52 protein-coding genes, 1 other RNA gene and 1 pseudogene (2 of these 54 cut by a window edge) are annotated in these 57671 nt (G+C 60.5%); 31 read left to right on the top strand and 23 right to left on the bottom strand.

Annotated features, from left to right (window positions below):
* On the top strand, positions 1-356 hold the end of the coding sequence (serS, locus tag IU397_RS03660) for a serine--tRNA ligase (protein ID WP_204410833.1). It extends 943 nt beyond the left edge of the window; only the last 356 of its 1299 coding nucleotides appear in the window; its start codon lies beyond the left edge, outside the window; its stop codon occupies positions 354-356.
* Here the strand turns inward: serS and IU397_RS03655 are convergent.
* From IU397_RS03655 to IU397_RS03640, 4 genes are all read right to left on the bottom strand, one after another.
* Entirely contained in the window at positions 331-1545 is a 1215-nt protein-coding gene (locus IU397_RS03655; protein WP_204410831.1) for a DUF2235 domain-containing protein, read from the bottom strand. The two genes, serS and IU397_RS03655, sit on opposite strands and share 26 nt — an antisense overlap.
* Positions 1546-1618: 73 nt before the next feature.
* Positions 1619-3067: a ribosome biogenesis GTPase Der gene (gene der, locus IU397_RS03650; RefSeq protein WP_204410828.1), complete on the bottom strand. Its 1449-nt coding sequence runs from the start codon at positions 3065-3067 to the stop codon at positions 1619-1621.
* Positions 3068-3100: 33 nt separating this feature from the next.
* Entirely contained in the window at positions 3101-4465 is a 1365-nt protein-coding gene (locus IU397_RS03645; protein WP_370541607.1) for a PQQ-binding-like beta-propeller repeat protein, read from the bottom strand.
* Positions 4466-4515: 50 nt separating this feature from the next.
* Positions 4516-5166, bottom strand: a complete 651-nt coding sequence (locus IU397_RS03640; RefSeq protein ID WP_204410824.1) for a hypothetical protein — start codon at positions 5164-5166, stop codon at positions 4516-4518.
* 290 nt (positions 5167-5456) lie between these two features.
* Here IU397_RS03640 and IU397_RS03635 point away from each other — a divergent pair, with 290 nt between their 5' ends.
* Complete coding sequence (locus IU397_RS03635; protein ID WP_204410822.1) at positions 5457-6710, top strand: efflux RND transporter periplasmic adaptor subunit; 1254 nt, start codon at positions 5457-5459, stop codon at positions 6708-6710.
* The gene (locus tag IU397_RS03630; RefSeq protein ID WP_204410820.1) at positions 6707-10696 is read left to right on the top strand and encodes an efflux RND transporter permease subunit; all 3990 of its coding nucleotides are present in this window, start codon (positions 6707-6709) and stop codon (positions 10694-10696) included. The genes IU397_RS03635 and IU397_RS03630 overlap by 4 nt, the downstream gene beginning before the upstream one ends.
* A gap of 145 nt (positions 10697-10841) precedes the next feature.
* On the opposite strand, the gene hisN is transcribed toward IU397_RS03630, so the two are convergent.
* Together hisN and IU397_RS03620 are read right to left on the bottom strand one after the other, a co-directional pair.
* Positions 10842-11636, bottom strand: coding sequence for a histidinol-phosphatase (gene hisN / locus IU397_RS03625; RefSeq protein ID WP_204410818.1), 795 nt, complete (start codon positions 11634-11636; stop codon positions 10842-10844).
* A gap of 26 nt (positions 11637-11662) precedes the next feature.
* Positions 11663-12031 (bottom strand): helix-turn-helix domain-containing protein, encoded by a 369-nt coding sequence (locus IU397_RS03620; RefSeq protein WP_204410816.1) that lies wholly within the window; start codon positions 12029-12031, stop codon positions 11663-11665.
* Positions 12032-12318: 287 nt separating this feature from the next.
* Here IU397_RS03620 and IU397_RS03615 point away from each other — a divergent pair, with 287 nt between their 5' ends.
* Complete coding sequence (locus IU397_RS03615; RefSeq protein WP_204410814.1) at positions 12319-13290, top strand: NADPH:quinone oxidoreductase family protein; 972 nt, start codon at positions 12319-12321, stop codon at positions 13288-13290.
* Here IU397_RS03615 and IU397_RS03610 read toward each other — a convergent pair.
* Entirely contained in the window at positions 13187-14137 is a 951-nt protein-coding gene (locus IU397_RS03610) for a LysR family transcriptional regulator (RefSeq protein WP_204410812.1), read from the bottom strand. The two genes, IU397_RS03615 and IU397_RS03610, sit on opposite strands and share 104 nt — an antisense overlap.
* A gap of 126 nt (positions 14138-14263) precedes the next feature.
* On the opposite strand from IU397_RS03610, the gene IU397_RS03605 reads away from it, so the two are divergent.
* From IU397_RS03605 to IU397_RS03595, 3 genes are all read left to right on the top strand, one after another.
* The gene (locus IU397_RS03605; protein ID WP_204410810.1) at positions 14264-14482 is read left to right on the top strand and encodes a DUF1127 domain-containing protein; all 219 of its coding nucleotides are present in this window, start codon (positions 14264-14266) and stop codon (positions 14480-14482) included.
* 158 nt (positions 14483-14640) lie between these two features.
* Positions 14641-15420, top strand: a complete 780-nt coding sequence (locus IU397_RS03600) for a Bax inhibitor-1/YccA family protein (RefSeq protein WP_204411452.1) — start codon at positions 14641-14643, stop codon at positions 15418-15420.
* Between the two features lie 226 nt (positions 15421-15646).
* Entirely contained in the window at positions 15647-16249 is a 603-nt protein-coding gene (locus IU397_RS03595) for a hypothetical protein (RefSeq protein ID WP_204410808.1), read from the top strand.
* Here IU397_RS03595 and IU397_RS03590 read toward each other — a convergent pair.
* The 11 genes from IU397_RS03590 to IU397_RS03540 all read right to left on the bottom strand — a co-directional run bounded on the left by IU397_RS03590 (position 16246) and on the right by IU397_RS03540 (position 24599).
* Positions 16246-16746: a GNAT family N-acetyltransferase gene (locus IU397_RS03590; RefSeq protein ID WP_204410806.1), complete on the bottom strand. Its 501-nt coding sequence runs from the start codon at positions 16744-16746 to the stop codon at positions 16246-16248. The genes IU397_RS03595 and IU397_RS03590 overlap by 4 nt on opposite strands.
* Before the next feature lie 24 nt (positions 16747-16770).
* A complete protein-coding gene (locus IU397_RS03585; RefSeq protein ID WP_204410805.1) occupies positions 16771-17190 on the bottom strand; it encodes an HIT family protein in 420 nt (139 codons plus the stop codon).
* A 68-nt stretch (positions 17191-17258) separates the two neighbouring features.
* Positions 17259-17426, bottom strand: a complete 168-nt coding sequence (gene rpmG, locus IU397_RS03580) for a 50S ribosomal protein L33 (protein ID WP_204410803.1) — start codon at positions 17424-17426, stop codon at positions 17259-17261.
* Between the two features lie 120 nt (positions 17427-17546).
* Positions 17547-17954: a PAS domain-containing protein gene (locus IU397_RS03575; RefSeq protein ID WP_204410801.1), complete on the bottom strand. Its 408-nt coding sequence runs from the start codon at positions 17952-17954 to the stop codon at positions 17547-17549.
* Between the two features lie 66 nt (positions 17955-18020).
* An RNA gene (rnpB, locus tag IU397_RS03570) (RNase P RNA component class A) lies at positions 18021-18419 on the bottom strand.
* Positions 18420-18431: 12 nt separating this feature from the next.
* A complete protein-coding gene (locus tag IU397_RS03565) occupies positions 18432-19037 on the bottom strand; it encodes an N-acetylmuramoyl-L-alanine amidase (RefSeq protein ID WP_204410799.1) in 606 nt (201 codons plus the stop codon).
* Positions 19038-19124: 87 nt separating this feature from the next.
* Positions 19125-19877, bottom strand: a complete 753-nt coding sequence (locus IU397_RS03560; RefSeq protein WP_239479578.1) for a hypothetical protein — start codon at positions 19875-19877, stop codon at positions 19125-19127.
* A 26-nt stretch (positions 19878-19903) separates the two neighbouring features.
* Entirely contained in the window at positions 19904-21391 is a 1488-nt protein-coding gene (gene gatA, locus IU397_RS03555; protein ID WP_204410797.1) for an Asp-tRNA(Asn)/Glu-tRNA(Gln) amidotransferase subunit GatA, read from the bottom strand.
* Positions 21388-21675 (bottom strand): Asp-tRNA(Asn)/Glu-tRNA(Gln) amidotransferase subunit GatC, encoded by a 288-nt coding sequence (gene gatC / locus IU397_RS03550; protein ID WP_204410795.1) that lies wholly within the window; start codon positions 21673-21675, stop codon positions 21388-21390. The genes gatA and gatC overlap by 4 nt, the downstream gene beginning before the upstream one ends.
* 28 nt (positions 21676-21703) lie before the next feature.
* Positions 21704-22369, bottom strand: a complete 666-nt coding sequence (locus IU397_RS03545) for a ceramidase domain-containing protein (RefSeq protein WP_204410793.1) — start codon at positions 22367-22369, stop codon at positions 21704-21706.
* A gap of 175 nt (positions 22370-22544) precedes the next feature.
* Complete coding sequence (locus IU397_RS03540) at positions 22545-24599, bottom strand: methyl-accepting chemotaxis protein (protein WP_204410791.1); 2055 nt, start codon at positions 24597-24599, stop codon at positions 22545-22547.
* A 149-nt stretch (positions 24600-24748) separates the two neighbouring features.
* On the opposite strand from IU397_RS03540, the gene IU397_RS03535 reads away from it, so the two are divergent.
* Together IU397_RS03535 and IU397_RS03530 are read left to right on the top strand one after the other, a co-directional pair.
* Complete coding sequence (locus tag IU397_RS03535; protein ID WP_204410789.1) at positions 24749-25432, top strand: metal-dependent hydrolase; 684 nt, start codon at positions 24749-24751, stop codon at positions 25430-25432.
* 97 nt (positions 25433-25529) lie between these two features.
* Positions 25530-26975 (top strand): oligosaccharide flippase family protein, encoded by a 1446-nt coding sequence (locus IU397_RS03530; protein WP_204410787.1) that lies wholly within the window; start codon positions 25530-25532, stop codon positions 26973-26975.
* Positions 26976-27363: 388 nt separating this feature from the next.
* Here the strand turns inward: IU397_RS03530 and IU397_RS03525 are convergent, their stop codons facing one another.
* A complete protein-coding gene (locus IU397_RS03525; protein WP_204410785.1) occupies positions 27364-27816 on the bottom strand; it encodes a nucleoside deaminase in 453 nt (150 codons plus the stop codon).
* Between the two features lie 45 nt (positions 27817-27861).
* Between IU397_RS03525 and IU397_RS03520 the strand changes: the two genes are divergently transcribed.
* The 13 genes from IU397_RS03520 (at position 27862) to IU397_RS03460 (ending at position 40503) form a co-directional block, all read left to right on the top strand.
* Positions 27862-28656 carry a pseudouridine synthase gene (locus IU397_RS03520; RefSeq protein WP_204410783.1) on the top strand — a complete coding sequence of 265 codons (795 nt, stop codon included), beginning with the start codon at positions 27862-27864 and terminating at the stop codon, positions 28654-28656.
* A gap of 150 nt (positions 28657-28806) precedes the next feature.
* Positions 28807-29688 carry a 5-bromo-4-chloroindolyl phosphate hydrolysis family protein gene (locus IU397_RS03515; RefSeq protein ID WP_204410781.1) on the top strand — a complete coding sequence of 294 codons (882 nt, stop codon included), beginning with the start codon at positions 28807-28809 and terminating at the stop codon, positions 29686-29688.
* Between the two features lie 23 nt (positions 29689-29711).
* Positions 29712-30911 carry a toxic anion resistance protein gene (locus IU397_RS03510; RefSeq protein ID WP_204410780.1) on the top strand — a complete coding sequence of 400 codons (1200 nt, stop codon included), beginning with the start codon at positions 29712-29714 and terminating at the stop codon, positions 30909-30911.
* Positions 30912-30918: 7 nt separating this feature from the next.
* The gene (locus tag IU397_RS03505) at positions 30919-31866 is read left to right on the top strand and encodes a DUF2927 domain-containing protein (protein ID WP_204410778.1); all 948 of its coding nucleotides are present in this window, start codon (positions 30919-30921) and stop codon (positions 31864-31866) included.
* Between the two features lie 96 nt (positions 31867-31962).
* Positions 31963-33105, top strand: a complete 1143-nt coding sequence (locus IU397_RS03500; RefSeq protein ID WP_204410776.1) for an SPFH domain-containing protein — start codon at positions 31963-31965, stop codon at positions 33103-33105.
* A 239-nt stretch (positions 33106-33344) separates the two neighbouring features.
* The gene (locus IU397_RS03495) at positions 33345-33581 is read left to right on the top strand and encodes a DUF4241 domain-containing protein (protein WP_204410774.1); all 237 of its coding nucleotides are present in this window, start codon (positions 33345-33347) and stop codon (positions 33579-33581) included.
* Positions 33582-33901: 320 nt separating this feature from the next.
* Complete coding sequence (locus IU397_RS03490) at positions 33902-35032, top strand: TFIIB-type zinc finger domain-containing protein (RefSeq protein ID WP_204410771.1); 1131 nt, start codon at positions 33902-33904, stop codon at positions 35030-35032.
* A gap of 52 nt (positions 35033-35084) precedes the next feature.
* Positions 35085-35996, top strand: coding sequence for a carbohydrate kinase (locus tag IU397_RS03485; protein WP_204410769.1), 912 nt, complete (start codon positions 35085-35087; stop codon positions 35994-35996).
* A 3-nt stretch (positions 35997-35999) separates the two neighbouring features.
* Positions 36000-36437: a D-aminoacyl-tRNA deacylase gene (gene dtd, locus IU397_RS03480; protein WP_204410766.1), complete on the top strand. Its 438-nt coding sequence runs from the start codon at positions 36000-36002 to the stop codon at positions 36435-36437.
* 108 nt (positions 36438-36545) lie between these two features.
* Positions 36546-37973, top strand: a complete 1428-nt coding sequence (locus IU397_RS03475) for a circularly permuted type 2 ATP-grasp protein (RefSeq protein ID WP_204410764.1) — start codon at positions 36546-36548, stop codon at positions 37971-37973.
* Positions 37973-38914: an alpha-E domain-containing protein gene (locus IU397_RS03470; protein WP_204410762.1), complete on the top strand. Its 942-nt coding sequence runs from the start codon at positions 37973-37975 to the stop codon at positions 38912-38914. The genes IU397_RS03475 and IU397_RS03470 overlap by 1 nt, the downstream gene beginning before the upstream one ends.
* A 6-nt stretch (positions 38915-38920) precedes the next feature.
* Complete coding sequence (locus IU397_RS03465) at positions 38921-39721, top strand: transglutaminase family protein (RefSeq protein WP_204410760.1); 801 nt, start codon at positions 38921-38923, stop codon at positions 39719-39721.
* 32 nt (positions 39722-39753) lie between these two features.
* Complete coding sequence (locus IU397_RS03460) at positions 39754-40503, top strand: proteasome-type protease (protein WP_204410758.1); 750 nt, start codon at positions 39754-39756, stop codon at positions 40501-40503.
* Between the two features lie 264 nt (positions 40504-40767).
* Here IU397_RS03460 and IU397_RS03455 read toward each other — a convergent pair.
* The 3 genes and pseudogenes from IU397_RS03455 to IU397_RS03445 form a co-directional block, all read right to left on the bottom strand.
* Positions 40768-41745 (bottom strand): annotated as a pseudogene (locus IU397_RS03455) (IS3 family transposase).
* A 203-nt stretch (positions 41746-41948) separates the two neighbouring features.
* Positions 41949-42299, bottom strand: coding sequence for a histidine phosphatase family protein (locus IU397_RS03450; RefSeq protein WP_204410754.1), 351 nt, complete (start codon positions 42297-42299; stop codon positions 41949-41951).
* Between the two features lie 347 nt (positions 42300-42646).
* On the bottom strand, positions 42647-44080 hold the full coding sequence (locus IU397_RS03445; RefSeq protein WP_204411448.1) for a Do family serine endopeptidase: 1434 nt from the start codon (positions 44078-44080) through the stop codon (positions 42647-42649).
* Between the two features lie 326 nt (positions 44081-44406).
* Between IU397_RS03445 and IU397_RS03440 the strand changes: the two genes are divergently transcribed.
* Together IU397_RS03440 and IU397_RS03435 are read left to right on the top strand one after the other, a co-directional pair.
* Entirely contained in the window at positions 44407-45423 is a 1017-nt protein-coding gene (locus tag IU397_RS03440; RefSeq protein WP_204410752.1) for a hypothetical protein, read from the top strand.
* A gap of 512 nt (positions 45424-45935) precedes the next feature.
* Positions 45936-46391, top strand: coding sequence for a hypothetical protein (locus IU397_RS03435; protein WP_204410749.1), 456 nt, complete (start codon positions 45936-45938; stop codon positions 46389-46391).
* Positions 46392-46651: 260 nt separating this feature from the next.
* On the opposite strand, the gene dnaE is transcribed toward IU397_RS03435, so the two are convergent.
* A complete protein-coding gene (gene dnaE, locus IU397_RS03430; protein ID WP_204410747.1) occupies positions 46652-50149 on the bottom strand; it encodes a DNA polymerase III subunit alpha in 3498 nt (1165 codons plus the stop codon).
* Positions 50150-50261: 112 nt separating this feature from the next.
* Here dnaE and IU397_RS03425 point away from each other — a divergent pair, with 112 nt between their 5' ends.
* The 7 genes from IU397_RS03425 to IU397_RS03395 all read left to right on the top strand — a co-directional run.
* Positions 50262-50591, top strand: a complete 330-nt coding sequence (locus IU397_RS03425; RefSeq protein WP_204410744.1) for a metalloregulator ArsR/SmtB family transcription factor — start codon at positions 50262-50264, stop codon at positions 50589-50591.
* Entirely contained in the window at positions 50588-51052 is a 465-nt protein-coding gene (locus IU397_RS03420) for an SRPBCC domain-containing protein (protein ID WP_204410742.1), read from the top strand. Before IU397_RS03425 ends, IU397_RS03420 begins: the two co-directional genes overlap by 4 nt.
* Before the next feature lie 191 nt (positions 51053-51243).
* Positions 51244-52737 carry a xanthine dehydrogenase small subunit gene (gene xdhA / locus IU397_RS03415; protein WP_204410739.1) on the top strand — a complete coding sequence of 498 codons (1494 nt, stop codon included), beginning with the start codon at positions 51244-51246 and terminating at the stop codon, positions 52735-52737.
* Positions 52734-55013 (top strand): xanthine dehydrogenase molybdopterin binding subunit, encoded by a 2280-nt coding sequence (gene xdhB / locus IU397_RS03410; protein WP_204410737.1) that lies wholly within the window; start codon positions 52734-52736, stop codon positions 55011-55013. Before xdhA ends, xdhB begins: the two co-directional genes overlap by 4 nt.
* The gene (gene xdhC / locus IU397_RS03405) at positions 55010-55945 is read left to right on the top strand and encodes a xanthine dehydrogenase accessory protein XdhC (RefSeq protein WP_204410735.1); all 936 of its coding nucleotides are present in this window, start codon (positions 55010-55012) and stop codon (positions 55943-55945) included. Before xdhB ends, xdhC begins: the two co-directional genes overlap by 4 nt.
* The gene (locus IU397_RS03400) at positions 55942-57501 is read left to right on the top strand and encodes an ABC transporter ATP-binding protein (RefSeq protein WP_204410732.1); all 1560 of its coding nucleotides are present in this window, start codon (positions 55942-55944) and stop codon (positions 57499-57501) included. The genes xdhC and IU397_RS03400 overlap by 4 nt, the downstream gene beginning before the upstream one ends.
* Positions 57498-57671, top strand: partial view of an ABC transporter permease gene (locus IU397_RS03395; protein ID WP_204410730.1) — the 5' end (the start) only. 912 nt of this gene lie beyond the right edge of the window; 174 of the gene's 1086 nt are visible here — the first part of the coding sequence; its start codon is at positions 57498-57500; its stop codon lies beyond the right edge, outside the window. Before IU397_RS03400 ends, IU397_RS03395 begins: the two co-directional genes overlap by 4 nt.

The following is a 57671-nucleotide window of genomic DNA, read 5'->3' as shown; positions in this document are numbered from 1 at the left end:
TTGAACTACCTTATAGAACTGTCGTTCTATGCACTGGCGATCTGGGCTTTGGCATGGTCAAGACTCATGACCTTGAGGTCTGGCTGCCCGGCCAGAACACCTATCGCGAGATCAGTTCCTGTTCCGTCGCCGGTGATTTCCAGGCGCGCCGGATGAATGCCCGGTTCAAACCTAAGTCAGGCGGAAAACCCGAATTCGTTCATACACTTAACGGATCAGGCCTCGCCATCGGTCGGACCCTGATCGCGGTGCTGGAAAACGGCCAGCAGGAGGACGGCTCAGTCACGCTGCCTGCCGTTCTGCACCCCTACCTCGGCGGCAAGGGCCAGATCACTGCTCAGGGTCAGTTGGCCTAGGAAAGCGCGGCACCGGGGGGCGCGGTACAGGATATCGCGGCTCCCGGTACGGCAACCCCAACAGATGGGCCAAGGCGCGACGTAAGGGGCGCAGTGTCTTTGGATTGTATCGTATCCCCAGGGCATCGCCGTCCCGCAAGCGGTCGAGCCCCGGGCCGCTGATCCGGGTGACCAGCCGGGGGCCCGTCCGCGCTTTGCGCAGCACCCGCCCCCAGACGGAAGGCTGCACATTGCTGAGGGGGCCGCGGTGGTCCGGCTCCCCAGCCGCCGCGATCTGGTCTGGATCAAAGATCAGGCCCGCCTCCTCCGCCCCTTTGGCAATCCAGCGCAAGGTGTGGTTGGTGATCCCACGCTCCGGACCACTGCCACCGATCATGCTGTGATCGCCGGGATACCAGCGCTGGCGGTAGGGTTCATGGCCCAACCCGCCATTCAATTCCGTCAAGTTGCTCCACAAGGTCGGCGGATACAGGACCCGCTGTTCATCAATGGCCACGGCGTGGCGGCCCGACAGGATCATCCGGGCCAGTTCATCATCGTGAAACCGGTAGGGCGTATTGATCACCTGGGCAACGGGACCAAGGATCCCGGGCACACCCAGCGCGCCCACCGTGTCCCAGATACCCATATAGGCGACGCTGAGCCGTTTTAGGGGGGGCCGACCGACCCGAGCACGCCATTCATCCTCGCTTTGCCCCGTAGAAACGATAGAGCCATTGCGGGCGCGATAGGCCGCGCTACGCTCGCTGCCAGGCCGGGTCCACCGACCGCGATTGCGATACCAGTCAAAGGCGCGGTCGATACGTTTCGGCAAATCGCCATTGCCGCGCGGGATCCCGGCAGACCGCAGCAGCCCCCCGAGCGAGCGAGCCGTATACGCTCCACGGGAAAAGCCAAAGATATAGATCTGGTCGCCGGGTTCGTAATTCTCGATCAACCAGGTGAAGCCGGTGCGGATATTGGCATTCAGACCAGCCCCGAAAACACCACCCAGAAACTTGTCGGCAAAACCATTGAGCCCACTTCCACCATTCGTTCCGACGCCACTGACATATTTCACTTTCTGAACAATACCGTCGCGGTCCATGGGGGCCACGGCCTCTCCCAGAAGGGCGACATTGGTTTTCAGCTTGTCAGGATTATCCTTGTCGTTCCACGTGCCATCGCAGAATACGGCCAAACGCTTCATGAAATGCTCCATCAAATAATGGAAACAGTTCAGCCGATGCCTCTTGTTTGGTCAAGATCTGTTAACACGCTGGCTACTTGCCCAACGGTTTTTTCCCCAGATGTTTGCGCAGGCGGGAGGGCGTCGATTTCTTGCGATCCTTGAACGGGTTCTGGTCGGATTGGGAACGGAACCAAAGCCGGATCGGTGTACCGGGCATGTCAAAGTCCTCCCGCAAGCCATTGACCAGATAGCGTTTATAGCTGTCCGACAGCTTGTCCGGGTGGCTGCACATGGCGACGAAACCGGGGGGTCGGGTCTTGGCCTGCGTCATGTAGCGCAGCTTGATGCGGCGGCCGCCGGGGGCGGGGGGCGGATGCGCCTCCAGCATCTCCACCAGCCATTCATTCAGGCGGGCCGTAGTGACGCGGCGGTTCCAAATGTCGTGGGCGCGCAGGATGGCCTCGTGCAGGCGGTCCAAGCCGCGGCCTGTCTTGGCAGACACAGTGATCAGGGGGGCGCCGCGCAGTTGCGGCAACAGGCGTTCGAACGCCTCCTTCAGGCCTTTCAGCTTGGCCTGTTTCTCATCCTCGAGGTCCCACTTATTGGCGGCAATAACCACCGCCCTGCCCTCCCGCTCGGCCAGATCCGCAATGCGCAAATCCTGTTGCTCAAAGGGGATATCACAATCAAGCAGCACCACGACGACTTCTGCAAACTTCACCGCCCGCAGCCCGTCCGAGACACTGAGCTTTTCCAGCTTGTCCTGCACCTTGGCCTTCTTGCGCATCCCCGCCGTATCAAAGACGCGGACCGGCGTGCCGTTCCAGTCGAGCGTCAGGGAGATTGCGTCGCGGGTGATCCCGGCCTCAGGCCCGGTCAGCAGGCGGTCTTCGCCCAGGATCTTGTTGATGAGGGTGGACTTTCCGGCATTGGGGCGACCCACCACGGCGATCTGGAGCGGGCGTTTGACGGTGGGGGCATGGGCGTCGGCATCCTCGATATCAACGTCAACCTCGGGTGCGTCCGCCTCTGCCCGGTCGGCAAAGCCGTCGGCAAGGGGCATTAGCATGGCCAGAAGATCGCCCATCCCCTCGCCATGTTCCGCCGACAGCCGAAGGGGTTCGCCAAGGCCCAGACTATAGGCTTCGATGACACCGGCCTCGGCCGCGTTGCCTTCTGCCTTGTTGGCGGCAAGGATGACGTTGGCGGATTTACGGCGCAGAATCTCTGCAAAGACCTGATCGGTGGGGGTGATCCCGGTGCGGGCGTCGATCATGAAAAGGCAGATATCGGCCATCTCGACCGCGCGTTCGGTCAGACGGCGCATCCGGCCTTGCAGGCTGTCATCGGTGACCTCTTCGAGCCCCGCCGTATCGATCACGGTAAAGCGCAGATCGCCCAGGCGTGCCTCGCCCTCGCGCAGGTCACGGGTAACGCCAGGCTGGTCATCGACCAAAGCCAGCCGTTTGCCCACAAGGCGGTTGAACAGGGTGGATTTCCCCACATTGGGGCGGCCCACCAGGGCGAGGGTAAAGCTCATCTGCGTGTCCTTGGGCCGGTGATGGCCCAGTGTTTAACGGAACGCGTGCAATTGCCCGTTGCCGGACAGAATGTAAAGGGTGCCCCCCACAACCGCAGGCAGGCTCGCAGCGCCACCCGGGATACCAACTGATGAGATCAACTGCCCCGTGCGCGGATCAAATGACCGGATCTGCCCATCGTCGGACCCAACGATCAGGCGACCCCCTGCCAAAACAGGGCCGTAATGGGCAAAGACGCCTTTGCGGCGGCGCACCCGTTCCCGTTTGAAATATGGCAGGTCGACGGCCCAGATGACCTCTCCGGTGCTGTCATCCAGGCGGACAAGCTGGGCCTGGTCGGACACGATGAAGACGGACCCACCCACGGGCCAACCCGGGCTGTAGGACCCTTCGGTGGCGGTCCAACGGCGTTCCCCGCTGGTCGCATCGAGGGCGGCGAAGCGGCCCGACTGGCTGCCCACATAGACGGTGTTGCCCACCACGACCGGATCACCGGTAATATCTGTGATGCCCGCATAGGCACGCCCGCGTCGTTGCCCGGCAATCGATCCGCCCCAGACGCGAATACCACCTTTGCGCAAGGCGGCATTCACCTCGGATTGGCCATTGGGGAAGATCGCCAGGCGTTCGGTCACAGCAGGGCCTGCGCCGGTGATCAGATCCGAATTGGACGGCGCGCCGGGCAATTGCCACTGGATGCGGCCAGTGTCGGTGCGGATCCCGAAGGAGCGATTGTCGCGCGACACGACATAAACCAGATCACCACGGACAGTCGGCGTGCCGGTGACCGGGGCATCGAATTCCTGCCGCCAGACGGTGGCACCGCTGGCGGGATCAAGGGCGATAAGCTCACCAAAGCCGGTCGTGACAAAAAGCCGACCTCCCCCATAGGCCAGTCCACCACCGGTCGCATCTTTGTTCCGGTCAGAGGCCGGGGTCAGATCCCGTGACCAGATCTGGCCGCCCGCTGTGGAAAACGCAGAAACCCGCGCGCGGCTGTCCTGGGCAAAAACCCGGCCCTCGGCAATGATCGGGTCGCCAGAGATCCGGTAGCGGCGGCTATTGCCAGAGCCGATATTGGCTGACCAAACCTTGGTCAGGGTGGCGTTCAATGAGGGGTGGGTCACCTTGTGGTTCGCGCTGCCCCCCCGATGAGTCCAAGATGTATGGTTGACCTGACGTGGCAGAGAGATCGGGGCGCTGTTGCGCACTTCATCGCGTGGATCGATATCGAGTGGTTCGACCACGTTGGACGGCGCTGTTTGGGCAGCATCCTCGGCCCCAAGCCGCAATGCGTCGCGTACATCAATGCGCTTACCCGGTAAACGTTCTTCACCGCGTGTGCACGACATCAAGGCGACAGACGCAATCAGGGCCAGATATGGAAATGACTTCACCAGATTGCCTCGCCTCATAATCCGTTCCACCTGCACAACCCGGCTATTTGTCAAAGATTTTCCGGGGGTTCGCCCAAGGCGAAGATCAACTGTACGAGGCGCTGTTGCAACCCTTGTGTCACACCCGCCTCCTGAAGAAGTGCATCGGCTGACTGGACAGCAACATCGGTCTCCCCCAGTTCAACCTGCAAAAGCACCTTTTGCTCCAGGCCCAGCAAGCGGTAGGGGCGTCCGGGCTGCGTGATCTGAGTGATCAGATCTTCGCGCAACTGACGCGGCACATCCTCCCCCAAAAGGACAAGTTTGAGGGCGGCGAGATCGCGGTAAACCGGGTCCAGTGCTGCATCGGCGGCCAAGGGTTCGAGCGCGGCAATCACCTTTTCAGGATTATCGGCCAGCACCGCTGTCGCCCCGGACATCAAGCCGATGACAGGCTGCGCCAACGGCCCGCCTTCTATCGCGTCAAAATCCTGTAGGCGCGCCTGCAAATCCTCCTGGTTGAACGCGGTGACAATCGCATCGCCCAACCCTTCGGCCTGCTGCCGCTCCTGTGCTTTGCGATATTCGTTCCAAGAGGCCGCACCCACAATGGCAACGATGGCAACAACACCGATCCAGCCATACCGGCGGATCATCAGCCAAAGCCGATCTTTGCGCACCTCTTCGGTGACTTCATCAATAAAGCTGTCAGTCTGGCTCATGCGTGTGTCATGTCCTGCGCAGAGTTTGCGCCGTTGTTTTGCCCTGTAGATCGGCGTCAAAAACGCCTGTTTTCTCAGCGCCCCTCTTACAGCTATTTACACTTTGATGCCAAGCCCTGCCATGACGGCGAATTTTCGCCAATGGCATCCTGCATTTAGGCATAGGGCCCGCCTTGCACAAAGTTGCCACAATGACTAATCTGAACTGGACGGTTCAGCGTATTAGGCGTATGGCGATTTGGGATTGGCCCCAGATCAACCGTGATTGACCAAACTGAGAGGTTCGCTCCATGCGCCCGCTTTCCATACTCACGGCCTGTCTTGTCATGTTGGCCCTTTACGGTGTGATTTTTGAACGGGATCGCTTGCTGGAATTCGCACAGGGCGGCGCAGTCGCTGCCGCGGAACGCCCCGAGGGAACCGAAGACGAAGAAGAGCCCGTCGCGGTGGTGTTGGAGGAAGACACGGCGCAGCGTGTGTCCGTTGTCGCCGCCCGGGTCGAACGGCAGAACGTGGCCGATGGCGTGATATTGCGGGGCCGGACGGAGGCCGACCGCGAGGTTGACGTAAAAGCCGAAACATCGGGATTGGTAATGTCGCCCCCCCTGCGCAAGGGATCATTCATTGAGGCAGGTCAATTGATGTGCGAGCTGGATCCCGGTATCCGCCCCGCCCAGTTGATCGAGGCGGAAGCCCGGCTGGCCGAAGCCCAGGCCCGCGTCCCCGAAGCCCAGGCGCGCGTGGTAGAGGCAGAGGCACGCCTGACCGAAGCCACGATCAACGATCGCGCGGCGTCGCGGTTGAGCCAGGATGGATTTGCATCTGAAACCCGCGTGGCGGAAACGCAGGCCGCCGTATCGACCGCCAGAGCCGCCATCGAGGCAGCCCGGTCCGGGGTCGAAGGCGCGCAAGCTGGTATCCAATCGGCCGAGGCTACGGTCGCAACCGTCAAAAAGGATATCGAACGCCTGAAAATCACGGCCCCTTTTGCCGGTTTGTTGGAAACCGATACGGCCGAATTGGGCACCTTGCTGCAACCCGGCGCCCTATGTGCCACTGTCATACAATTGAACCCGATCAAGCTGGTTGGATTTGTTCCCGAGACCGAAGTGGACAAGATCGAGGTTGGGGCCTCTGCAGGGGCACGCCTGCTGTCGGGTCGGGAAATCAGCGGGGACGTGACCTTTCTGAGCCGGTCCGCGGATGTGAACACCCGGACCTTCCGGGTCGAGATCGAGGTCGATAACGATAATCTGACCATTCGAGACGGTCAAACGGCAGAGATCGTCATCTCGGCCGCCGGGGCCGATGCGCATCTGATCCCAGCTTCGGCCCTGACGCTGGACGATGCCGGCACAATCGGCGTGCGCTACGTGACAGAAGACCAGAAAGCTGCATTTGCGCCAATCACGGTGCTGCGCGACACGGTCAAGGGCGTTTGGGTCGGCGGTTTGCCTGATCCGGTAGACGTGATCGTGGTGGGTCAAGAGTTTGTGGGCGATGGTGTGCCCCTGTCTGTGACATATCGGGAGCCTTCGGAATGACCGGTATTGTTGATTGGGCCGCCTCGCGCGCCCGGATGGTGATTGCGTTCATCATCCTTTCCCTTCTGGCGGGCACATTTGCTTATATCGGCCTGCCCAAGGAGGGTGAGCCGGATATCGAGATCCCGGCCGCTTTTATTAGCGTGCCCTTCCCCGGCATTTCCGCCGAGGATTCGGAGAAGATGTTGGTCAAGGTCATGGAGACCGAGATGGCCGATCTGGACGGCCTGAAGGAGATGTCCGGTACGGCGTCGGAAGGATATGCTTTCCTGAGCCTTGAGTTTGAATTTGGCTGGGACAAAGAGGCCGTCCTAGCAGAGATCCGGGCGGCCATGGACAAGGCGGAGGCCAAGTTTCCGGACGGCGCTGATGCCTACACGGTGGGTGAGTTCAATTTTTCCGAATTCCCGATCATCATCATCAATCTGAGTGGCAACCTGCCCGAACGGACGCTTTTGCAAGTCGCAAATGACCTGCAGGACCGCCTGGAAAGCCAGGAGGCGGTTCTGGATGCTGCGCTGGCAGGCCATCGGGATGAGATGCTGGAGGTGATCATCGACCCACTGAAGCTGGAATCCTACAACGTCACCGCCGCGGAGTTAGTCAATGTGGTGGTCAACAACAACCAGTTGATCGCCGCCGGCGAGGTGGAGACGGAACAGGGCGCGTTTTCGGTCAAGATCCCATCCTCGTTTGATGAGCCGCGCGATGTCTATAATCTGCCGGTCAAGACCAATGGCGACATGGTCATCACGCTGGGCGATCTGGCCGAGATCAACCTGACATTCGAGGATCGCGAAGGGACCGCCCGCTTTAATGGCGACAACACTGTTGCCCTGCAGGTGTCAAAGCGCAAGGGCTATAACCTGATCGACACGGCCACCATGGTGCGCCAGATCGTGGCCGAGGAAAAAGAGAAATGGCCCGATGAGTTGCAAGAGGCCGTCATCGTGGGCGCCTCCAATGATCAATCCTACACGGTGTCATCCATGGTCAGCCAGCTTGAAGGCTCGGTCCTGACGGCGATTGCGTTGGTCATGGTGGTGGTTCTGGCCTCTCTCGGGCTGCGTCCCGCCCTCCTGGTGGGGTTTGCGATCCCGACCTCGTTCCTGCTGTGTTTTGCCTTCCTCGCTGTGATGGGCATCTCGGTCTCCAACATCGTCATGTTCGGGCTGATCCTGGCCGTCGGCATGCTGGTTGATGGCGCCATCGTGGTTGTGGAATACGCTGACAAACGCATGGCCGAAGGTGAAGGACCAATGCGCGCCTATGTCGAGGCGGCAAAGCGGATGTTCTGGCCCATTGTCAGCTCAACCGCGACAACGCTGTGTGCCTTCCTTCCAATGCTGTTCTGGCCCGGTGTGCCGGGTGAATTCATGGGAATGCTGCCGGTCACGTTGATTTTCGTACTGTCAGCCTCCCTAGTGGTGGCGCTGGTCTACCTGCCTGTTATGGGTGGTGTCAGCGGTCGCATCGCGCGCGTTTTCGAAGGCTTCACCCAATTCCTTAAGGCGCTGCCTTGGCTGGTGCGGGCTGTTCTGATCGTCGTCGGCCTTTACGGCGTTTATCACGGCGCACTGCAATGCCTGAACCCCGGCTATTTGTTCGGTGGCACATCGCCCTTGCCAGCCGCGTTGCAATGGCTGCCAGGTGTGGTGCTGTTCTTTGGAGCGGCGATCCTTGCCTCATCCGCGATCGCGGCCATCAAACAGCCCCGCCGGGCGAAACGGATCCAGGCCGGCTATCGCCGCACCGGATTTGGCTGGTTCATCCACCTGATCGCGGGCAACCCGATTATGCCGATTGTCGCGATCGCTGCCGTTGGTGCGTTCGTGGTCGCCACCTTCGGGTATTTTGGGCAGAACAATAACGGTGTTGAGTTCTTCGTCACGACAGAGCCCGAGCAGGCCATCGTCTACGTCAAGGCACGGGGCAACATGTCGTTGGAGGAAAAGGACGTCTTGGTCCAGCAAGTCGAAGAGATTATCCTGGACACGCAAGGGATCGACAATGCCTTTGCCTTTGCCGGTGCAGGCGGGCTGAACGCCAATACCGGGGGGGCATCCGGCCCACTTGATGCCATCGGCCAGGTGCAGATCGAGCTTGTCCCCTGGAATGTTCGCCCCCGCGAACAGGGGGAGCTGTGGGGGTTTTTCCAGACCGAACAGGTTGACGGAAACTTCGATGGCGACACGGTGCTGGAAAACCTGGAGAACCGCCTTGCCACGATCCCGGGCATCCAGACCGAGGTTCTGAACCTTGCCCAAGGTCCCGCATCCGGCAAAGCGCTGCATCTGCGCCTTGCCGGTGACAATCTTGAGACCCTGGAGGAGGCCGTGCAGATCGTGCGCGCCAAGTATCAGTCAACGCCCGCCCTGATCGATCTGGAAGACACGCTGCCCCTGCCCGGCATTGATTGGGAGATCAACGTAGATGTGGAAAAGGCCGGTCGCTACGGCGCCGACGTTGCCACGGTTGGTGCGATGGTTCAGTTGGTCACCCGCGGTATCATGCTCGACACGATGCGGGTCGATACCTCGGATGAGGAGATCGACATCCGCGTTCGCCTGCCCGATCAGGACCGCGTGCTCTCAACCCTCGATACCCTGAAAGTGCGCACACCGGATGGGCTGGTGCCCCTGTCGAATTTTATCACGCGTAAACCGGTGGCCAAGCTGGGCCGGATCGACCGTGTTGGCCAAAGTCGTATCTATGACATGAAGGCGGATGTGGCTGTCGGTTTCACGTCGCTTGAGCGGGAGATCGACAACCCCAACGATCCCGGCGGTCCCAAGATCAAGGACCGTCTGGCAGTGGTCAGTGAAGTCCCAGAACAGGCCGTAACCGACGGGATCCGCGGTGATCTGGTCAAGCGGACGGAACCTGGTGCAATCGGCAGCCTGTTCGGCGCCACCGTGAGCGAGACGCATTACACCGTACTTTGGACCAGCCCCGACCTTTCAATCTCGGACCTTCAGGCATTGCTGAATGACGACGCACCGATCCAGACCACGCCGATCAATGGCAATGAACGGATTGGCCTGATGACAGAATGGCTGGAGACAGAAACCCCCCTGCCCGCTGGCATCAGTTGGGAATGGACCGGCGACCAGGAGGATCAAGAGGAAAGCGGAGCCTTCCTGCAATCGGCCTTTGCCGGTGCGCTTGGTCTGATGTTCATCATTCTGCTGGCCCAGTTCAACAGCTTTTACAACGCGACGCTCGTGTTGCTGGCGGTGGTCCTGTCGACCACCGGTGTGTTGATCGGGATGTTGGTGATGGATCAGTCCTTTTCGATCATCATGACCGGAACCGGGATCGTCGCCTTGGCGGGGATCGTGGTGAACAACAACATTGTTCTGATTGATACCTATCAAGAGTACAGCCGTTACATGCCGCGGATCGAGGCGATCACCCGCACGGCAGAGGCGCGTATCCGCCCTGTTCTGTTGACGACGATTACCACAATGGCGGGCCTTGCCCCGATGATGTTCGGGCTGAGTCTCGATTTCTTTGGTGGCGGGTACACGATCGACAGTCCCACCGCATTGTGGTGGAAGCAGTTGGCCACGGCAGTCGTCTTTGGCCTTGGCATCGCGACCGTGCTGACCTTGATCTTCACGCCATCGATGCTCGCGATCCGGGTTTGGGTCAGCACCTATGTGCTTTGGATCGCCCATGGTCTGGCCGCCCTGTCCCTTGGGCGTCAGAGCGAAGCCGCCAGAGACTGGGTGCTCCAGCGGCAGGCCCGCCAGGTGCGCCATCCCGAACTGATCTGGGACGACATGCTTGGCGACGCGCCACCACGCCAACAGCCCACCGACACATCTTATGCGGCCCAGACAGTTGCAGAGCGTTACGAGCCCCAAGCGACGGAGCCAGAGTCCCCACCACCCGCGCCGGAACCGGTCGTGGCCAAGGATACAGATCCAGTACCCGATCCGAATGCGCCAGCCTCTGCCACGCCATTGCGCGCCGCCGAATAAGTTACACGACCCTTCAGCAGCCCGGGTCGGCCCACAACTGGGCCGATCCGTTTTTTAGCGCATCTCACTAGGTAGATTGGTTTCGGGCTTCACTCTCAGTGGATGGATGAGCGTCGTGTCGGGCGGCACAACGCCGTAACGAGCATCACACGCCGCTGAGGATCTTTAACGCGCGCATATGCACCTGCCTGTTGGCCGCGGCCAGGACGCGGCCACCTCCATGAGCGGGGCCGCCGGTCCAATCGGTCACGATACCGCCTGCGGCCTCGACCACCGCAATCGGCGCGCAGATGTCATAGGGATTCAGTCCAGCCTCGACCACCAGGTCGATATGCCCAAGCGCCAAAAGCCCATAGGCGTAGCAATCGGTGCCGTAACGCGTCAGCCGCACTTGCCCCGCCAGACTGTCGAACACGGTGCGCTCCGCAAAGGATCCGATCTCCGGAAAGGTCGAAAACAGGATCGCCTGGTCGAGGGTCGCGGTGTCCCGAACGCGCAGTGATCGCGCGCCTTGCGGACCGGAGAACGCCGCCTTGCCCAGCCCGCCTTCCCACCGTTCGCCGGTATAGGGTTGGTCAATCAAGCCGTAGATCGGTTTTTCAGCGTCGGATACGGCGATCAGTACCCCCCATGTGGGTGTGCCTGCCAGAAACCCGCGAGTGCCATCGATGGGATCGATCACCCAGGTCAGCCCCGTGGTGCCCGCCTTCTGGGCGAACTCTTCTCCCAGAATGGCATCATCCGGGCGTTCTTTAGTCAGAACCGCTCGAATGGCCTGCTCTGCGTCCCGATCCGCCAGGGTGACCGGGTCAAACCCCGACGCCGCCTTGTTTTCGCTCTCCAATCCCAGCGACCGGAAATATGGCAAAATAGCAAACCGGGCCGCATCGGCAGCCCGGTTTGCAATGTCCAGAAGTTCCGCCGCAGAAGCGGCAGTCATCGTCGTTTCCGTCATGGAAACGCGGGTTAGGCCGCGTCGCTCAGCACCCGGGCCAGCTCAAACAGACGACGACGCTGATTTTCCGGGATGGCATAATAGGATCGCACCAGCTGAAGCGCTTCTTTATCAGCCAAGATGTCGCTTGCTGCCAAACTTTCATCGGTTTCCGTTGCGCTGTCTCCCAGCCCCTCGAAAAAGAAACTGACAGAAACACCCAGCGCCTCTGAGATGTCCCACAGGCGCGACGCGCTGATGCGATTCATCCCGGTTTCATATTTCTGGATCTGCTGAAATTTGATCCCGACTTTATCTGCCAACTGCTGTTGGGTCATTGCGACCATCCAACGGCGATGGCGAACGCGTTTACCGACATGGCTATCAACTGGATGGGTCATTGTGTGCCTCCCACACCAAAAAAATGTATTCTGCTTTTCTGCAATGTGGTCACAGGACTACCTAGAATGTGGGGCATAGCCGCCTTTCTGTTCTCGTTACCACGATTACCCAAGGTATACACTGACACCGATGTTTTGCCTATCTGCGTTGTGGTTTTTTTGGGAACGGGATTATCCTATGAATGGCTGTGAAATTAGTTTCATAAGGTTTCGGTGGCGTCAGATTGGCCATGCCAAAACCCGGTAGACCGTCGGATTCTTTCAATAACCATGGGCCTTCCTTCACCATGCGCGCCTTCCAGCTCGAAGATGTCACACGTCCGCCTATGCTCCATGACATAGGCGATATCTCGCCGAATGCCGGAGAGGTAAAGGTAAAAATTGAGGCATGTGGTCTCAACTTTGCTGATCTTTTGACCATGCGCGGAAAGTATCAGGAGCGGCCTGCCCTCCCCTTCACCATGGGAATGGAGGTTGCGGGCACGGTGATTGCCCAGGGCGCTGATGTGACCGCCCCGCATATCGGTGATCGGGTCGCAATTTATTCGGGCCAGGGCGGCCTGGCGGAACAGGGATGCTTTGCCGCCGACCAATGTCTCACCCTGCCGGAGAGTATGCCATTCACCGATGCCGCCGCTTTTCAGATCGCGTACGGGACGTCCCATCTGGCACTGGCGGACCGGGCCGCGCTACAGGCGGGCGAACGGCTGGTTGTCACAGGTGCTGCCGGTGGGGTCGGGCTGACGGCGGTGGAAATCGGGGCGTTGATGGGCGCAGAGGTCATTGCCGTCGCGCGGGGAGAAGAGAAATTGCAGATCGCCCGCGCAGCCGGGGCCCATCACCTGATCGATGCGCAATCGACGGATATCCGGGGACAGATCAAGGCACTGGGCGGGGCAGATGTCGTCTATGAAGCAGTCGGCGACCCCTTGTTTACGGAGTGTTTTCGCGCGACCAATCCGCTGGGCCGCATCCTTGCCATCGGTTTTGCAGGCGGTACAGTGCCCCCGATTGCTGCCAATCACATGCTGGTCAAGAATATCAGTGTCATTGGCTTTTACTGGGGTGGCTATAACAAATTTGCACCCGCCCTTTTGACCGGGTCGCTAAAAACCCTGCTCGGTTGGTACGCTGACGGTAAGCTGCGCCCGCATATCAGCCACATTCTGCCGCTGGAACGGGTTGAAGAGGGATTGGAGCTTTTGAGATCGCGACAGGCGACGGGTAAGGTTGTTGTGACCCCCCAGCCCCAGACTTGATGGTCCCATAGACCTGCCGCACCAGATCCGCGAGGGCCAGATGTGCGGGGCCCGTCGCTTTTGGCGCCACGTAAAGATTAATGTTAAAACTGCGCAAGTCCGGCAGACCGCCACCATGTTCGACCTCACGAATGTAGGGAGGCTCCATCCCTTCCAACACAACATGGATGGCCAGGTCGGCGCTGACACCCGCCTCAATCGCGCGGGTTGAATCCGACTCGATGGCCATTTGCCATCCGATCCCGGCTGCATCCAGCGCCCGTTGGGCCGGGCCGCGGAACACGCAATCGCCCTCAAACGCCAATGGCAAGGGCCGCTGACGCCAGGCGGCACCATCAGGCGCCCCAGCCCAGACCAACGGCAGCGAACATAAGGTTTCGCCATCCCGGCCAATGCTATCTTCTGTCGTCAGGATCATATCGCATTCCCCGGCTTCAAGCTGTCGTAGCAACTTGCGGGTATAGGAGGCGAAGAGCTGGATCCGCATCCGCGGGAATTGTGCATTGAACCGTTTGAGCACCATGGGGATATAGCGTGTCGCGATGTCATGCGGCACACCCAGCGTGATCTCACCTTCGTAATCGTCAGCGGTCAGGCGCAGGATGGCCTCGTCATTCAACTCAAGCATACGGCGGGCATAACTCAGCAGCTGCTCCCCCGAAGGCGACAACGCCACGGAACGGGCCGAACGGTCGATCAAGGGCACATCCAAAGCTTCTTCCAACCGCTTCAGCTGCATTGAAACGGCGGATTGCGTCAGGTTCACCTGCGCCGCGGCGCGGGTTACGCCGCCAGTATCGGCCACAGCCACAAAGGAGCGCAACGCCGTAAGATCAAGATTTCGCATCGCATCACCTTTGCTGATGGGTCAGATCAAAAACATTCGCTTTAGAAATGAAACATATTTGTCCATATTCATCAACGTAAATGATGCGAACGATAGTTGGCCCCACAAAATCTGAAAGGACCTGACATGGCTCATCTCCAGATCATTCGCCCCCGGCGCCACCGCGGCTTTTCATTGATTTCGATCTTTCGCACGATCTACGGCGCCTATCAGACTCAGCGCGAACGCCACAGATTGAAGGATCTCGATCCTCACATGCTCAACGATATTGGCCTGACCTCCGAGGATGTTCGGAGCGAACTCAATCGCCCGATTTGGGACGTACCGGCCCACTGGATGCGCTGATTTCTTTCGCAAGATAAAACGGCACCGCGACAATCTCGCCCGAACCCAACTGTTTCGGGCGGGAAATCCTTGAAACACTCCGTGATCTCACCAATATTGAGGTGGAGTTCCGCGTGCCCTACGCCGCGGTTTCAATTGGGTTGAACTTGGAGGCCGAAATGGCAGACTACCAGACAATGCAGACAGGCGTTGCAGGCGCCCGGTCCGCACAAATCGATGAGGGGCTCCGCGCCCACATGAACAAGGTCTATGGCACGATGTCCGTGGGCATGGTGATCACTGCCTTGGCGGCATGGGCGATTTCGGGCTTGGCAACGACGACTGACCCGGCCCTCGCTGCGGCGCAACTGAACGCAAACACATACCTGACATCGCTGGGTGTGACGCTGTACGGCTCCCCGCTGAAATGGGTCATCATGTTTGCGCCTTTGGCATTTGTGTTTGGCTTTTCGGCCATGATCAACCGGATGTCTGCTGCAACAGCTCAATTGGTGTTCTACGCGTTTGCCGCTGTGATGGGTCTGTCTATCAGCTCGATCTTCCTGATCTACACCTCAACCTCAATCGTGCAGGTGTTTTTGATCACTGCGATCGCATTTGCCGGTCTGTCCCTGTGGGGCTACACGACTAAGAAAGACATCTCTGGTTGGGGCAGCTTCCTGATCATGGGCGTGATTGGCCTGATCGTTGCATCGATCGTCAACATTTTCCTGGCCTCGCCTGCGATGATGTTTGCGATCTCGATCCTGGGTGTTTTGATTTTTGCCGGTCTGACCGCTTATGACACGCAGAATATCAAGAACACCTATCTTGAGCACGCAATGCATGGCGATCAGGAATGGTTGGGCAAAGCCGCTATCATGGGCGCGCTGAACCTCTACCTGGACTTCATCAACATGTTCATGTTCCTGCTGCAGTTGTTCGGCAGCCGCGAATAAAAGCGTCAGATATAATGCAAAAGGCCGGGCCAATGCCCGGCCTTTTTTGTTTGGGTCAGGGTCCGCAGCATCGGCAAGAAATCGCATGTGAAATCAGCGATTTACCGTTCAAACCAAGGTGACCACCCTATCGCCCGGCCGTCTGTCATCTTACGTTTGGTAAATGCCATAGGCGTGCCACCATGTGGCGCGATAGATCAACCTGACACAACAGGAGACCAGCGGCATGTCCCAGGCCGAAATTGATCGTATCATCGCTGTCGGATTGGAAAACAACAGCGCGATCCCGAACCGCGGTATCTTTTACAGCTGGGGCGGCGACAATCATCTGGCCCATACGCTTAGCGGCCGAAACGAGGCGATTTTTCACCAGCGTTACAACCAGCCCGTCGGGGGTGGATCCAATGCCGGACCAGGCCTCTACATCTCCACATCGCTTTATGACAGTGCGGATTATTGCCCCACCGATGGGTCTGGTATCCTGCTGCAGGTCGACATGCCCGCCCTACCGACGATGCCCTATATCAGGACCACCCATATCGCCACGATGAACGCCCTGCGCCGCGGCAGCCCAAGGATCACGACCCCCATGCTGTTTCGCAATGGGCCGGAAACCCCGCCGATCCTTTTGCAATATGCCAAGACATGGCATTGCCTGAAGACGACCAAAGGGGTGGGCTTGCGCAAATTCGACGGTCGCGCCCATAGCGCCCCAGATATCGCCCATGCGGTGCGTACGATGCGCAACGCGGGTAACACGGCGGCGGCGTCCGTTCTGCTGTCTCAGTTGCGCGATGAGATGCGCGGGCCGGTCGAGGCTGCCCTCTAAAGGGTAAATTGCATCTGGACAGCGGGAAACCGGATGCCGCCCGATAGTGGCACCTCGATGGGGCCCAACGTCACAAATCCCAAGGATTGATACAACGGCACCGCTGTCCGGGTGGCCCAGCAATCCACGCGCCGGATCCGTGCCACCTCGGCCTCTGCCAGAACATGGGTCATTAATTTCCGACCGATCCCCTGCCGCACCCTGCGATGATCGGTCACCAAGTGACGAATGTCAGCCGCCGCACGGATACGGCGCTTCGCCGTCCAGCCCCCTGCCCCGACGATCTCTTCTTGCTCCGTCTCGGCCACGTAATAGGTTCCGCTGGTGATCAGGGCGGGTTGCGCCCGGCTTAGAAGGGGAACAGCCGTAACCATGATCGAAGGGGGGTAATCGGCCTTCAACAGCGTTGGATACGATCGCGCTAACAAGGCATCAACCGCAGCCAGATCGCGCGGTTCAGAGGGGCGTATGGTGAGGGCAAGGCGCGTTGATGTCATGGCTGTGCCTCCTTTTGGTTGCGATCACATGGCCTGCGCAAGACCAAGTTCGATGTGGCGCGCGGTCGCGTCCATCTGCGCCCGCGTGATGAACAACGCCGCACTGCCATCGGCGTACCGGGCGGATGTGACATCGCTTGCAGCATGCAGCGGAATCACATGGGCATGGCAATGGGCCACGTCATGCCCCGTGAAGGCGAACCCGACCCGAGCCACTGTGTACAATCGCTTTTGCAACCGGGCAATCCGCTGACCAAGAACTGCAATCTCGGCCAGCAGTTCGGGGGGTACATCCTCAAAAACAGCATAGTGCTCCCGCGGGATGATCTGAACATGGCCAGGCCGGATCGGGCGATGGTCGGCAAACACCATAAGGCGATCGTCGCGATACGCGACAGAAGCCGCCGTTCGGCCGGCCACAATGTCACAAAAAATGCAGTCCATAACCCATCCCCCAACGAAAAAGGCCGCACCCAAACGGCGCGGCCCTGAAACATCGGATTTGGCTGATCTTACTTGATCTTGCCTTCCTTGTATTCCACGTGCTTCCGCTCCACGGGGTCGTATTTACGCACGACCATCTTCTCGGTCATGGTGCGGGCATTCTTCTTGGTCACATAGAAATGACCGGTTCCGGCGGACGAATTCAACCGGATCTTGATTGTGGTTGGTTTGGCCATGGCCACGCTCCTTTTTCCGGGCATCGGGCTGCCGCGGTCGTAAATCAGATGGTCGGTTTATCGTCTGCCATCCGCGTGTCAACGCTTTTCTAGGGAAAACCGCCACATCACGGCGTCAGATCAGTCGTAAAGGCCAGTAACATCACGGGATATGGCCAGGATGGAATCGACCCGCCCGTATTCATTGCGTACCGGACAGGTCGTAACCTCCCAGGTGCGCGCATTTCCGGCCATTGTTGGGCAATCCGCGGTAAAGGTCATCATATCGCCGATACCAGCCCGTTTCAGCGCGTCGACCAGTTTCGAGCGGGCAATATCAGGCCACAGATCGGGCCAATACATCCCTTCGACCTGCTCGAAATCCGGAATCTCCATGGCGCATAGGCCGTTTTCATTCATGAAAGCAAGCCGCCCGTTGCGATCCAACAATTTCACGCAGTCCGGCAATGCCTCCATCATCGACGTCACCAACCCTTCGGTCGGAACGTTGCGCAGCCCGGCATACAGGCTGGGTTTTTCATCGTTCATATCAGTTATCGTAGCCCCTTATCCCACATCTAGGATATGACAGGTCATGATTTTAAAAAAGATAAATCGCGCGGATAGCCTGTAAGCCGGATTCTGTCCCGGGGTGTCCCCCGTGGATGACCATTCCTCTGGGCGTGCCGTTGCCGACACACTCTAGCTGCCAACCCGAACCTGCTGGGGTTGAAGCGACCCCGACGCCGGGGCGCCACGCGGTTCCTATTTGGCATTGCTCCCGGTGGGGCTTGCCATGCCGGTGCTGTTGCCAGCCCCGCGGTGGGCTCTTACTCCACCGTTTCATCCTTACCCCCGTTTGCCGCACGCGGCTGGCGAAGGCGGTTTGTTTTCTGTGGCGCTTTCCGTCGGGTTGCCCCGCCCGGGCGTTACCCGGCACCGTTGCTTCAGGGAGTCCGGACTTTCCTCTCAGGTGGGGCAAGCCCCGCCGAAAGCGGTCATCCAGCCATCCGCGCGATGGTTGGCTTACGGCAGCGCCGCGGTCCGGTCAACGGGATAGTCACGCGCCAGGGCCTGCATCATCGCCCGGTCCCGATGGGTTTGCGGGCCCCGCGCTGCCGGACAGAACCGCTGGCGAAATGCATCAAGGATCAGGGTGCTGGCATCTTTGCCCCCCGATGGGGTCACATATCCGAACGCGGCAGCACTGGATAGAAAATCTGTCTCACCGTCACCATCTCCCGCAGGCCAGACCGCAAGCCCCCCACGCGCCAAACGCTGCCAATCAAAGCTGCGCCCGGGGTCCTGCTTTCGGTCAGGGGCCAGGTCGGAATGGGCGATGACGCGTTCAGGACAAATGTCATGATCCGCCATGATCCGACGCATCACCCCTTCAAGACAGGTCATTTGTGGCTCGGGAAAGGGGTGCTGGCCCGTATTTGCCAATTCGATCCCAATGGAGCGAGAATTGACGTCGCTCACCTCTCCCCATGCGCCCTTTCCTGCATGCCAAGCGCGGGCGGCCTCTTCCACAAGGTGCCAGCATTGGCCATCTTCGGCGATCAGGTAATGCGCTGAAACTTCGTGATCTGGGTCACACAGACGGTGCAGCGCCGCTTTGGCACTGCGCATACCTGTGTAATGCAAAACGATCAGATCCGGGGCCGCCCCACCCCGCCGCGCCCCAAAATTAGGAGACGGGTACCAGATCAGGGCGTTTTATCCCTGACGCGCCAACCGGAATGGGCTGGGATCCCATCCGCAGGCGAAACCATCGCCATCCGGGTCCATGCCACGCCGATCGCGCTGGGGGCCACCATTGGCCAGGAAGGCTTCCTGGGCCAGATCCGGAGAGGCGTAACGCCCGCAGGCCCGCGATGCACGCGAACCGGAGGCAAAGGACCGGCGATATACCGGCTGCCCCACCGCATGGTTCGTTTGCAACGCAAAGGCCACGATATTGGGACCGTTGGTGTTGGACCGCTGCGGTACGGGTGCCACGGCGACCGTCTCGTAGTTAGCTTTCTGCTGTCGCAACCGTTCTGCGTTGCTTTCGATACTGTCTTGCGCCGACGCGGCGGCAAAATCCTGACTGTTCGAGATCGCAGCGGAGTTTCCTGCCGGTGTGATCACCGTCGATGCGGGTGCCGTCGCCACGTCAACAGGTTGGGTGCGCAAAGCCGAGATGGGGGCACCCACCTGTTCTGGTGTCGTCGCCTGGGCTGAGATCACCGGATCGCGCAATGCCTGCTGCGGCGTTGGTGCGCCAGTGGTCTCGGGCCGCGTCTTGCGCACATTCTGACGCAATTGCTGCTCGCGTTCGGACCGGCGGCGGGTCTGTTCCGCCGTGTAGGCATTGTAATCACCGAATCCCACACCACGATCCGATGTGGTGTAAGGGGCCTGCGGATCGGCACAGGCCGCCACTGTCAATACCGCACAAATAGGAAGGAAAGCCCGCATCATCGCCATACCCCGCTCATTATTTTTTCAATCAACTACCACCATTTTGTGGGCTTGGAAATAAATCCGGCAGCGTTTTCCAAAACGTGTGCTGTATTCAACAAATCGGCTTCTTCCCAGGGACGGCCAATCAATTGCAATCCCAATGGCAAACCCTGCTTATCCAGACCAGCAGGCACCGAAATACCGGGCAATCCGGCCAAGTTTACCGTCACCGTAAAGACATCGTTCAAATACATCTGAACCGGATCGGCATCGGCCATTTCCCCCAATCCAAATGCAGCCGACGGCGTGGCCGGGGTCAGGATCGCATCAATGCCCTGGCCAAAGACATCCTCGAAGTCTTTCTTGATCAGCGTACGAACCTTGCGCGCACGGTTGTAATACGCGTCATAAAATCCCGCGCTCAAAACATATGTGCCTATCATAACGCGGCGTTGCACTTCGGGGCCAAACCCCTCGGCTCGGGTCTTCTCGTACATCTCTGTGATGCCGTCGCCTTGCGCCAACGAAGCGCGATGTCCAAACCGCACGCCATCATACCGCGCGAGGTTGCTGGAGGCCTCGGCCGGTGCAATCACGTAGTAGGCGGGCAGCGCGTATTTCGTGTGTGGCAGGCTGATATCGCGGATCTCGGCTCCGGTATCTTTCAGCATCGCCGTGCCATTGGCCCACAATTTTTCAATCTCGTCCGGCATCCCATCCATGCGGTACTCTTTGGGAATGCCGATCACCTTGCCTTTGATATCGTCGGTCAAGGCCGCCTCGAAATTCGGAACGGCCAGATCGGCGCTTGTGCTGTCCTTCGGGTCATGGCCGCACATCGCCTCCAGCATGATCGCCGCGTCGCGCACTGTTTTGGCCATGGGCCCAGCTTGATCGAGCGAGCTTGCAAACGCCACGATCCCCCAGCGCGAGCAGCGCCCATAGGTCGGTTTGACCCCCACAATTCCGGCAAAGGCCGCAGGTTGGCGGATCGATCCGCCAGTATCCGTCCCGGTTGCGGCGAGGCACAAATCGGCTGCAACAGCGGTGGCCGATCCACCGGAGGACCCGCCGGGCGTCAGATCGGTTTCGTCATTGCCACGGCGCCAAGGGTTGACGGCATTGCCATAGGTGCTCGTCTGGTTCGACGACCCCATGGCAAACTCGTCCATGTTCAGCTTGCCCAGCATCACCGCACCCGCGGATTTCAAACGACCGCTCACGGTGCTTTCGTATTCCGGCAAAAATCCCTCCAGAATACGGCTCGCCGCCTGGCTCGGCACGCCTTCGGTGCAAAACAGATCCTTGATGCCCACCGGAATGCCACACATATCCGGCGCGTCTCCGGTCTTGATCCGGTCGTCGGCCGCCTTGGCACGGTCGCGCGCGATGTCCGGTGTGCGGTGAACGAAAGCCCCCAACGCCCCGGCACCGTCGATGGCGGTTAGACAGGCCTCGGTCAATTCGACCGCTGTAACATCGCCGCCGCGCAGTCTGTCGCGCGCCTCGGCAATGGTCCATGTGTTCGGATCGCTCATTCCACCACCTTCGGCACCGCGAAAAATCCCTCTCGCGCGTCAGGGGCGTTGGCCAGCACCTTGTCGGGCATGCTGCCATCCGTCACGACATCTTCGCGGCGCTTGAGTTGCATTGGCGTGACAGAGACCATGGGCTCCACCCCCTCGACATCAACCTCGTTCAACTGTTCGATAAAGCCCAGAATGGCATTGAATTCCTGTGCCAGCGCCGGCAGCGCCTCCTCTTCCACCCGGATCCGGGCCAGCTTGGCGACCTTGCGCGCGGTCTCGGTGTCGATGGACATGGGGCCTCCTGTCGTTGATCGCCGCTGATTAGCCCGCGGCCCGGGCCGGTGCAACCGCTCGCCGGTGCTGGCGATAGACCTCAATCATCCAGCCCAGCATCACGCCATTCAAGCAGTGCCACAGAAAATGCGTGCCCAGAGGGAATTGCGGACAGACTGTCATGTCCACCGATCTTATGGAAATCGACACGCACAAAATTCCGGCGCCAATCACCATCCCTCTCGCGGTTTGCGGCATCCGGCGCCACAGCACAGCCGCATAGATCACCAGCAGCATAGGCACGGACCAATAAAAATCGGAGATCCGGAAAAATGGCAGGCTGTCGAATAAAATTGTCGCCCCCGCCGCATAGGGCAAAAAACCGGCGGTTCCGATTAGAGCAGCCCAAAGCGGCCAACCGACGAAATGCCAGTTCACGGCGAAAAGATAGACGAGGATGAAAATACCGATGGGGATCACATCGGTGAGCGCGGCCCATTGCGTGGCGAATGTGTGAAACAGGAAGCTGCCCAAGCCAATCGCACCAAGGATGGCGCAAAGCAGCTGGGCCAGGGGCAGGCCTCGGCTCCGCTGCCACATGATCACCGCGGCAATCAGAAAAGCGGCATTGGTGATCGCGTTTACCGGCTCCGCCCAAAAGGTGAAATCCGTGCGCTCACAATACCCGTCGATCTGTGCAGCCAAACCGCCCATGTCATTCTCCCCGACATCAGCAACAAGTCATCCCATCCAGTCGATGATTGCAATCACTTCAGCCCGGTCAATTGCACCGGTCTGGCGCAGTTGCTGGATCGCGGTGCCCCGCGATTTGACGAGAGGTGGCCCGTATCATGTTGGGCGTCGGTTTGCAGAAACAGTCTGGCCTGGTTCAAGCCGCCGATGCGTCAGTGCCTCGACCACGACCCGGCCATGCGACGCTTTCAGGAAGGGTACCGTTAGAGGTCTCAAAACTCGCCATCATTTCAGAGAGTTGATCCGAAATCTGCTGCAGGGACATCACGGAGGAACTGGTCTCCTCATACATCATCGCGTTTTGCTGGGTGGCGCGATCCAATTCGATTGCCGCTGCATTCACCTCGCTCACACCAGCGGCCTGATCGGCGGAGGATGAGGTGATATCGCTCATCTGGACGGCGATCTCATCGATGTACTTGATCATTTTCCGGATGGCCGCCCCGGTTCCCGCGACCAGATCCACCCCGCGTTTCACCTGGTCCGAACTGCGATTGATCAGGTTCTCGATCTCGTTGGAGGCTTCGGAGGCACGCTGTGACAATGCCCGCACTTCTGATGCCACGACCGAAAAGCCGCGCCCCGCCTCTCCGGCCCGCGCAGCCTCGACCCCGGCATTCAGCGCCAAAAGATTTGTCTGGAAGGCGATTTCGTTGATCACGCCCGTGGTTCTTGAAATCTGGTTCGAGAAATCCTGGATCTCCGTCATGGCTTCCACCGTGGACGTCATGACCTGGTTGCTCACCTCGGCCTCTGCCTTGGCCGACTGGATCGAGGTATTGGCCCGTTCCGCGTTCTGGGCCGTGGCCCGGATCAGCGCCGTCAATTCGTTCAAGGCCGCAACGGTCTCTTCCAGGGTCACTGCATTGCGTTCGGTCCGTCTGGACATCCCCTCGGCCGAGGAGGCAATTTCAGCCGAGATCTGACTGATCGCCAGCGAGCGCTCGATGATTCGGGAAATCGTGTTATCCAACGTCTTTGCCGTGGAATTGGCATCTCTTTGCAATTCCGCAAATGCACCTTCGAATTCACCCTCAAATCGGGCATCAAGGCGCCCCTGGGACAGCATCGATAAAAAGCCCATCGTTCCCATCAGGGAATCATACGCCATCTGCAACACAGCGTTGACGGAATGCTTCATCTCGATCAGCGACGGATCGGAAAAATCGGACATAATCCGATCTCCGAAATCTCCCTTTCGAGCTTTGCCAATGACGGCCTGCAATTCCCGTTCCAGTCGTTCGGACTGCTCCGCCCTGTCGCGCCGTTCGGCGGCCAATGCCCGCTCCTCCCGCAAGCGCTGACGATCCACCTCTGCCGCTTGCGCTGCATGCCTGGCTTCCAATTGGGCCTGCTCCTCGCGCGCGTTGGCCTCCGCCCGGGCCAATTGTTCGCGTTCCTCAATCGAGCGTGACAGGGTCTGCAACATGGTATCGGCCGCACGCTGCAATTCCCCGATTTCGCCAAAACCGCCAGATCCGGGCGTCGCATCCAGATCGCCCTGGGCCACACGCTCAATCACCCGCGTTACCCGCCCCAAAGGCCGCAACGCGCTGGCATTAATCACCAAAAATACCAGGCTGATGAAGATACTCGCTGCGATCAGCAGCACGATATTACGTTTGAAAGCAATTGTTTCCGCATCGACCTTCGCGCCAACGGACTTGTTTGAGGCTTCCTGCACATCGATAAATTGATTTATCGCAGTGAGCCATTCGATAAAGTACGGTCGGGCCTGTTTCAGCAACAGATCTTCCGCTGTTCTGCGCCGCCCTGCTTCCATGTTTGTGACGATGTCAGTTATAACGGGCAGTGTTTTGGCTTCGATTGCCCTGATCCGGGACAAAAGCGCCACCTCCTCCGGCAAATCGGCAATATCATCTGAAAACAGGACCTGCATCTGCGTTTCCGACGCCGCATAGAATGCCTGCAACCGTGATATCCGCAGCAAGGACGCCTGGCGATCCACCGGATCACGCGCCAGCACGACATCACGGATCAAAACAGATCGATCATGCACACTGCCACGGTAATTGATGGCATAGCGTTGTTTGACGCTATTGACCTCGTTGATGACGTAGAGCTTTCCCGCCAAATCCCGCATAGTGACAAGGCTATAAAAGCCGACCCCGGACAGAAACAGGATCAAGATGGCAAAGGCAATGATCGAGCGGCTTGTAAGGGTCTTCACCAAAGTCTCCACACCAGTACCACCGAGGCGACAGACGAGGCCCGGTCGACAGAACAACGGCGTTGATCTAATCATCTGCCAGTTAAAATCTGGATAATCGGGCCAAGGTCATCAGATCCGTTGGCCACCTTGCGACGGAGACCGATATCATGCGTATCATCTGGTTGGGCCATTCCAGCTTTCGTATTGAAATTGCCGGGCAAATTCTGCTGATCGATCCTTGGCTGACGGGCAATCCGATGCTGCCCTCCGATGACCATGCAAGCGCCGTGGCAGGCGCAACTCACCTCATCTTGACCCATGGCCATGACGACCATGCCGGGGACGCTCGCGTCATCGCGTCAGACAAAGACCTGCCGCTTTACGGCCCCTATGAATTGGTCAAGGCCGTCAAAGGCGACACGGAAATCCGGATCGTGGATTTCAACAAAGGCGGCACCATTGATCTGAACGGGATCGCCCTGACCATAGTAAACGCGGTCCATAGTTCATCCTATGGGGGTGATGCGTTTTGCGGCACCGAATGCGGCTACATGATCGCAGCCGAAAGCCACACGATCTACCTGTCAGGCGACACCGATATCATGGCTGACATGGAATGGATGGCGGATCTGCATAAACCCGATATCGGTCTGTTATGCGCTGGCGGCATCTACACGATGGACATGGCCCGCGCCGCTTATGCCGCAAAACGTTACTTCAACTTCAAGACCGTCATCCCCAGTCATTACCGCACCTCGCCCCGGTTCGAGCAAAACGCCGATACCCTGAAAGCCGCTCTGCCCGATGTCGATGTGATCGAGCCACAGGTGCTGGAACCCATCACGCTGTGATCTCTCCAAACCAAACGGCCGGTCGTTAATCCTTTGCCTTCGCGCGGCGGCAAGTTATCAGCCGCACGGGCATCCGCCGAATTTGAAAGTGTGCATTATGTCATCTTCGACCGGGCCCAAGGCGGCCAAGGGGTTTTTCGTCAATATCGGCTCGTTGGTCTCGGCCCGGGCCTTCCTGGCCCTCTCCCAGATCATCGTCCTGCCCATTGTCGCGCGCCAACTGACGATCGAGGAATTCGCGTTGATGGCCATGGCCATGACGGTCGTGATCTTTACCCAGGTCCTCAGCGATGCCGGTTTGGGGCGCTCGCTCATCCGGGCGATGGATTACGATCTTGAGGAATGGTCGACGGTTTTCTGGCTGCTCGTGGCAGTTGGTGTGGGCCTGGCCGCGGTTATTCTGGCCGTTGCCCCCCTTTGGGCGGCCTTCTTCGACCAACCCAAATTGGCCGGCATCCTCATGGCGCTGGCAATCGTACCGCTCTGCCAGGCCCTCTCCGCCGCCCCCAATGCAGAGATCGAGCGGCGAGAGAACTATACCGGCATCGCCAAGGTGCAGATGATCACGACCGTGATCAGCCTCGGCCTCGCTGTGCTTCTGGCCCTGGCGGGGGCCGGGGTTTGGGCGCTGGTGGCCCAGCAACTGGCCCTGGCGGTGATCCGTCTGGCGGGCATCCTCTGGCTCAGTGAATTTCGCCCGTTATTCACATTCAACCCCGCACGGATCGGGCGGCACCTGGTCTTTGCCCGCGATGCCATCATCGTCTCCCTGATCGGCGCGGCGCGGGGCCAGGCCGCAGTGGTCGCCATCGGCAAGATCCTGGGGGAAGGCGCGCTTGGTCTATTCTCCATGAGCGAGCGGTTTTCCCGCATGCCGCAATACGGCCTGGCCGGTCCGGCCTCCACGGTGGTCTATGTCCGCATGGCCAAGGCGCAGGACAACCCTGAACGGTTGGTCCAGATCTATCTCGCCTCCCTGCGCCTGCTGGCCGCGATCCTGTTCCCGATCCTCGCCATGATCGCCGTGGCGGGCGGGGCCATCTTCACCGTCTTCCTGTCCGATACCTGGGCCGAGGTTGCCCCCGTCTTCGCCCTCTCCATCACCGGCCTCGCGATAGAGGCTGTCAGCCTGGTCTGCATCGCCAGCCTCTTTCGCGCCGTGGGTCGTACCGAGCTTCAGGTCCGCCTCGCCTTTGAAGGCGCCTTGCTCCGCGTCATCCTCGTCGTTGGCGCCGCCTTCATCAGCCTTGAGGCCGTCGCCACCGCCCTCACCGTCTGGGGCGTGCTTCTCGTGCCACGCGGCTGGATGCTGGCCCAACGGGTCGTCCCCCTCGACATGCGGGCCTGCTGCCGGGCGCTGACCGTCCCCATCGCCGTCTCCGCCGTGTTCGTCACGCTGCACGTCATCTTGCGCAGCCTCTACGCCCCGGGCCACTGGACCGAAAGCGCCATGGCCATCGCCCTCTCCCTCGCCGCCCTCGCCCTCACCGCCCTGATCGACCGCAAAAACCTCCGCGCCGCCATCCAATTCTTCAAATCCTAGCTGCGTTTCGCAAGTCGCACGTCGCTCAAGCGGGCAATGGCAATTCAACTGCATTCTGATCGCCTTGTACCCACCAAGCAAAGCTTTCACGCGCGCACGATGCCCCGCCTGACATGACCGCTCTTGGATATACGATCAATCAGCTGAACCGCCCCTTGTTTGCCGGAGACCCGGAAGTAAGGATACTGGGTCATGAGAAAGAGGAAGACCGGACAGTCGCGCACATTCACCTATATCAACAGCATTTTGCAGCACGAGTTGGTCTCTGATCGACCGTATCGGTTGCGATCCGATCACTTCTAGTTCGTTAACCAATCCCTCCACCAGCGCGCGGAGCGTATGTATGGGATATGTACGGGTTGTGCATCGATTGTGCATGCCCTGTGCCTCAGCGCTTCGCGGCGAAAAAGTCCCTGAGTAGGGCTTCCGCTTCCTGTGCTCCGATCCCGTCATAAATCTCGGGACGGTGATGCGATTGCGGATGGTCGAAGACACGGGCACCATGAGCCACACCGCCAGATTTCGGATCACCGGCCGCATAGTAAAGCCGCGCAATCCGGGCCGCAGCAATGGCTCCTGCACACATGGCACATGGCTCCAATGTTACATATAATGAATAACTTATCAGGCGTTCTGAATGTATCGTCTCACATGCTTTGCGCAGGACCAGCATCTCTGCATGGGCGGTCGGGTCGCTCAGTTCGCGGCAGCGATTACCAGCCTGCGCCACGACCTCGCCCGCCGCAGAAACAACCACCGCGCCCACCGGAACCTCCCCGCGAGCCCCGGCCAACCGCGCCTCCTCTAGCGCCAGATGCATATAACTGGTAAACCCTGCCATTCACTTTCTGATACGCACCTTAACTCAGCGCGGCAAGCCTTTCATATGTCTGACAAAACACCCAAAGGCGACCGCATCGCAAAGGTGCTGGCCCGCGCCGGTATCGCCTCCCGCCGCGAAGCCGAACGGATGATCGCCGAGGGCCGTGTTGCCATCAACAGCGTGCGCATCGACAGTCCGGCGCGCAACGTCACCGACAGCGATGTTATATCCGTCGACGGAAAGCCCATTGCCGCCGCCGAACCGCCGCGCCTTTGGCTTTACCACAAGCCCACCGGGCTGGTCACGACGGAGCGCGATGAAAAGGGTCGTCCGACGGTGTTTCAGGCACTGCCGGACGACCTGCCCCGGGTGGTCTCGGTCGGGCGGCTGGATATCAATTCCGAGGGGCTGTTGCTTTTAACGAATGACGGCGCGATCAAGCGTCGCCTGGAATTGCCTGCCACCGGTTGGGTCCGCAAATACCGCGTCCGCCTGAAAGGCACGCCCGAAGAGGCCACGTTCGAGCCCCTGCGCAAAGGGGTGACCGCCCAGGGCGAACGGTTTCAGCCCATGACCATCACGCTCGACCGCCAGCAAGGCGCCAATGCCTGGATCACGGTCAGCCTGCGCGAGGGTAAAAATCGCGAAATCCGCCGCGCCATGGAGGAAATCGGCTTGACCGTTAACCGCCTGATCCGCGTCAGCTACGGCCCGTTCCGGCTGGGCGATCTGAAACCCGGCGCGGTTGAAGAGATCAAGGCCCGCGTCCTGCGTGACCAACTTGGCCTCGATACAGTTGGCAACCCCGTACCGCCCAAAAAGAAACCCGTGCGCCGCCGCCGTCAGCATCCGCGTTAGCACTGGTGAGCCCCCGGCCATTGCGATATACACGTTGAGGAATGTGACGGGGCGATTGCGAACATGTCTGGGACCGGCCTGCAAAAATTGGCCTTTTTCGTACTTTTGGCGCTGATGCTTTACGTCAGCGCCAGTGGCGGAGCCTGACCCGTGGCGCAACGGTTTGGCGGCAAACACAGCCCCGGTGGCCCGTCTGGCAATGCGGCCAAACCCAATGCCTTTGCGGGCAAACGGCGCAGCAAAGCAGGCAGTCGCGTCAATTTCCTGTTCCTGGCCCCACTGCCACTGATCATCACCGCCTTTTGGTCGGAACCTGTGGGCATGGCGCTGGATCTGGTTGCCCTCGCTACACTCCTGCTCGCCGCCTGGCTGACACGGGAAGGGCTGGAGGCGGAGGATGCTTATCTGGGCCGCCGGGTCGCCCGCCGCCCCGCTTTTCCGCGCAAGATCTTTGGCTCGGCACTGACCGGCATCGGAATGGCGCTGGCGGGCTTCACCATCGGCGAAGGCTTTGTAAACCCCCTGATTTTTGGCTTGTTAGGGGCTGGGCTCCACGCCTTTTCCTTTGGCCTTGATCCAATGTCGGACAAGGGAATGGAAGGGATCGATACGTTCCAGCAGGATCGCGTCGCACGCGCCATCGATGAGGCCGAGAGCCAGCTAAAAGCCATGTCCGACGCCATGCTGCGTGTCGCCGATCGCCCACTGACCGACCGTGTGAACGGTTTTCAGGCCACTGCGCGCGAGATGTTTCGCACGATCGAAGACGATCCCCGCGACCTGACGGCCGCCCGCAAATTTCTGAGCGTCTATTTGGTCGGGGCCAAGGACGCGACGGTCAAGTTTGTCGACCTCTACACTCGAAATGGCGATCAGCAGGCCCGCGCCGATTATGAGGCGCTGCTGGACGATCTTGAGCAAAACTTTGCCGCCCGGACCGAGAAACTGTTGCTTGATGACCGCAGTGATCTGGACATCGAAATTGAAGTGCTGCGCGACCGCTTGCAGCGCGAAGGCGTTCGCGCCGAATAGAAAGAGTGTGAAGGGAGCCATTCATGTCTGAAACCGTCCGCCAACAGGCCGAAGCCGATCTGGTGCAGGTCAAGGAAATCACCGAAGTGTTGCTGCCCGAACCCAAAGCGGCGGATGCCATCGTACCACTGGCGCAGGCGGATGCTCCGGTCAGCGAAGCGATCCGCAAGCGGATGGGCGAGATCGACATGACGGATACCAATTCCATCGTATCCTTCGGCTCGGCCGCCCAGGCCGAATTGCAGCAGATCAGCCAGGCGATGCTGGCCGATGTGAAGAACAAGGATGTGGGCCCCGCAGGCGATAGCCTGCGCAGCATGGTGACCACGATCCGCGGCTTTTCCGTCAGCGAATTGGATGTGCGCCGCAAGGCAAGCTGGTGGGAACGCTTAACCGGCAAAGCCGCACCTTTTGCCAATTTTCTGGCTCGGTTCGAAAACGTGCAAGGCCAGATCGACAAGATCACCGACACCCTATTGAAGCATGAACATACGCTTCTGAAAGACATCAAATCGCTGGATCTGCTCTACGAAAAGACCCTCGATTTCTATGACGAATTGGCGCTTTATATCGCCGCCGGTGAGGAAAAGCTGCTTGAGCTGGACAACACCCTGATCCCCGCCAAGGAGGCCGAGGTCGCCGCCGCGCCCGAAGATGACCAGGTGATCAAGGCACAAGAACTGCGGGACCTGCGCGCCGCGCGCGACGATCTGGAGCGCCGGGTTCATGACCTGAAGCTGACCCGCCAGGTGACGATGCAATCCCTCCCCTCGATCAGGCTGGTCCAGGAAAACGACAAGAGCCTGGTGACCAAGATCAACTCGACCCTGGTGAACACGGTGCCTCTGTGGGAGACGCAACTGGCCCAGGCCGTCACGATCCAACGCAGCCGTGAGGCAGCAGAGGCCGTACGCGATGCTAATGACCTGACCAATGAACTGCTGACCTCGAACGCGAGAAACCTGCGCGAAACCAACAAGGTGGTCCGCGAAGAGATGGAGCGGGGTGTCTTTGATATCGAGGCCGTCAAGACCGCCAATGCCGAATTGGTCGCCACGATCGAGGAAAGCCTTGAGATCGCCGATGCAGGCAAGCGCAAGCGGGCCGAGGCCGAGACTGAGTTGCAAAAGATGGAAACCGAACTGCGCGACACGCTTGTCGCCGCCAAGGCCCGCAAGACCGGCACCGGCGATGTTGCAGCCACGGCTGTGCCGGGCGCCTGATGACACCATGCCATGGGGACAGGTCTTTTTACCCGGCATTGCCCTGACGGTCCTGTTGGCGGGATGCGATCCAGCGATCGGCCCCGCTACCAAACCGGCGGCCCCGCCACAATCTGACAGCGCCAAAGGCACGGCAACCGCGCCCAGGTCCGCAGCCAGCCGTGCCTTGACCATGCATTATACACGGGTGGAAAACGATCTGGTGGGCCAAGGCCTGTTGCGTCGCGATGGGGGCGGCCCCGACGTGCCTTTCACCGACCGGATGCTGGCGGAAAATTTCGTGCGCATCGCGCTGTTTGACGAATATGTCAGCCAAGGCGGCACACTTGTGGCCCAGCAGCGTCAAAGCAGCCTGCGCCGGTGGGAGCAGCCCGTGCGCGTGAAACTGCGCTTTGGCGACAGCGTGCCCGAGGCGCAGCGCAGCGGTGACCGCAGCGACGTCGCCAAATATGTCAGTCGCCTAAACCGCGTGACGGGCCATCCGATCACCCTGACCGAGGGTGCCGCCAACTTCCATGTCCTGGTCCTGAACGAGGATGAGCGCCGCGCCGCCGGTCCGCAAATCCGCAGCCTGATGCAGGGTATTTCCCCCGCCGATATCCGCCTGATCGAGGATCTGCCAAAGGACATCTTTTGTGTCGTCCTGGCCAACAGCGCCGCGGGCAAGCGGGGCTATTCGCGCGCAGTTGCCGTGATCCGGGGGGAGCATCCCGACTTGCTACGCCTGTCTTGCCTGCATGAAGAGATCGCCCAGGGTCTGGGTCTGGCCAATGACAGCCCCGCGGCCCGCCCCTCGATCTTCAATGATGATGAGGAGTTTGGCCTGCTCACGACCCACGATGAGCTGCTGTTGCAAATCCTCTATGACCGGCGCCTCAAAGTCGGCATGACCGAAGCCGAGGCCCGCCCGATCATCCGTACCATCGCGACCGAACTGACCGACGGCACCAGTTGATCGCAGCGGGCGAGGCGCCGTGGTCATTCACTCTGGCCGCCTGACCGGAGCACCGATATAAATCCCCCAACGCATGCGCGAATGAAAGGCAGGGTCATGGGTATTTTCGACTTTCTCTCGGGTCAGTTCATCGATGTCATCCACTGGACTGACGATACCCGTGACACGATGGTCTGGCGGTTTGAGCGTGAGGGCCACGAGATCAAATATGGTGCCAAGCTGACCGTGCGTGAAGGCCAGGCCGCCGTTTTCGTCCATGAAGGGCAGTTGGCGGATGTTTTCACGCCCGGCCTCTACATGCTTGAAACCAACAACATGCCCATCATGACCACGCTGCAGCATTGGGATCATGGGTTCAAAAGCCCGTTCAAATCCGAGATCTATTTCATCTCCACCACCCGCTTTAACGATCTGAAATGGGGCACCAAGAACCCGGTCATGCTGCGGGACCCGGAATTTGGGCCGACCCGCATTCGCGCCTTTGGCTCCTACTCCATCCGCGTGACCGAAGCCGCCCGCTTCATGACTGAAATCGTGGGCACGGATGGCGAGTTCACAATGGACGAGATCAGCTACCAGATCCGCAACATCATCGTCCAGGAAGCAAGCCGGGTCATTGCCGGATCAGGCATCCCCGTACTGGATATGGCCGCAAATACCGGCGATATGGGCAAACTGGTTGCGGCCGAGGTTAGCAAGACACTGACGGAATACGGCCTGACCATGCCCGAACTTTACATCGAGAACATCTCCCTGCCACCGGCGGTCGAGGCCGCCCTGGACAAGCGAACCTCCATGGGTCTGGCAGGCGATCTGGGTAAATTCACCCAGTATTCCGCAGCCGAAGCCATGACCTCTGCCGCCCAAAACCCTGGCGGCGGGGGCACGATGGGCGCCGGCCTCGGCGCCGGTATGGGGATGGCCATGGGCAACATGATGATGGGCAATCAAGGCGCCCAGCAAGGGCCCTGGGGGGCCGCCCCGCAGCCCGCGCCCACTGCGGCACCCGCCCCGCCACCTCCTCCGCCTGTCGAACATGTCTGGCACATCGCGAAGAACGGCCTGACGACCGGCCCCTTCTCAAAAGCGCGGCTGGGTCAGATGGCCACCGAGGGCGCGTTTGACCGTGATACCCATGTCTGGACGGCGGGTCAGGACGGTTGGAAAAAGGCCGAAGATGTCCAGGAACTGGCGCAGCTTTTCACGATCCTGCCTCCACCCCCACCGCCGGGCGTGTAATCCCCCGTACCCGCCAGGGAGGCGGCCCACATGTCCCGGTTGCAACGGCTCTTTAGCAAACGAAAGCCCCGGGATACCGGCGTGACTGCGCGGACCGGATCTGTGCAAAGACGGACAGCAAGCTGGAGGTCACCGTGGCGGGCCTACTTCCGACGCCGGATGCCAAAGCCTGCATCATCGACCCCCTTGCCTTTTGGCAGACGCCCGCCTGAGCTGATATTCCCATATCCGGCGGCACCGTGTCCGGTGGTGCCGATATCGGCACCTGGGCCGTCGATGCCGGAATGACCTGCATCTGTATGCCAACAACCCATGCCGCGATGGAGGTCTTCTTGACCTCCAAGCCCGACATGGACCCCCATGACGACTATTTCGCGGATTACGATGATTCTGAAGGGGCGGAACGCAAGATCTTCGCCTTGCCCGATGGCACACCAGTGCCCTACATCCAGTCCGGCTGGGGCGATGTTGGCTAACCCCGTTTTCACGTTAACCGACGCCGCAGGACAGGTCGTGGCGCGTTACACAGATTTCATGGGCAGGGAAGAAACCGGCCACTGGCCCACCCCACCCGGCATCACGCTGACCTCATCCAAATAGCGCCAAATCATCGCTTCCATTATGTGTTCAAGATATCCCGGGAGGGCCTGGGGGCTGGCCCCCCAGCCAGCCGAGGCAATGCACACAGCCCCTATCAACCAGTACGTTTACGCAACGCATGGAACATGGGGTCAGGCACAGATATCACTAGGGCGGATTGCTCCCGGGATTCGGGGGCACAAGGACAAGACACGCCATGGCCGACCTCACCGCCCCACCGCCGCCGCCTTCGGATGTGATCGAAGAACACCGCTTTCCCTGTAGCGCCTGCGGGTCGGATCTGCGCTTTGCGCCGGGTGGCGGCAAACTGGTCTGCGACCATTGCGGATATCAAGAACAGATCGAAGAAACCGGGCGCGCCGATGCCATAAAGGAGCTGGACTTTGCCCGCGCGATTGAGGCCAAGCTGCCAGAGGCGGAGATCGAAGAGACCCGCGTCCTGAGTTGTGACAGTTGCGGGGCGCAAGTCGAATTCGACGCGGTCACCCATGCCAAGGAATGCCCTTTCTGCGCGTCACCCGTCGTGGCCGATAGCGGCACCCACCGCCATATCAAACCCAGGGGTCTGCTGCCCTTCGCCCAGACCGAACAGACCGCCCATGACGCCATGGCCGATTGGCTGGGCAGCCTCTGGTTTGCCCCGAATGGGCTACAGGACTATGCCCGCAAGGGCCGCAAGATGCAGGGCATCTATGTGCCCTACTGGACCTTTGATGCAGATACCAAGTCGGAGTATCGCGGCGAGCGCGGCACCGTCTATTACGAGACCAGAACCCGCCGAAACTCCGACGGCGAGACCGAGACATACCGCGTGCAGAAAGTCCGCTGGCGACCGGCCCGCGGGCGCGTTGCGCGCTGGTTCGACGATGTCCTGGTCCTGGCCTCCCGCAGCCTCCCCCAAAAATATACCGACGCGCTGGAACCGTGGGATCTGGCCGCAATGGAACCTTACCGGCCGGAATACATCGCCGGGTTCCGTGCCGAGGGCTATGCCGTGCAACTCCAAGACGGCTTTGCCGAGGCCCGGGACAAGATGGATCAGGTGATCCGGCGCGACGTGAAATTCGATATCGGCGGGGACCGCCAGCGGATCCACGACATCCAGACCCAGGTCGCTGACGTCACGTTCAAACATATCTTGCTGCCCGTCTGGTTGGCCGCCTACAAATATCGCGGCAAGACCTACCGCTTTGTCGTCAATGGCCGCACAGGCCGGGTGCAAGGCGAACGGCCTTGGTCCACCTGGAAAATCGCCTTTGCCGTCATCCTGGGTGCCATAGTTGCCGCAGGTTTGGGGTATTTCATTGCGATGCAGCAGTCGTCTTGAGCCTTGGGCCTCCAGTTGGTATCGGCGCGTTAGCGATATCAGGGAGAGTGCGATGATCCTATGTGCCGGTGAGGCCTTGATCGACATGTTGCCGCGCAAAACCGAGGCAGGTGAGGCCACGCTGATGCCAGCTGCAGGCGGGGCCGTGTTCAATACCGCAATTGCCCTGGGGCGATTGGGGGTCAAGACCGGTTTCTTCTCCGGCATCTCCAACGACATGTTCGGACGGCAATTGATTGAAACGCTCGATACCAGCAATGTCTGCACCGGCCTGGCCCATCGCAGCGACCGCCCGACCACGATGGCCTTTGTCGAACTGGTCGATGGCCAGGCCAGCTATCTCTTTTATGACGAGGCCACGGCAGGCCGAATGCTGTCGGCTGACGATCTTCCGCCTGATTTTGCCGGCATTGATGCGCTGTTTCTGGGCGGTATCTCCCTGATGGCAGAGCCTTGCGGGGCGGCCTATGAAACGCTCCAGGCCTGGGAGGCCGAGACCAAGGTCACGATGCTGGACCCAAATATCCGACCCTCTTTCATAGTTGACGAGGACGCCTACCGCGCCCGCATCTTCCGCATGATCGCCTTGGCGGATATCGTGAAACTGTCGGATGAAGACATGCATTGGCTAATGGGACCAGGCGATGTCGATGATCTGGCCCGCCATATCCTGAAGGCCGGACCAAGGGTGTTCTGCTACACGCAAGGGGCCCAGGGTGTGATCGCCTTTACCGATACCAAGCGCTACCAGGCCCCTGCCCCCAAAACCACGGTGACCGATACGGTGGGCGCAGGCGATACGTTCAATGCGGGTTTTCTGGCGGGGCTCGCCCGTCAGGGCGCGTTGACCAAGGACATCGTCGGAACAACCGATCTGTCATCCGCGCTGGATCTGGGCGTGCGTGCCGCGGCTGTCACCGTCTCTCGCGCCGGGGCGAACCCGCCCTGGGCACACGAGATGTAGCCCATGCGCGCCCTTGTTCAGCGGGTCACGACGGCGTCTGTCACCATCGCGGGGAAGCAAATCAGCCAGATCGATGCGGGCCTTCTGGTTCTGGTCTGCGCCATGCAAGGCGACAGCCAGGCCAATGCTGATAAGCTCGTCGCGAAACTAACCAAGCTGCGCATCTTTGCGGATGAGGCAGGCAAGATGAACCGCTCGCTTCTGGACACCGGCGGTGCAGCCTTGGTCGTGAGCCAGTTCACCCTGGCAGCCGATACATCGCGCGGCAACCGCCCCGGATTTTCCCAAGCCGCTCGGCCCGATGACGGAAAACTGCTTTACCTATATTTCTGCAAGACCCTACAGAAGGCCGGTATACCGGTCAAAACAGGCCAGTTTGGTGCCGATATGGCGGTCTCGCTGACGAATGACGGCCCAGTGACCTTCTGGCTTGAGGTTTAACCGCAGCTGTTTGCCTGAAAAACAGGCAAATGCCCGTGACTTAAGCCGGAATTTCCGGGATCTCGTCAGTAGCCTTGCAGTGCCATGCACTGTCGCTACGCTGACCCCATGGGAGACACACCGCAGTTTTTCGATGAACTTACCCGGCCCGACGGCCAACCCCGCAGCCCTTATGATGACTACGCCCATTGGTTTGGTCAGGAAGATATCGGCAGGCTCCGGCGCAAATCGCTGGAGGCTGAAACCTTCTTCAGACGCACGGGCATCACCTTCAACGTTTATGGCCAGCAAGAGGCCGATGAACGTCTCATCCCATTCGATGTTGTCCCGCGCGTCCTGTCTGCCCGTGAGTGGGGTCGCCTAACGAAAGGTATTGAACAGCGTGTCCGAGCGATAAATGCGTTTCTTTACGATTTGTATCATAGACAGGAAATACTCCGGGCCGGTCGTGTTCCCCGTGAATTGATTGCGCAGAACGACGCCTTTCTGCCCCAAATGATCGGCGTGACCCCGCCGGGTAACGTTTATACCCATATCGTGGGCGTCGATCTGGTGCGCACCGGGGAAGACCAGTTTTACGTGTTGGAGGACAATGCCCGCACACCGTCCGGTGTTTCCTACATGCTGGAAAACCGGGAAACGATGCTGCAGATGTTTCCAGAGCTGTTTAGCCGGATCAAGGTCAAGCCGGTGCAGGATTATCCCCTGCGCCTGTCCCGATCCCTGTGCGCCTGTGGCCCGCCTGTTACGTCGGGCCGACCGGTCATTGCAGTGCTGACGCCCGGGATCCACAACGCCGCCTATTTCGAACATTCCTTCCTGGCGGACCATATGGGCGCTGAACTTGTGGAGGGGCATGACCTGCGCGTTGTGGACGGTCGCATCGCGATGCGCACGACTCGGGGATACAAGGCGATCGATGTCCTGTACCGCCGAGTCGATGACGACTATCTGGACCCGCTGAACTTCAATGCCGACAGCGTTCTGGGTGTGCCGGGTATCATGGATGTCTACCGCGCGGGCGGCATCACCATCGCCAACGCGCCCGGCACGGGCATCGCCGATGACAAGGCGATCTATAGCTATATGCCTGATATAGTTGAATTTTATACGGGCGAAAAGGCGCTGCTGGAAAACGTACCGACCCATCGCTGCGCCGAGGTGGAGAGCCTGTCCTACGTTTTGGACAACCTGGCCGATCTGGTGGTGAAAGAGGTCCATGGCTCTGGCGGCTACGGCATGTTGGTCGGACCGGCCGCCAGCAAGAAGGAGCTGTCGGATTTCCGGGCCAAGCTGACGGCAAAGCCCGACAAATATATCGCGCAGCCCACATTGGCGCTCAGCACGGTTCCGATCCTGACAAAGGCCGGACTCGCGCCACGCCACGTGGATTTGCGCCCCTTCGTTCTGGTCTCGCCCAACAAGATCGACATCACACCGGGCGGCCTGACCCGGGTCGCGCTGAAAAAGGGATCCTTGGTGGTCAATTCCAGCCAAGGCGGAGGCACCAAGGATACTTGGGTGTTGGAAGACTGATGCTGGGCAAGACGGCAGGCGGTCTTTACTGGATGTTCCGACATCTGGAGCGGTGCGAAAACACCGCCCGCCTTTTGGAAGCCGGATTCCGCATCGCCTTGACCCGACCGGACGGCTCGAACGATGACTGGGGCAGCGTGATCGATACGGTTGGAGCGCGCGCCGCTTACATGGAGCACCATGACCAGTTCGACCAAGCCGAAGTCGTCAATTTTCTGCTGCGCGATCCCGCCAATCCATCCAACGTCATGTCGGCCATCGACAGCGCCCGCAACAATGCCCGCCTTGTGCGCACCGCACTCAGCCGCGAAGTGTGGGAGGCCACGAATGAATGCTGGATGCAGCTGAAAACGGCGCTTGCCAAACCCGTGCCCGACCGCGACCTACCAGAGGTTTTGGGCCTGATCCGGCAGCTTTCTGGGCAGGTGCGCGGTGCGTTGCACGGTACGATGTTGCGCAACGATATCTTCAACTTCGCGCGCATCGGGACATTCCTGGAACGCGCCGACAACACTGCCCGCATTCTCGACGTGAAATACTATGTACTGTTGCCGTCGATCAGCCAGATCGGTTCAAGCCTCGACAATGTCCAGTGGGAGAACATCTTGCGCTCCGTCGGTGGGCAACGCTCGTTTCGCTGGATCAACGGGACCGAGGTCAGCTCCCACGGGATTGCCAACTTTCTGATCCTGGACAGTCGGATGCCGCGATCCCTGGCGTTTTGCGTCAACAAGCTACAGTCCAACCTCAGCTATCTGGAACGGGAATATGACCTGCGCCATCCCTGCCATGACATGGTTCAATCCATGCTGGGGCGGCTCTCGGCCCATAGTATCGATCAGATTTTCGAGAACGGTCTGCACGAATTCATCCTGGCGTTCCTGTCCGAATCGGCCGCCGTGGGAAATGAGATCGAGCGGAACTACCGCTTCCAGGAATAGGCGTTCATGCGACTAAGCATCCATCACCAAACCACCTACAGCTACAACACCCCCGTCTCATACGGGCTGCAACAATTGCGGTTGGTCCCCAAAAGCCGGATCGGACAAAGCGTTCTGACATGGCAAACCCAGATCGTCGGGGGCCGCAAGGAGCTGGAATTCGACGACCATCACATGAACCGTGTCATGCTGGTCAGCTTTGCGCCCGGTAGCGAGCAGATCGTGATCACGTGCGAAGGTGACGTAGAAACCGCCGACACCCATGGCGTGATCGGCAAACATGCGGGTTTTGCACCGCTGTGGATCTTTGAACGCACAACACCATTGACCAGGCCCGGTGCAAAGATCCGCTCCCTGATCAAGGGGTTGAGCGGAGAGGACGCCGATGCCGCGCGTCTGCACACCCTGTCGGCCCGCGTGCTGGAGGCGCTGCCGTACAAGGTGGGCGGTACGGATACCGCAACCGCCGCCGAAGAGGCGATGGGGCTTGGCAGCGGTGTCTGCCAGGACCATGCCCATATCTTTATCGCCGCCGCGCGTCTGCTGGGCCACCCGGCCCGCTATGTCTCGGGCTATCTGATGATGGATGACCGTGTTCAGCAGGATGCCAGCCATGCCTGGGCCGAGGTGCATGTTGACCCGCTGGGTTGGGTGGGTTTCGACGTCTCGAACGGCATTTCGCCGGATGAACGCTATGTCCGCGTCGCCACCGGCCTCGACTATGCCGAAGCGGCACCGATCCATGGCATACGGTTCGGGACAAGCACGGAGGAGTCACTAAATGTTGACATCCAGGTGCAACAATAGCCCATATGAGGCAAACCAGCGGATCTTTACCCATGACCTATTGCGTCGGGCTGCGCCTGAATAGGGGCCTTGTCTTCATGTCGGATACCCGGACCAATGCGGGCATCGACAATATATCCAGCTTTCGCAAGATGATCACCTGGGACACGCCCGGTGAACGGGTCGTGACCTTGATGAGCGCAGGCAACCTCGCCACTACCCAAGCCGTGATCAGCCTGTTGGAGGAACGGTCAAAGGCTGCGAGCGACCGCCATCCGACCGTGCTGGAACAGCCGTCGATGTTCCAGATCGCCCGCCTGGTGGGTGACACTCTGCGCGAGGTCATCGCGGGCCATGATGCCGGGGGTCAGCAAGCCGATAGCGCCTTTCATGCCACACTGATCCTGGGCGGCCAGATCGCCCCGGGCCCACCAACGATGTTCCTAATCTACCCCGAAGGCAACTTCATCGAAGCCTCAGATGACACACCCTTTTTCCAGATCGGTGAAACCAAGTACGGTCGCCCCATCCTGGTCCGCGCCTATGACCCCGATATGAGCTTTGAGGACGCGATCAAATTGCTGCTCGTCAGCTTTGATAGCACGGTCAAGGCCAACCTGTCCGTGGGCATGCCGTTCGACTATCAGACTTACACGGCTGACAGTTTGCAGGTGGGCCAGACCGGTCGGATCGATGCGGATGATACATATTTCGCCACGCTTTCCGATGGTTGGGGAGAGGCGTTGCGGACCGCATTCGACAGCCTGCCCGGGTTTGAATTGACGGGGGATAAGCGCGCGTAATCGCATTACCGCCAGGATCGGCCCACCCGTGACGTTTCGGCCGCGTTTATTGGTCGACCCGGCACAAAAGGCAAAGATGCCCCACCGCGCATTCGACCGGGACCGACGGCCTTGATCCAATCCTGCACAGCTTGAGCAACGAACACCGGGCCATAGCACGTCGGGAAGAAGTGCTGCGATCCGACGATAGCCATAGCGGCCATATTGCCGGGCCAGTTCGATCACTGAACCGCGCCGAGTTTTCCGGAGGCTGATTGGTCTTGGTTACGCGGCGATGTCTGATCTTTCCAGAGCCGCGTAGAAGTTTACTTCGGCCTCTGCTGGCGGAATGTTTCCGATGGGTTCCAGCAATCGGCGGTTGTTGAACCAGTCGACCCCTTCGAGTGTAGCGTATTCCACCGCATCGAGACTGCGCCATGGACCACGCCTGTGGATAACCTCGGCCTTGAACAGTCCATCGATCGTCTCGGCCAGGGCATTGTCGTAACTGTCGCCGACGCTGCCGACGGAAGGTTCGATCCCCGCCTCTGCCAGGCGCTCGGTGTAGCGAATGGACAGGTATTGCGATCCGCGATCGGACTGATGTGTCAGGCCGGACCCAGGCTGGCGTTGATGCACAGTCTGTTCCAGCGCGTCCAGGACGACCCCGGCATGCGCTGTCCGGCTGACGCACCACCCGACGATACGACGGGCGAAAACATCAATGACACAGGCCACGTATACGAAACCCTGCCATGTCGCGACGTAGGTGAAATCGTCGTCCATTGGTCGCTCAGACCAATGGCGCAACCAGGGACGACCCCATGGGACATTCGGCGCAGGTGCTTGCAGATCGGTTCGACCCCGATGGCTTCCCGGTGTTCCTCGATGAAGGCGATCCTGTCCTGGACCGGCGGTCGCGCTCCGTCCCGCTGCCCGGCAGGCGATTGGTACAATCGCCGAGAGGGGGGCAAAATATGCCGACGCCTTCCGCAGGATCTCATTGGCCTGCTTCAGCTCGCGGTTCTCGCGGTCCAGGGCTTTCATCCTCTCGGCCATCTCCGTCGTGACACCGGCGCGGTCGCCCCGATCAATCTTCGCCTTCTTGCCCCACGCGTTCAGCGTCTGAGATGCGCAACCGATCTTCGAGGAAATCGACAGGATCGCCGACCAGCGGCTCCCATGCTGCCCGGCGTGGTCCAGAACCATGCGAACCGCTCGGGCGCGCAGTTCGGGGGAATACTTGTTCGTCGTCTTGCTCATGATGCTCCATCCTACTCAGGAGTTGGAGCCTCCAGAAAACACGGCCCGGTTCAATACCACCGCAACCGTTCCATGGGTGACGACAACCCCGTCCCCGGGCCCCTCTGCCATCTCCGCATGGCGTGCGCGAGTGAATCGTGCCAATGTCTGAGCGGCGATTTCGCTTCCATAGACGCAGTCACCAGACTGATCGAAAAGACGTTTCAAGACAGCCCTGAACGCCCCCCATCCTCAATGACAGGCATGCCGTGTCGGTGATGCTCTTCCAATCCGGCCCTGACCTCGACCGCGGCCCCGAAATGCCGGGCAAGGATTTGGGCCGTCTGCACAGCCTTGTCCTGTGGGCTGGACATGATCCGGCGGGGCGGTGCCGCGATATGCTGGTCCGCCAATTGGTAAATCTTGGTCGGAACGCCGCTCGCCAACTGCCACTTCGCGGCCGGACGGGCTGGATCGACCAAAACCGGCGCATGTCGACCAGATAGAGCTGCCGCATCAACGCCTCCACCGGTCGCGGGCAAGACCATACAGGTGGTCGGGATAATCGTAGCCATCGAATGCGATGTCGTGCGATCCGAGCCATTCATGATCGGCCTTCACCATAGCGCGGTCTAGCCATGCGGCTACATCGGCAGTGTCCAATGGCCCGTGATCGCTGTATTTCATGACCTCGGAATCCGACAGAATGCCAGTCAAAGAGCACAAGTCGGTGGGCTGCCACCGCCTAGAACCAGTCGCGAGGTCTCGATGATCCTGCCTCAGGCGGGCCACGCTTGTACCTTCGCTTCCCTTCGATTACCAAACAACATCTCAGTAAAGTAAGTTTGACGAGCAACCGATGGCAGGAGGCCACGAAAAAGGGCGCCCCAAAGGCGCCCTTTGCGTTCCTGTGATGACCGGATTACTCCAGCGACAAAGCCACAAAGCGCGGCTCGCCAGCGCGGCGGACCAACAGCAGCAATGACTTGCGACCCGCATCCTTGGCCTCACTGATCCGGGTATCCAGATCCTCCAACGTGCTGACCTTCTGCTGGCCCGCTTCGGTGATCAGGTCGCCCGCGCGCAGGCCCTTCTCATAGGCCTCTGACGTCTCGTCGACATCCTTGACGACCAGCCCCTCGGCATCGGCGTCCAGGCTCAACTGCTCACGCAATTCCGGGGTGATGGTTCCCACCGACATCCCCATCATGTCCTTTTCCGCAGGAGCTTCGGGTGTGTTGGGTGCTGCAGCGGGCACAGCCCCCTCCGCCGTTTCACGACGGCCCAACGTGATGCGCAGTGTCTGGGTGGATCCTTCACGGAAGACGATCACCCGAACGGCTTTTCCAACGTCGGTATTGCCTACCCGGCGGACCAAGGCGCGGGTATCGGCGACATCCGCTCCGTCAAAGGACATGATGACGTCACCGGCCTCCATCCCGGCTTCCCTGGCGGGCCCCTCGGGCACATCTGTCACCAATGCACCGGCGGCTTCCTCAAGGCCAATGGCCTCGGCCACATCCGGTGTCACATCCTGAATGCGCACGCCCAGCCAGCCGCGGCGGGTTTCCCCAAACTCCTGTAGCTGATCAACGACTTTGGTCACAACGGCAGAGGACATGGCAAAACCAATCCCGATCGAGCCGCCATTGGGCGACAGGATCGCGGTGTTCACACCGATCACCTCACCCTGCATGTTGAACAGCGGACCGCCGGAATTGCCGCGGTTAATCGCAGCATCCGTCTGGATATAGTCATCATAGGTGCCGCTCAGCGCGCGGTTACGGGCTGATACGATCCCGGCTGACACGGAAAAGCCCTGCCCCAGCGGGTTGCCCATGGCCATGACCCAATCGCCCACACGCATCACGTCACTATTGCCAAAGGGCACGAAGGGCAGCGGCGTGTCGCTTTCCACCTTTAGCAGCGCGATATCGGTGTTTGGGTCGGTGCCCACAACGGTGGCGTCCAATTCACGGCCCGAAAAGAATTCGATCTGGATCTCATCAGCCCCTTCGATCACGTGATTGTTGGTGACGATGAAACCGTCTTCGGAGATCACGAAACCCGATCCCAAAGCCGACGACCGGCGCGGCCGCTGCGGGCTGCCATCTTCCTGACGGTCAAGGAAATCCCGGAAGAAATCCTCAAACGGAGAGCCCTCGGGCACCTGCGGCATCGGCTGCTGCGTATTGCGGGCCACATTGGTCGATGTGGTGATATTCACAACCGAAGGGCTGATCTGATCAGCCAGATCGGCGAAACTTTCCGGGGCGCTGCGTGCGGATGCCGTCAGGGTCTGGCCCAACAGGAATGCGATGCCCAGCAGAACCGCCAAACCGGTCCGCCATAGCATAAAGCCGCGATCGGGGGCCTGCGCCTCAACTCTGACCAGAGGATGTGCCTGGTAACTCACTGCAATCTCCTTTTACCTCGATATCTTATTGATGGTGGTCCGGGAGCATGGGGGTCATGTGCACCGGAAACAGTCAACTGGCCGTTAAGATAGGCGATCTGACCCATATCTCAAAGGTGCTGATGGTGTCGTGACCGATCCGCGGGGAATATTTGCCCCTTTTCACGGATGTGTGACGTGTCATGCAATTGAAGGCGCCCCATGGATTGAGCGGTTGGGGCACTTGCGGTAGGATTTTCGCAATCAGAGGCAGAGCAGGCCCGCCCATGACAGCGCTACAGGAGTATGCCCGGTTGGAATGCCCCGGGTTCTGGCAAGCCAGCCCGGATGCGCCGCGCATGAACGTCACCGTCATGTTCGGTGAGGCATCGGTGGTGATCCTCGACCCATCGGGCACGGCCGTCAGCCACTGGTCCCTGGCTGCGGTCGAGCGGATCAATCCCGGCAAGGAGCCTGCGCTCTACTGTCCGTCGGCCGAGGCGAGCGAGGTGCTGGAGCTTCACGACACGACCATGGTCGAGGCCATTGAAAAGGTGCGCAACGCCGTGGTCAGTGCCCGCCCCAAGAGCGGTCGATTGCGGAGCTTTGTCCTGACCGGATGCGTCGCGGTAATTGTCGGATTGCTGGCGCTTTGGCTGCCGGGAGCCCTGGTCCGTCACACTGTGAGCGTGGTGCCCGAACCGACGCGGGCCGCAGTGGGCACGGCCTTGTTCGCGCAGATCGGGCTGGTATCGGGCAGCCCCTGCCGGACGCCCCTGGGCAATGCCGCATTGGCGCGGTTGCACACGCGGTTGGTGGCCCCGGCAAAGGGCGGTTTTCTGGTACTGCCGGGCGGTGTCTCGGGGGCGGTGTCGCTGCCTGGGGGACTGATCTTGCTCAACAAAACGTTGGTCGAGGACCATGACACACCCGATGTTGTGGCCGGATATGTGCTGGCCGAGGTGATGCGGCGCGAGGAGGCGGACCCATTGCAACGGCTTTTGGAGGCTGCAGGGCTGCGGGCCACGTTGCGGTTGCTGACCACCGGAGAGCTGAAAGAGACAACATTGAAAGCTTATGCCGAACGCTTGGTCACCGATCCGGCAGCCCCGGTGGCCAACGGCGCGCTGCTGGAACGGTTCGCCGCGGCCAAAGTCGCTGCCACGCCCTATGCTTACGGCGTTGATGTGACGGGAGAGAGCACCCTGCCCCTGATCGAGGCTGACCCGATGCGCGGCGGTGGGGCCCAACCGGTGCTACGCGACGCCGACTGGATCGCCCTGCAACAGATCTGCGGAGAGTAGAGCGCCCGTTGCGCCGGATGATCCGTTAAGCCACCGTGCGGAGCTAAGAGCACCCTGCCCCGCGACTCACCTCCGTCTGACTGGTAAACGCCCGGAAAAGCGCCTGTTTCGGCCACGCACAACCTATGCACAAAATATGCACATTCCATGCATACGGACTGCGGTTCCGGGCGTAGTTAACAGGGCGCACGGCATGTTGTGGTTAACTTTGGTTAAGCGGAGGCGACGAGGGCGACCCGAGCCGGTGCGGCGACCGTAAGGGGGTGGTCGCTGCGACGGTTGGCCCACACACTTTTATGGTGCCGCATACATCTTCCCGAGCCGCGAAGCACTTGCCCAACCAGGGCGACCGCCCATGGGGCGGACGGTTGCCGGACTGGCGCCAGCGGCTTCATTCCGGTCCTATGGAAGCGGCTGCTTACTGTCGCGCTTCGATCCAGATAGTAAAAGTGCCAGGTCACGAAGAGACCGTTCACCTTGGGGTCAGACTAGATCTGACCTAGGGTGCTGGGATGACACCTGATGCAGACCATAAGAAGCTCTTTAGCTTTTTGATTGATCCAGATGATCCAACACAGACGTCGATCTTTGGACGCCTGCGTCACCTGATTTTATGTTCTATGTTGATATTATTTTTGCTTGGTCTGATTTATGTCGGCGGCGTTATCTCAATGCTCTTCTTTCAACTGAGCCTGTCATATCTGATCATTTTCCTTACAGACATGATCGGTACTGACCAACAGGTCGGTCCTTTAATCTGGGTGCCGGCCTCGGTTTTGCTGGGCATTGTTTGGTATTTCCTTGTGGCCGCGCCAGTTGTTTGGGCGGCACTCAACATCCTTGGTGCCAAAATCGGAATTTGCAGTGTGCTCCATAAGCCGCTGGCAAGATCTCCAGGAGTTGTTTTGATGGCCGACCGCTTAGCCAAATGGGCCATGTGGAGCTTCTTCCAGTTTCGTCTTCCGTAGAGGTGAACCTACATGTCTGGTTTAAAGACCAACGCAAGAGTTGCCCAAAAGCAGTATATAGGCGAGCCATAAGTGGCCTCTGATCAATCCGCAACCCCCGCCTCGGGTCATGCTGAAGGCGCCGGGTATTGCCAGACCATCTGACGGGCCAGCGATACCCAGCTTAGGTTACGCCAGGTGGTTTCGGCGGTTTGGTGGGCAGATTGCCCACCCTACGGCCGGTTTTCATGGCGAGGTGAACCCAGCGCTACCGTGGGTTGTTAGATGTCTTCGACGGTGATGACGCCGGGGAGGCTTTTGAGGGCGCTTTTGATTTGGGGGTTGAGAGGGAAGTCTTGGCCCAGATCCATGGTGACTTCGTTCTGACTGTCTTCGGGCATCAGGCAAAGGGAGACGGTGGCGCGGCTGCGGATGGTGGCCTCCTTGCTGGCGCGGGCCAGGAGGGAATGGACGAGGTCGACGGACGCGGCAGTTTGGACATAGACCTTAAGAGCCAGGGCATCCCCGGCGGCGGCCACAGTGTCGATCGGGGCCACGGCGCGGGCAAGGAGCTTGAGCTGGTCCGCCTCCATCGTGGCCTCGGCGGTGACGACGACATTTGCGCCGGATTCCAGGTGATCGCGGGCTTTTTCCAGCACGTCAGAGAAGACCGTGATCTCGTATAATCCGGTCGGATCAGAGAGTTGTGCGAAGGCAAAGCGGTTGCCGCGGGCGGATTTACGCTCTTGCCGACCAGCGACGGAGCCTGCGAGTTTGACGACCGCCGGTGTCCGCTCGACCTGGGCCGCGACCTCGGCCAGTGTCAGGACGCCTTTTCGTTTCAGCGGGCCCATATAGTCGTCGAGCGGGTGGCCGGAAAGGTAGAAGCCGACCGCCTTATGCTCCTCCGCCAAGCGTTCATTGGGAAGCCAGTCATCGGCGGGCGACAGGCGGGGTTCGGGCAGGTCATCGCCCGCCTCGCCAAAGAGTGAGACCTGTGCCGAGCCGCGTTGGTCATGGATGGCCGCGGAATAGGCGACCAGCGCATCGAGACTGTCAAAGACGCGGCGGCGGTTCGGGTCAAGCACATCGAACGCGCCGGAGCGGGCGAGCATTTCGAGGGGACGCTTGCCGACGCGTTTCAGGTCGACCCGGCGGGCGAGGTCGAAAAGCGTGGCGAAGGGCTGGTCGCCGCGTGCCTCGACCACCAGGCGCATGGCATCACCGCCCACGTTTTTCAAAGCGCCGAGGGCATAGACCACCCGCCCTTCCGACACGCTGAACGTGGCGAGTGAGCGGTTGACGCAAGGCGGCACGATCTCGATCTCCAGGCCCCGGCGCACCTCTTCGGCATAGACGGCGAGCTTGTCGGTCAGGTGGATATCGCAGTTCATGACGGCGGCCATGAACTCCACCGGGTGGTTCGCCTTCAGCCAGGCGGTTTGGTAGCTGACCACGGCATAGGCGGCGGCGTGGGATTTGTTGAAGCCGTAATTGGCGAATTTATCGAGGAGGTTCCAAACCTCCATCGCCTTATCCTTGTCGACATTGTTCTTGGCCGCACCCGCCAAGAATTTGGGGCGTTCGGCATCCATCGCTTCCTGGATCTTTTTGCCCATGGCGCGGCGGAGCATGTCGGCGCCGCCCAAGCTGTAGCCCGCCATTTCCTGAGCAATCTGCATCACCTGTTCCTGGTAGACGATGATGCCCTGGGTCTCGTCCAGGATGTGATCGACAGACGGATGGAGCAGTTCGCGGTCGGAGAGGTTGTTCTTGACCTCGCAAAACTTCGGGATGTTCTCCATCGGGCCGGGGCGATAGAGGGCGACGAGGGCGATGATATCCTCGATACAATCCGGCTTCATGCGGCGGAGCGCGTCCATCATGCCGCTGGATTCCACCTGGAACACGGCGACAGTTTTGGCGGAAGCATAAAGCGCATAGGATTTTTCGTCATCCAGCGGGATGGCGTTGATGTCGTTCATCGTGCCGGGAGCCGGGGTGTAGAGTTGCGTGCCGTCTGGCGCGACATGCAGGTCACGGCCCGAGGCATGGATCAGTTCGACGGCGTTTTGGATGACAGTCAGGGTTTTCAGGCCCAGGAAGTCGAACTTCACAAGGCCCGCCTGTTCGACCCATTTCATGTTGAACTGGGTGGCGGGCATGTCGGAGCGCGGATCCTGGTAGAGCGGCACCAGGTGATCTAGGGGGCGGTCGCCGATCACGACACCGGCGGCATGGGTGGAGGCGTTCCGCAGGAGCCCCTCGACCTGCTGGCCGTAATTCAGCAGGCGGGCGACGACCTCTTCGGATTTCGCCTCTTCGCGCAGGCGTTCTTCGGTGGCCAGGGCCTTTTCGATGCTGACGGGTTTGACCCCTTCCACCGGGATCATCTTGGACAGGCGGTCGACCTGGCCATAGGGCATCTGCAGGACGCGGCCCACATCGCGGACGGCGGCCTTGGACAGCAGTGCGCCGAAGGTGATGATCTGGCCCACACGGTCGCGGCCGTATTTTTCCTGAACGTAACGGATGACTTCCTCTCGCCGATCCATGCAGAAATCGATGTCGAAATCCGGCATGCTGACGCGTTCGGGGTTCAGGAACCGTTCAAACAGCAGCGAATAGCGCAAAGGATCAAGGTCGGTGATGGTCAGGGCATAGGCCACAAGGCTGCCCGCACCGGAGCCGCGCCCGGGGCCTACGGGGATGTCCTGATCCTTGGCCCATTTGATGAAGTCGGCCACGATCAGGAAATAGCCGGGAAAGCCCATCCCTTCGATAATGCCCAACTCGAAATCCAGCCGTGCCTCATAATCCTCAACCGAAGCGGCATGGGGGATCACGGCAAGCCGCTCTTTCAAACCCGCATGGGATTGGCGGCGCAGCTCTTCGACCTCGTCATCGGCGAATTTGGGCAGGATCGGATCACGGCGATAGGTGGCAAAAGCGCAGCGGCGGGCGATCTCGACTGTGTTTTCCAAAGCCTCGGGCAGGTCGGCAAAGAGCGTTGCCATCTCTTGTGGCGTCTTTAGGTAATGCTGGGGTGTCAGGCGGCGGCGCGGATCCTGTTGGTCGACATAGGCACCCTCGGCGATGCAAATCAGAGCGTCATGGGCCTCATAAATATCCGATTTGGGGAAATAGACATCATTGGTCGCCACCAAGGGCAGATCCATCCCATAGGCGATCTCGACATGGCCCTGTTCGACCATCGTTTCAGCCCCGGATGCGCCACCTTCCCCGGGATGACGTTGCAATTCGATATAGAGCCGGTCACCAAAGATCCGGTGCAAGGTCTGAACCAGGGCGTCCGCCTTGCTCCGCTGCTGGTCCCGCAAAAGCCGCCCCAGCGGCCCATCAGGGCCACCCGTCAGGCAGATGACATCTGCCGAGTGCCGGGCCAGTTCCTCAAGCGTGACATGGGGCAGGCTGCCGTCGCCGCGCAGATACAGACAGGAGTTCAGCTGCATCAGCGCGCCATATCCGGCCTCGGACTGGGACAGAAGCACCACCGGGGCGGGCGGCAACGGCTTTGCCCCGGGTTCCGGTACCTCATATTGCAGATCGACCTGACAGCCCATGATCGGCTGGATGCCAGCCCCCGCCGCCCCGACCGCAAATTCCAAGGCGGCGAACATGTTGTTGGTGTCGGTGACCGCAACGGCCGGCATACCCATCGCCGCACATGCGCCCGGCAATTTCTTGAGCCGCAAGGCGCCTTCCAGCAGGGAATATTCGGTATGGGTGCGCAAATGAATGAATCGTGGATCGGCCATGGCACCACCATATGTGGGGCGCTGCGCTGCGGCTAGGGGCATTGGGTCGAAAACACTTACCCGAATGACTAACTGCCTTGACGGCGCTGGCGACATCGATTTAGTTAGCATTATGGCTAACCAATTGGATGCGATATTTTCCGCCCTCGGCGATCCGACCCGCCGCGCGGTCTTGGAACGCCTAACCGATGAACCCGCCGCGGTTAGTGATCTGCACGGCCCCCACAATATGGCGCTGCCCACCTTCTTGCGGCACCTGAAGGTGCTGGAACAAGCGGGCCTGGTGCGGACGCACAAGACCGGCCGGGTTCGCATGGTGCATATCGAGGCTGACCCTCTGGCCCAGGCCGAAACCTGGCTTCAGCAGCAACGCAGCCTCTGGAATGGCCGCCTCGACCGGCTGGATGCGCTGGTTCAACAAGAAAAGGACGTCAAGACATGAGCCCGGAATTTGGAACGATCACCCTGACCAGACAGTTGAATTGTGAGCCCGACCAGTTGTTCGGTTTGCTTTCCAGTCCGGAGGCCCGTTCCGTCTGGGGCACACCGAGCGAAACGGCCGTCTTCGACATCCTTGAAAGCGACATCCGCCCCGGAGGCCATGAGCTGGCACGCTGTGGCCCGTCCGAACATCCCGAATTTCTGGCGCGCACAGATTTCCACATTGTCGAGGCACCTAGCCGGATGATCTGTACCGAAACCGTCTTTGTGGAAGAAGCGGCAATCAGTGTCAGCCTCGTGACACTTGACGTCATAGGACGAGACACAGCATGCGATCTCACCATGACGGCGCAGATTGCCAGCCTGCGCGGCTCAGACATGGTAACAGGATACAACGACGGCTGGGGGGCCGCTTTGAACAAGCTGGTGGAACTTTCAAGGCAAACGACAGCTGCGCAATAATCGGGCGCGTGTGGCTGGTGGGTGGGCCGCTGCAACCGCAGGTCTGCAGTCGGGGCACGCTCCGGCCCGCGCCCCCTTGCAAAGCGCGCGCGTCTTCGATTTGCTAATGCGGTCGGATTGGCTTTGACCGCGTTCTACGCCGCATCGAACGCAACAGAGGCCTGGCTTTGGTATGGCGGCGGAAGTCACATATGCGCGTGACGTTTCTGTTGAACGGAGAGTGGGTGACCGCGAATGGTCCACCGACGACCACCTTGCTTGACTGGCTGCGCGAACGCGCATCGCTGACAGGCACCAAGGAAGGCTGCAATGAAGGCGATTGCGGTGCCTGCTCGGTCATGGTGAGCGATCACGACGGTGCCCGGGCGTTGAATGCCTGCATCCTGTTTCTACCGCAACTGATGAACAAGGCCGTCCGGACCATCGAAGGCATAAACGGGCCGGACGGTGCGTTCCATCCCGTGCAACAGGCCATGGTGGCGCAGCATGGCAGCCAATGCGGGTTCTGCACGCCGGGTTTTGTAGTGACCATGGCCGTGGCACATCTGAACGGTCGCACGGATCATGAAGATCAACTGGCAGGAAATCTGTGTCGGTGCACCGGTTATGCGCCAATCCTGCGCGCCGCACAGGAGGCAGAGGCGGCTGCCGTTCCAACCTGGATGCAAACCGACAGCGCCGCCCTTGATGCGGAGGGGGCGGGCGCGTCGGCGGGGGACATGCCCCAACACTCCTTGCCCGCGTCGGGACTGACGCCCTCCATCGCCTCGACCCAACCCAACGACCAAACGGGACCGGAGGGCCCCAGTCCCGACGCAAGCGAAGAGGTGGACCCGGGCTTGCCCGGGTGCGCCGATGAGCTTGCCCATTGGTATGCCGACCATCCGGATGGCACTCTGATCGCCGGAGCAACCGATGTCGGGCTCTGGGTCACCAAGGATTTTCGCAACCTGCACCCAATAGCCTTCCTGCATCAGTGTCACGATTTGCAGCAGATCGAGGTGACCGACAGCGACATCCATATCGGAGCCGGCGTCACCCTCACCGATCTCGGCGCCTTCATCGCCAACCATCATCCCGCCTTCGCCGAACTCATCCGCCGCTACGGCTCTGTCCAGGTGCGCAACGCCGCCACCATCGGGGGCAACATCGCCGGTGGTTCCCCCATCGGAGACAGCATGCCAGCCCTCATCGCCCTTGGCGCACATGTCCACCTCCGGCACCGTGACGCACGGCGCATTCTGCTGCTGGAGGACCTTTACCTCGACTACCGCAAGCAGGACCGCGCACCAGGAGAATTCGTCGAAGCCGTCTCGATCCCCAGGCAACCCGACCACCTGAAAACCTACAAATTGTCCAAACGCTTCGACCAGGATATCTCCGCTGTCTGTGGCGCCTTCAACATCACCACAAAGGACAAAACTGTGCAGACCGCCCGGATCGCGTTTGGCGGCATGGCTGGCATCCCGAAACGCGCCACCCATGTCGAGGCCGCATTGATTGGCCAACCCTGGACAGCTGAGACGGCGATGGCGCTCGCCCCGATCTTCGCCCAGGATTTCACGCCGCTCAGCGACATGCGCGCCTCAGCCAGCTACCGGTTGCGCACGGCCCAGAACATGCTGCTCCGGGCGGTGCTGGAGGATCATGGCACACAGACCTCGGTTCTGGAGGTCAACCCGTGACCGTTGCCAAACCCCTGCCCCATGATGCCGCCACGCTCCACGTCACCGGCGCTGCGCGGTATGTCGACGATATCCCCACCCCGGCAGACACGCTGCACCTCGCGTTTGGCCAAAGCACTATTGCCCATGGCACGGTCACGGCCATGGATCTGTCGGCCATTCGCGCAGCACCGGATGTCGTGGCCGTGCTGATTGCGGAGGATCTGCCGGGCGCCAACGACGTCTCCCCCTCCGCTCATGATGAGCCCCTTTTGGCAACCGGCGAGGTCCACTATGTCGGTCAGCCGCTTTTTATCGTTATCGCTCGCTCACATCTCGCCGCCCGCCGGGCCGCGCGGATGGGCAAGATCGTCTATGACGAACGCGCCGCAATCCTAAGCCTGGATGACGCTCTCGCAGCCAATAACCGGTTTGAAGACGGCCCCCGGATCTACCGGCGCGGTGACCCCGACCATGCCATGGGCCTCGCAGCTCAAACCCTTGGCGGTGCAATAGAGATTGGCGGGCAGGAACATTTCTACCTCGAAGGTCAATCAGCCCTGGCCCTGCCGCAGGAAGGGGGCGACATGGTCGTTCACTCCTCCTCCCAGCATCCGACGGAAATCCAGCACAAAGTGGCCGAAGCCCTGAACATCCCGATGCATGCCGTGCGGGTCGAGGTTCGCAGGATGGGCGGCGGGTTTGGCGGAAAAGAGAGCCAGGGCAATGCGCTCGCCGTGGCCTGCGCCGTCGCAGCCCAGAAAACCGGGCGCCCGTGCAAGATGCGCTATGACCGCGATGACGACTTCATGATCACCGGCAAACGCCACGATTTCCGCATCACCTACCGGGCGGGCTTGGACGATCAGGGCCGGATCATCGCCCTGGATCTGACCCAGCTCTGTCGCTGCGGTTGGGCCCAGGATCTAAGCCTGCCCGTGGCCGACCGCGCGATGCTGCATGCCGACAATGCCTACTGGCTGCCGAATGTGCGCATCACCTCCCACCGGCTGAAGACAAACACCCAATCGGCCACGGCCTTTCGCGGCTTTGGCGGACCCCAGGGCATGGTCGGGATCGAACGCGTGCTGGACCATATCGCCCACCAGCTTGGCCAGGATCCGCTGGAAACACGGCGGCAGAACTTCTATGGCGCAACGGGCAACGGCCTGACAACGCCATACGGCATGGAGGTGCGCGATTTCATCTTGCCCGATCTGATCGACCGGTTGGTCGAAACCTCAGACTACACCGCACGCCGCGCCCAGATCGCTGATTGGAACGCGGATCATCCAGTGCTGAAAAAGGGCATCGCCCTCACGCCGGTCAAGTTCGGCATCAGTTTCACGCTCACCCACCTGAACCAGGCGGGGGCATTGGTCCATATCTATCAGGACGGCTCCGTCCACCTGAACCATGGCGGCACCGAAATGGGCCAGGGCCTGTTCCAGAAGGTGGCGCAAGTGGCCGCAGACCGGTTCGGGCTGGAAACCAGCGCCATCAAGATCACTGCGACGGACACGGGCAAGGTGCCCAATACCTCCGCCACCGCAGCATCCTCGGGGTCCGACTTGAACGGGATGGCCGTGAAAGTGGCATGCGACACGATCCGGGACCGGATCGCCGCGCATCTGGCCGAATTGCATCAGACCACCCCAGACCAGGTACAGTTCGCCGACGCACAGGTCATCATAGGGGATCATGCGATCCCCTGGGCAGAGGCCGTCCAGACCGCCTACATGGCCCGGATCAGCCTGTCTGCGACCGGGTTCTACAAGACGCCCGACATTGTCTGGGACCGGATCAAGGGCCAGGGCCGCCCGTTTTATTACTTCGCCTATGGTGCTGCGGTGACAGAGGTCGTGATCGACACGCTGACCGGCGAAAACCGCATACTGCGCACGGATATCCTGCATGATGCCGGTGCCTCCCTGAACCCGGCCCTGGATATCGGCCAGGTCGAAGGCGGCTACGTCCAAGGGGCCGGATGGCTCACCATGGAAGAACTCGTCTGGGATGATAAAGGCGCGCTGAAAACCCACGCGCCGTCAACCTACAAAATCCCCGCCTGCTCGGACCAGCCCGAGATCTTTAATGTGGCGCTCTGGGATCAGGCCAACCGGGAGGAGACGATCTATCGCTCCAAAGCCGTGGGCGAACCGCCCCTGATGCTGGGTATCTCCGCCTTCCTCGCCCTGTCCGATGCCATCGCCGCTTGCGGCCCCGGCTATCCCGCGCTCGACGCGCCCGCCACGCCGGAACGCATTCTGGACGCCGTCAATCGGGTACGCCTATGAGTTTTAACTTGAATGACCTTCAGGCCGCTGTCGTCGCCCATGGCACCGTGGCCCGGGTCCTGATGGCAGAGGTCAAGGGCTCAACCCCCCGCGAAGCCGGGGCGGCCATGCTGGTCTGGCGCGACGGGCAATCCGGCACAATCGGCGGCGGCGCGCTGGAGTTTGACGCCGCCGCCACCGCGCGCGAGCTTCTGGCCGACGGGCAGTCCCGGGTGAACCGGGTGCCCCTAGGCCCTGCCCTGGGCCAATGCTGTGGCGGTGCGGTAACCCTCGTCACCGAGATCTACGACGCAGCCGCCCTAGCGGCCCTGGCGGCCAAAACCCGCGACGGATGCGTTCTCCGGCCCCTGGGCGGTCCAAAAGGGGATAAACCGGTTGCCCTGGCGACAGCCGGGCCCCTCCCTCGGCTCAGCCAAGGATGGTTAGCCGAACGCCTGTCCCCACGGGGACACCCCCTTTGGATCTATGGCGCGGGCCATGTGGGCCGGGCCCTGGTCGCGACCTTGGCCCCCCTGCCGGGTTGGGCGATCACCTGGGTCGATATCGCTGCCGACCGCTACCCCGCGACCGTCTCACCCCAGGTCGAACGGTTGCTGGCGGCGGCCCCAGACCAGGTCGTCCACCACGCGCCAGCCCAAGCCCACCACCTGATTGTGACCCATTCCCATGACCTCGACCTCGCCCTGTGCCATGCCCTGCTGCAACACAGCTTTGCCTTTGCCGGGCTGATCGGATCACAAACCAAATGGGCCCGATTCCGGTCCCGCCTGGCCGCACTCGGGCATTCCGACCAGCAGATCGCCCGACTGACTTGCCCCATCGGCGCGCCAGACCTGGGCAAACACCCCCAGGCCATCGCCATCGGGGTCGCACATGCCCTGTTGCAGTCCCAATCCGTGGCCCATCCCCTGGCCGAGGCCGCCCCCCGATGACTGCCCTGCTAGAGATCCGCAACCTGCGCAAAGCCTATCCCGGCGTCGTGGCCAATGACGATGTCAGCCTGACCGTCCAACCCGGCGAAATCCACGCCTTACTGGGGGAAAACGGTGCCGGAAAATCCACGCTGGTCAAAGCTATCTACGGCCTGATCGCACCGGATCAGGGACAAATGCTGTGGCAGGGACAGCTCTACGCCCCGCGCGCGCCCAACATGGCGCGCGCCACCGGCGTGGCGATGGTGTTTCAACACTTCTCGCTCTTCGATGCGCTCAATGTGGCAGAGAACGTCGCCCTCGGCATGGACCATCCACCCAGACTGCGCGACCTGTCGACAGAGATCGCCCGCGTCAGCACCGATTATGGCCTGCCGCTGGACCCAAATCGCCGGGTGGGCGACCTGTCGGCAGGGGAAAAACAGCGGGTCGAAATCATCCGCTGCCTGCTGCAAAAACCGAGCCTGCTGATCATGGACGAACCGACCAGCGTGCTGACCCCGCAAGAGGCCGAAACGCTCTTCGCCGCGCTGCACACCCTGAAAGATCAGGGGAAATCAATTCTCTATATCTCCCACAAACTGAAAGAAATCCGCGCGCTCTGCGACCAGGCCACGATCCTGCGCCATGGCAAGGTGGTGGGCACCGCCGATCCGCAAACCGCCACTGCCGCCGACTTGGCGGAACTGATGGTCGGCACGCGCCCCACAGCCATCGCCCGCCAGGTCAGGGCTATGGGCGACCCAATCCTCACCGTCCAAAAGCTGTCCCTGGCGCCGCGATCCGACAATGACACACCGCTCCGCGACATCTCCTTTGTGATCAGAGCGGGGGAGATCCTGGGCATCGGCGGGGTCGCAGGCAACGGACAGGATGCACTGCTGGCCGCCTTATCAGGTGAACGGTCCAGCCAGGGGGATAGCATAGACCTCACTGGCACCCCCATTGGAGCCCTCGGCCCCACCGCCAGGCGCGCCCTGGGCCTGCTCAGCGCGCCAGAGGAACGTCTGGGCCACGCCGCTGCTCCGGCCATGACGCTGACGGAGAATACAGCGCTGACCGGGTGGGATCGGTCAAGCCTGGCCCGGGGCGGTTGGCTCAATTGGGGCAAGGCGCAGCAACTGGCCCAAGACGTCATCACCCGCTTCGATGTGCGCACGCCCGGCCCCCAGGCCGTGGCGCAATCCCTCTCCGGCGGCAACCTGCAAAAGTTCGTCATGGGGCGCGAGATCCTGCAAGATCCAAAAGTCCTGGTGGTCAATCAACCCACCTGGGGCGTCGATGCCGCCGCCGCCGCCGCCATCCGCCAGGCCCTGACAGATCTGGCGGACCAGGGCACCGCCGTCATCGTCATCAGCCAGGACCTGGACGAGTTGACCGAAATCGCCGACACCTTCGCCGCCCTGAATGAAGGTCGCCTGAGTCCAACGCACCCAATGGCCGACCTGACCCAAGAACAAATCGGTCTGATGCTGGGCGGGGATACCCCCATTATGTGTTCGGAAATATCCCCGCCAGAGGCACAAAATCCAGGCCCAGCCCTGGCCGCCCCATGATCCGCCTGGAACAACGCGCCGCACCGGCCCAGATCTGGACCTTTGCCACCCCCATCGTGGCCGTCCTTCTGACGATGATCGCCGGCGGGCTGATGTTCGCGGCCTTAGGCACGCCACCGGTCCAGGCCCTGAAAACCATCTTCTACGACCCGCTGTTTCATCCGCAATTC

Source organism: Actibacterium sp. 188UL27-1, from assembly GCF_016901225.1.
GTDB lineage: Bacteria > Pseudomonadota > Alphaproteobacteria > Rhodobacterales > Rhodobacteraceae > 188UL27-1.
The sequence above is the reverse complement of the archived record's forward strand: the minus strand, read 5'-3'. Positions and strand labels throughout refer to the sequence as shown.

Coding starts and splice junctions, on each gene's coding strand:
- IU397_RS03655 (WP_204410831.1), bottom strand. CDS start 1,545: ATGAAGCGTTTGGCCGTATTCTGCGATGGCACGTGGAACGACAAGGAT.
- der (WP_204410828.1), bottom strand. CDS start 3,067: ATGAGCTTTACCCTCGCCCTGGTGGGCCGCCCCAATGTGGGGAAATCC.
- IU397_RS03640 (WP_204410824.1), bottom strand. CDS start 5,166: ATGAGCCAGACTGACAGCTTTATTGATGAAGTCACCGAAGAGGTGCGC.
- IU397_RS03635 (WP_204410822.1), top strand. CDS start 5,457: ATGCGCCCGCTTTCCATACTCACGGCCTGTCTTGTCATGTTGGCCCTT.
- IU397_RS03630 (WP_204410820.1), top strand. CDS start 6,707: ATGACCGGTATTGTTGATTGGGCCGCCTCGCGCGCCCGGATGGTGATT.
- hisN (WP_204410818.1), bottom strand. CDS start 11,636: ATGACTGCCGCTTCTGCGGCGGAACTTCTGGACATTGCAAACCGGGCT.
- IU397_RS03620 (WP_204410816.1), bottom strand. CDS start 12,031: ATGACCCATCCAGTTGATAGCCATGTCGGTAAACGCGTTCGCCATCGC.
- IU397_RS03615 (WP_204410814.1), top strand. CDS start 12,319: ATGCGCGCCTTCCAGCTCGAAGATGTCACACGTCCGCCTATGCTCCAT.
- IU397_RS03610 (WP_204410812.1), bottom strand. CDS start 14,137: ATGCGAAATCTTGATCTTACGGCGTTGCGCTCCTTTGTGGCTGTGGCC.
- IU397_RS03605 (WP_204410810.1), top strand. CDS start 14,264: ATGGCTCATCTCCAGATCATTCGCCCCCGGCGCCACCGCGGCTTTTCA.
- IU397_RS03600 (WP_204411452.1), top strand. CDS start 14,641: ATGGCAGACTACCAGACAATGCAGACAGGCGTTGCAGGCGCCCGGTCC.
- IU397_RS03595 (WP_204410808.1), top strand. CDS start 15,647: ATGTCCCAGGCCGAAATTGATCGTATCATCGCTGTCGGATTGGAAAAC.
- IU397_RS03590 (WP_204410806.1), bottom strand. CDS start 16,746: ATGACATCAACGCGCCTTGCCCTCACCATACGCCCCTCTGAACCGCGC.
- IU397_RS03585 (WP_204410805.1), bottom strand. CDS start 17,190: ATGGACTGCATTTTTTGTGACATTGTGGCCGGCCGAACGGCGGCTTCT.
- rpmG (WP_204410803.1), bottom strand. CDS start 17,426: ATGGCCAAACCAACCACAATCAAGATCCGGTTGAATTCGTCCGCCGGA.
- IU397_RS03575 (WP_204410801.1), bottom strand. CDS start 17,954: ATGAACGATGAAAAACCCAGCCTGTATGCCGGGCTGCGCAACGTTCCG.
- IU397_RS03565 (WP_204410799.1), bottom strand. CDS start 19,037: ATGCGCAGTGCCAAAGCGGCGCTGCACCGTCTGTGTGACCCAGATCAC.
- IU397_RS03560 (WP_239479578.1), bottom strand. CDS start 19,877: ATGGCGATGATGCGGGCTTTCCTTCCTATTTGTGCGGTATTGACAGTG.
- gatA (WP_204410797.1), bottom strand. CDS start 21,391: ATGAGCGATCCGAACACATGGACCATTGCCGAGGCGCGCGACAGACTG.
- gatC (WP_204410795.1), bottom strand. CDS start 21,675: ATGTCCATCGACACCGAGACCGCGCGCAAGGTCGCCAAGCTGGCCCGG.
- IU397_RS03545 (WP_204410793.1), bottom strand. CDS start 22,369: ATGGGCGGTTTGGCTGCACAGATCGACGGGTATTGTGAGCGCACGGAT.
- IU397_RS03535 (WP_204410789.1), top strand. CDS start 24,749: ATGCGTATCATCTGGTTGGGCCATTCCAGCTTTCGTATTGAAATTGCC.
- IU397_RS03530 (WP_204410787.1), top strand. CDS start 25,530: ATGTCATCTTCGACCGGGCCCAAGGCGGCCAAGGGGTTTTTCGTCAAT.
- IU397_RS03525 (WP_204410785.1), bottom strand. CDS start 27,816: ATGGCAGGGTTTACCAGTTATATGCATCTGGCGCTAGAGGAGGCGCGG.
- IU397_RS03520 (WP_204410783.1), top strand. CDS start 27,862: ATGTCTGACAAAACACCCAAAGGCGACCGCATCGCAAAGGTGCTGGCC.
- IU397_RS03510 (WP_204410780.1), top strand. CDS start 29,712: ATGTCTGAAACCGTCCGCCAACAGGCCGAAGCCGATCTGGTGCAGGTC.
- IU397_RS03505 (WP_204410778.1), top strand. CDS start 30,919: ATGCCATGGGGACAGGTCTTTTTACCCGGCATTGCCCTGACGGTCCTG.
- IU397_RS03500 (WP_204410776.1), top strand. CDS start 31,963: ATGGGTATTTTCGACTTTCTCTCGGGTCAGTTCATCGATGTCATCCAC.
- IU397_RS03490 (WP_204410771.1), top strand. CDS start 33,902: ATGGCCGACCTCACCGCCCCACCGCCGCCGCCTTCGGATGTGATCGAA.
- IU397_RS03485 (WP_204410769.1), top strand. CDS start 35,085: ATGATCCTATGTGCCGGTGAGGCCTTGATCGACATGTTGCCGCGCAAA.
- dtd (WP_204410766.1), top strand. CDS start 36,000: ATGCGCGCCCTTGTTCAGCGGGTCACGACGGCGTCTGTCACCATCGCG.
- IU397_RS03475 (WP_204410764.1), top strand. CDS start 36,546: ATGGGAGACACACCGCAGTTTTTCGATGAACTTACCCGGCCCGACGGC.
- IU397_RS03470 (WP_204410762.1), top strand. CDS start 37,973: ATGCTGGGCAAGACGGCAGGCGGTCTTTACTGGATGTTCCGACATCTG.
- IU397_RS03465 (WP_204410760.1), top strand. CDS start 38,921: ATGCGACTAAGCATCCATCACCAAACCACCTACAGCTACAACACCCCC.
- IU397_RS03460 (WP_204410758.1), top strand. CDS start 39,754: ATGACCTATTGCGTCGGGCTGCGCCTGAATAGGGGCCTTGTCTTCATG.
- IU397_RS03450 (WP_204410754.1), bottom strand. CDS start 42,299: ATGGCTACGATTATCCCGACCACCTGTATGGTCTTGCCCGCGACCGGT.
- IU397_RS03445 (WP_204411448.1), bottom strand. CDS start 44,080: ATGCTATGGCGGACCGGTTTGGCGGTTCTGCTGGGCATCGCATTCCTG.
- IU397_RS03440 (WP_204410752.1), top strand. CDS start 44,407: ATGACAGCGCTACAGGAGTATGCCCGGTTGGAATGCCCCGGGTTCTGG.
- IU397_RS03435 (WP_204410749.1), top strand. CDS start 45,936: ATGACACCTGATGCAGACCATAAGAAGCTCTTTAGCTTTTTGATTGAT.
- dnaE (WP_204410747.1), bottom strand. CDS start 50,149: ATGGCCGATCCACGATTCATTCATTTGCGCACCCATACCGAATATTCC.
- IU397_RS03425 (WP_204410744.1), top strand. CDS start 50,262: ATGGCTAACCAATTGGATGCGATATTTTCCGCCCTCGGCGATCCGACC.
- IU397_RS03420 (WP_204410742.1), top strand. CDS start 50,588: ATGAGCCCGGAATTTGGAACGATCACCCTGACCAGACAGTTGAATTGT.
- xdhA (WP_204410739.1), top strand. CDS start 51,244: ATGCGCGTGACGTTTCTGTTGAACGGAGAGTGGGTGACCGCGAATGGT.
- xdhC (WP_204410735.1), top strand. CDS start 55,010: ATGAGTTTTAACTTGAATGACCTTCAGGCCGCTGTCGTCGCCCATGGC.
- IU397_RS03400 (WP_204410732.1), top strand. CDS start 55,942: ATGACTGCCCTGCTAGAGATCCGCAACCTGCGCAAAGCCTATCCCGGC.